Here is a 54,076-nt window from a genome sequence, read left to right as displayed (position 1 = left end):
GGTGCGCACCCGGGTGCGCACCCCGCCCCGACGGCCCCTCCGACCCGGGGGCGGGCCGGGAGGGCGCCGACCTCAGGAGGTCAGCGAGGTCTTGCGGGTGGAGATGATCTGGTCGATCAGGCCGTACTCGGCGGCCTCCTCGGCGGTCAGGATCTTGTCGCGCTCGATGTCGTCGCGCACCTGCTCCGCCGTCCGGTTGGAGTGCTTGGAGAGCATCTCCTCCAGCTGCTCGCGCATCCGGAAGATCTCCTTGGCCTGGATCTCCAGGTCGGACACCTGGCCGCGGCCGGTCTCGGTGTACGGCTGGTGGATCAGGATGCGGGCGTTCGGCAGCGCCATCCGCTTGCCGGGGGTGCCGGCGGCGAGCAGCACGGCCGCGGCGGAGGCCGCCTGGCCCATGCAGACCGTGGTGATGTCCGGCTTCACGTACTGCATGGTGTCGTAGATGGCCGTCAGGGCCGTGAACGAGCCGCCGGGCGAGTTGATGTACATCTGGATCTCGCGGTCCGGGTCCATCGACTCCAGGCACAGCAGCTGCGCCATGATGTCGTTCGCCGAGACGTCGTCGACCTGCGAGCCGAGGAAGATGATGCGCTCCTCGAACAGCTTGGCGTACGGGTCGTACTCGCGGATGCCCTGCGTGGTGCGCTCGACGAAGCGCGGGACGATGTAGCGGCCCTCGGCGCGCATGTCCTCGACGCGGGCCTTGGCGGCCGACAGGCTGGGGATGTTCATGGGGTCCTTGTCCTCCGGGGCGTTGGGGCTGTGGTCTCGCGGGCCGGGCCGAGGCTCAGGCAGCGCCCGTGCCGCCGCCGCCGGGGACGTCCGCGGCGCTGTGCATGATCGCGTCGATGAGGCCGTACTCCAGGGCCTCCTCCGGGGTGAACCAGCGGTCGCGGTCGGAGTCGGCGGTGATCTGCTCGAAGGACTGGCCGCTGTGGTGGGCGATCAGCTCGGACATCCGCTTCTTGGTGCGGAGCAGCTGCTCGGCCTGGATGCGGATGTCGGTGGCGGAACCGCCGAGGCCCGCGGAGGGCTGGTGCATCAGGATGGTCGAGTTCGGCAGCGAGAAGCGCTTGCCCGGGGCACCCGCGGTGAGCAGGAACTGGCCCATCGAGGCCGCCATGCCCATCGCGATGGTGACGACGTCGTTCTTGATGTACTGCATGGTGTCGTAGATCGCCATGCCGGCCGAGATCGAGCCGCCCGGGGAGTTGATGTAGAGGAAGATGTCCTTGTCCGGGTCCGCGGCCAGCAGCAGCAGCTGCGCGGTGATCTTGTTGGCGATGTCGTCGTCGACCGCCTGGCCGAGGAAGATGATCCGCTCGTTGAGCAGCCGGTTGTAGACCTGGTCGCCAAGGCCGCCGAGCACGTCACCAGCGGCGGCGTGCGGCGCCATCGGGCCAGGCATCTGCATCTGCGGGAACGTCACTTAGCCACCTGCTCAGTCGGTTTGGACGGTCGCTCCACGGCCGTCACGATGTCGCACAGCTTCCGGGTATCACGTCGTGATTGGTGCTGTCCAAGGACCCTAACGCGCAGGCCGGGCCGCAGAATCCCTCACGCAGAACTGTTCGCTGTGAGCGCAGGGTCGCGGTGGTCGCGGGCGGGGACGACAGCGGGCCCGGACACCGTACGGCGTCCGGGCCCGCTGCAGCCTGGAGGGGCTACCGGGGCGCTCAGGCCTCGGTCTTCTCCTCGGCGGAGGTCTCCTCGGCGGCGGCCTCGACGGTCTCGGCCGTCTCGTCCTCGTCGTCGAAGTTGATCTCGTTGCCCTCGGTGTCGACGACCTTGGCGGCCTCGACCACGGTGGCCAGCGCCTTGCCGCGGGCGACCTCGCCGACCAGCAGCGGAACCTGGCCGCCCTGGACGACCTGCTGGGCGAACTGGTCCGGGGTGAGGCCGGAGCCGGCGGCGCGGCGGATGAGGTGCTCGGTCAGCTCCTCCTGGTTAACACCCAGCTCCTCGTCGGCGACGATCTGGTCCAGGACGAACTGGGTCTTGATGCCCTTCTTCGCCTGCTCCTCGATCTCCGCGTCCCACTCCTCGGCGGTCTTGCCCTGGGTCTCCAGGTAGGCGTCGAGGGAGAGGCCCATCGGCTGGAGCTGGTGGTGCTCCACGTTGTGCTTGCGGGTCTCGACCTCGTCCTTGAGGAGCTTCTCGGGGTACTCGATCTCAACCAGGGCGAGCAGCGCGTCCAGGACCTTCTCCTGGGCCTGGGTGGCCTGGTCGTACTCCTTCATGCGCTCCAGGCGCTTGCGGGAGTCGGCGCGCAGGTCCTCCAGGGTGTCGAACTCGCTGGCCAGCTGGGCGAACTCGTCGTCCAGCTCGGGCAGCTCCTTCTCCTGGACGGCGGTGACGGTGACGGTGACCTCGGAGGTCTTGCCCGCCTGGGTGCCACCCTTGAGCTCGGTCTCGAAGGTCTTCTCCTCGCCGGCCGACAGGCCGACGACGGCCTCGTCGATGCCGTCGATGAGGCGGCCCGAGCCGATCTCGTAGCTGACGCCGTTGGCGGTGCCGTCGTCCGGCACCTCACCGTCGACCTTGGCGACCAGGTCCACGACCACGATGTCGCCCTCGGCGGCGGCGCGCTCGACGTCCTTGACCGAGGAGAAGCGCTCGCGCAGCTGCTCCAGCGACTTCTCGATGTCCTCGTCGGAGACGACGATCGGGTCGACGGTCACCTCGATGGAGGAGAACTCCGGCAGGGTGACCTCCGGACGGACGTCGACCTCGGCGGTGAACTTCAGGTCGCCGCCATCGGCGATCTTCTCGACACCCTCGATGTTGGTGATGTCGGGCTGTCCGAGGACCTCGATCTTGCCCTCGTCGACGGCCTGCGTGTAGAAGCGCGGCAGGGCGTCGTTGACGGCCTCTTCCAGCACGGCACCACGGCCGAAGCGCTGGTCGATGACCCGGTTCGGGATCTTGCCCTTGCGGAAGCCCGGGACCGAGACCTGCTGGTTGATCTTCTTGTACGCCGCGTCGAGGCTGGGCTTGAGCTCCTCGAAGGGCACCTCGACGGTGAGTCGAACCCGGGTCGGGTTCAGAGTCTCGACGGCGCTCTTCACGGTTAGGTCTCCTAGGGGCTTGCGGTCAGGTTGTCTCCGCCCGTCCCCATCGCCCGGCCGGAGCCGGAAGGGGGGTCGGACGAGACGGGCGATGGGCGGTTGGAGCTGCATCTCCCGTGGGGTGGACGGTGAGCTTGACTCCTCGCCCTCGTGCGGTTGACCTGGGTGGACGCCACAGGGACTACCGCCAGCGCCCCATCCTACCGGTACCACGAAAGGCGGACGCCAGGCGCCACCGTACCGCCGCCGGGGAGCTCCCACACAGAACAGGGCCCCGCCCCCGTCGGGCGAGACCCTGCCGCACTGTCGGGGTGACCGGATTCGAACCGACGGCCTTCCGCTCCCAAAGCGGACGCGCTACCAAACTGCGCCACACCCCGTGGTGCCGAGAGGAAGCGTACACGCCGGGCCTGCACGGCTCGCCGAGTTGTTCCGCGCGGGCGCGACCGCGACATATACCGCGCGGGCGCGAGGGGGTGCACGCAGGGCGCTGGGCGAGGGGGCGTGCGCTCGGGCGGCCGGACCAGGTACGCTGTCCCCCGGACTTCCGGCCGGTGACGGCTGGGAGCGTCGTGCGGGCGTAGCTCAATGGTAGAGCCCTAGTCTTCCAAACTAGTCACGCGAGTTCGATTCTCGTCGCCCGCTCTCCGATCCGGCCCCGGTGTGCCCAGCGCACCGGGGCCGTCGGCGTTCCCCGGGCCGCCGCGGCCCCTTCCGCCTCAGAGTCCGAGCCGTGCGGCCCGGGCGGCGGCCCGGTCCAGCAGCTGGTGGACGTCGCCCTCCCGGGTGGTCGGACGGTCGTTGTACTCGTCCGGGGAGCGCGCCGGGCGGCCGGTGGCGTGCAGCACCTCCATCAGCTGGACCCGGGCGGTGCGCACGGTGTCCGGGGTGCCGTAGCCGTGTGCCAGGACGGCGGCCTGCGCGCCGAGCAGGCAGACCCGGCCGGCCGCGTCCCACATCGCGCCCTGGAGCCAGCCGTGCGCCCCGATGTAGCGGGAGGCGAGCCGGAGGTGGTCGGCCGCGCCGACCGGCACGGGCCGCGCGGGCCGGCCCAGCGCCCGGTCGAGCAGGGTGGCCCGGGGCTCGGGGTGGCCGGCCTGCCAGGGCCGCAGGACGCTGCCGTGGGGGCAGACGTACGGCACCGGGGTGCGCGCGGGGGCGGGCAGCGAGGCGAGGTAGGCCTCGATCTCGGCGACCAGCCCGGGGCCGGCCGGGCCGAACGGCGGCGGCCCGGGGGCGAGGAGGACGGGCGGGGGCGGGGCGGTGGTGCGGGGCATGCGGGTCCTCCGGGCGGACGGCCTTCAGGTTCCGCTGCCCAAAGTGGGGCATCCAGGACAATTCCGCGACCGGAGGACCGCGGGGTCCGCATGGTTTCCCGGCGGGCTGTCGGGCCGATAGCCTCGGCGGCGTTCGAGCGCAGTTCGAGCGCGAGCTCAGCCGCCGCGCTCCCGAGGTGGAGGAGTCCCGGTGCATCCGCAGGAGCGACTGGCCGTCATTCAGCGCTGTGTGGTCCGGGAGATGGCGCGACTGGGCCAGGTGTTCCGCCCGGACGGCGAGGTGGTCCGCGGCCCCGGCACCACCGCGGTGGCGGTGCGCGAGCACCCCGGGGACGACGGCGCCGGGCACGTGGACCTCGGCTTCGTGCTCCACCTGGGCCGGGCGGACGCCCCGGTGGTGTGGGACTGCGCGGCAGGCCTCGGCAAGACCGAGGAGGAGAAGCTCGCCAACGCGGTGAAGATGTGGGCGACCACCACCGCCCCGGTGCTGGTCGAGGTCGCGGGGGGCCGCGGGATCCGCGCCGACCGCCCGGCCCTGCCCGGACTCCCGGGCTGGCACGCGGTGCAGGGGCCGGCCGCGGTGTTCGGCTTCGGCAACGAGCACCTGGCGGGCTGGCTCGCCGAGCACCGGGTGCTGCCGGCGCTGGCGCCCGCGCTGCGCGCCGGGTTGACCGGGCCCGGGCCGGTGGGCGTCAAGCTCTTCCTGGGCGGGAAGGCGGGGGACGACGTCGCCGAGGTCCGGGTGGGCGGCGAGGTGTCGGAGGCGGCGTCGGCGGCGCTGCGCGCACTGGACTGGCCGCGGGGCGAACGGCTGTGCTGGGCACGGCTGTTCGTGCTGCTGACGGCCGAACCGACGGCATCGGGGCAGCACACGCCGGCGGGTGCGGTGGCACCCGCGCCGATGCGTGCCCCGGCCCCGGCGGCGGCGCGCCCCCGGGGACTGTTCGCTCGCTGGCGGGAGGCCAGACGGGCCGACCGGTGACCCCTGGGCGAGGGTGCGGACGGCCCGGCCGGGTCAGCCGCCGGTGATGCCGGAGATGCTGTGCGCGAGGTTGGCCAGCAGGGAGTTGATGGAACCGGCGACCGTGGTCTCGTGGAGCATGAAGCCGAACAGGGCGGCGACGATCGCGTGCGGGATCTTCATCTGCTTGTTGCGGATGAAGATGATGCACAGGATCGCGAACAGGACCAGTGCGGAGACGGAGAGTGCCACCCGGACTCACTTCCTCGTTTTCATAGCGGGGTGCCGCCGCCCGGCGGCACCTGCGAAAGCCGGACCCCGGCCTGTCCGACGGTCCCGAGGCGGAATCGCGGACCGTCCGGCGCAGCGCCGGCGAGGGAGCCCGCAGTCGACCGCTGTCTGTCGTGCCGCACGTGACGCCCCCAATCCCCCGAATCCTGAACAGTCCCGCCCGGACTCAGTGTGGTCGACCGTGCCGATTGCGTAAAGGTCTGAAAGTCAGCCCAACGCCGATATCCTGCGATGCGAGACGAGTTTCCGCCGACCGGGACGATAGCGGAGCCGTCCTGACGAATCGTCGGCGGGGCCGTGCTGAGCGGCCGGAAAACGGCCGGGGGCGGGGAACGGAAGCCGCTGGTCCGCTCCGTCGACGGGGCCTGCGAATTGGCCGAAGATCAGCTGCCGGGCTTGACAGCGGCGGCTGCCCTTGGCATGTGCCCCGACGGCGCCGTCAGTCGCGCCAGAGCAGCAGCACGGCGCGGTCGTCGTTGATGTCCCGGGCGACCGTCTCGATCAGCGCCGCCGCGGTGCCCGTGCCCGTCCCGGGTCCGCCGCCGGGCACCAGCCGGTCCGCCTCCCCCATCAGCCGGTCCATGCCCTCCCCGAGGTCCCGGCCCGGGGCCTCGACCATGCCGTCGGTGCACAGCATCAGCACGTCGCCCCGGTTCAGCCGGCCGCGCACGCCCTCGAACTTGGCGCCGTCGTAGATCCCGAGCAGCGGGCCCTCGGCCTGCTTGACCTCCCAGCGCCCCTCCCCGGCCAGCCGCTGCATGCCCGGCAGGTGCCCGGCCGAGAGCAGCTCGTACTCCCCGGTGTCCAGGTCCAGCACCAGGTGGACGGCGGTGGCGAAGCCCTCCTCCCAGGACTGGCGCAGCAGGTAGCCGTTGGCGGCGGGCAGGAAGTCGTGCGCGGGCAGCGAGCCGACCAGGCCGCCGAAGGCGCCGGAGAGCAGCAGCGCGCGGGAGCCGGCGTCCATGCCCTTGCCGGAGACGTCCGCGAGGACCACCTCCAGCAGCCGCTGGCCGGGGCCGGTGCGGGCGGCGACCACGAAGTCCCCGGAGAAGGACTGGCCGCCGGCCGGGCGCAGCGCCATGTCCGCGTGCCAGCCCTCCGGCAGCTCGGGCACCCGGCTCTGCACCCGCAGCCGCTCGCGCAGGTCGAACAGCATGGTGGAACCGCCCCACCAGGGCACGCCGACCCGGGCCCGGAACTGGGCGAGCAGCAGGCCGCCCACCCCGGCGGCGCCGACCACCAGGGCCGCGCCCGGGGTCACGCCGTAGATGTACGCCTCGGGGTTGTCGCTGGCGACCCGCTGGCCGGTGTGGATCACGGACTCGGAGGAGAGGCCGAGCGCGGCCAGCGCGTAGAGCACCACCAGACTGCCGGGGCGCAGCAGCAGGGCGCCGGCCAGGATCGGCAGGACCAGGGAGGTGGGCGGGGCCCAGTCGGGCATCCAGATGTTGAGCAGGATCAGCAGCGGTACGAGCAGGGCGAGCGCGCAGAGCACCGGCCAGTCGGCGGCGCCGCCGCGGAAGTAGTCCACACCGGCTGTGCGCAGCCTTCGGCGGACCCGGCGGACCCTCTTGCGCAACCGGGCCGTCACGGACTCGGACGCCGTGGCGGCGCCGGGCCTCGTCGCAGTCGTCTGGGGCGGTGTGCCCGGCGCTCTGCCAGCCATGGGGTCCGACCCTATCCACGGGCACGGCCCGGCGTCGACGGGCCGGGGGCGGGCGCGGGCGCCGGAGCGCGGGGCGCCCGGCGGGTTTCGGCCGATCGGCGGGGTTGCGGGCGTGCCGTCAGGAGGCGTACGCCGGTTGGGCGTACGGAACCGTGCGGGCGGCGTGCGCGCCCCGCGTACGGGGGTGTCCGAGCGCCGGGGCCTGTGGCCGATCCCACAGGCGGAGCGGGCCGCCGCGGGCCCGTCGGGCGAGGTCCGGGGCCGTCCCGGGGCGTCCGGGGGCGTCCGGACACGGCGACGGCCGGTCGCACGGGAGCGTGCGGCCGGCCGTCGGGGAGGGTGGGTGGCGGGATCAGCCCTGCGGGTGGTGGGCCGGGATCGGCGGGAGCTCGCCGGTGGTCTCGTACTCGCTCAGCATCTCGATCCGGCGGGTGTGCCGGGGCTCGCCGCTGTACGGGGTCTTGAGGAAGACCTCGACGAACTCGGTGGCCTCCTCCTGGGTGTGCATGCGGCCGCCGATGGAGATCACGTTGGCGTTGTTGTGCTGACGGCCGAGCTCGGCGGTCTGCACGCTCCAGGCCAGCGCGGCCCGGACGCCCTTGACCTTGTTGGCGGCGATCGCCTCGCCGTTGCCCGAGCCGCCGATCACGATGCCCAGGGCGTCCTCGTCGGCGGCGGTGCGCTCGGCGGCACGCAGGCAGAACGGCGGGTAGTCGTCCTCGGCGTCGTAGATGTGCGGCCCGCAGTCGACCGGCTCGTGGCCGGCCCCCTTGAGCCACTCCACGAGGTGGTTCTTCAGTTCGTATCCGGCATGGTCTGAGCCCAGGTACACGCGCATGCCATGAGTGTGGCATGCGCGTGCGCCCGGGCCCGACAACGGGGGCGCCGACCGGGTGGGGCGGCGGGGTGGGACGGCGGCGCGGGGCGGCCGGGCGACGCGGGCCGCCGGGCGGATCAGCGCCGGCCGAGCAGCTTCCAGGCCAGCGGCAGGGCGCCGGCGGCGAAGGCGGCCTTGACGGCGTCGCCGACCAGGTACGGGTAGAGGCCGAGCTCGGCGGCGCGGGCGAGCGGCACGTGCAGCGACAGGGCGAGGTACGGGACGCCGACCGCGTAGATGGCGAGGCTGCCGAGGACCATGGTGACGGCGGTGTTGACCGGGGTGCGGTCGGCGCCGCGGCGGGCCAGCGCGCCGGTCACGGCGGCGGCGAGGACGAAGCCGATCACGTAGCCGAAGGAGGCCGTCGCCCAGCCCGAGGTGCCCTCGGCGAACCAGGGCAGGCCCGCCATGCCGGCCAGCAGGTAGAGCACCATCGAGGCGACGCCGCGGCGGGCGCCGAGCGCGGTGCCGACCAGCAGGGCGGCGAAGGTCTGGCCGGTGACGGGCACCGGCGAGCCGGGGACGTTCACCGACAGCTGGGCGGCCAGGCCGGTCAGCGCGGCGCCGCCGGCCACCAGGGCCAGGTCGCGGGCCTGGGCGCCGAGGCGGGTGGAGGCGGCGGGCAGCAGGTCGGCGAGGACGGTGCGGCGCGGTATCGGGGTGGTGGCAGTGGCCATCGGGGCTCCTCCGTGAGAGTCCAGGTGAGTGAACACCTGTGAACCTACGCGGTGATCCACTGGGCGAACGGCACGGTTTCGGACAAACCCCCGCCCTCGGGCATTGTCGGAACCGGACCGGAACAACTCCTGGTCACAGCATGATCACAGTAGGTTTCGGCAGGGTCCGCATGGTGGGCCCGAATCGAACATTCTTGGCATGGACAGGGGTGCCGCCGGATATTGGACAGCTCATGTCGCATACCGCACAGTCTGGAACCACCCCTATGGCCCCCACTTCCGCCCCGACGGCGACCGGGACCCCCACCGGCACCCAGCCGGCCGCAGGCCCGGCGTCGGGTGGTCAGCAGCTCTCGCACGGCCTGAAGCAGCGCCACCTGTCCATGATCGCCCTCGGCGGCGTGATCGGCGCCGGCCTCTTCGTCGGCTCCGGCGCCGGCATCGCGGCCGCCGGCCCGGCGATCATCCTGGCGTTCGTGCTCTCCGGCCTCCTGGTCATGCTGATCATGAGAATGCTCGGCGAGATGTCCGCCGCCCGCCCCGCCTCCGGCTCGTTCTCGGTGCACGCCGAGAAGGAGATCGGCCCCTGGGCCGGGATCACGGCCGGCTGGATGTACTGGGTGATGCTCTGCTGCGGCGTCGCCGCCGAGGCCACCGCCGCCGGGAAGATCGTCAACGGCTGGATCCCCGGCGTCTCCGCCTGGGTCTGGGTCGGCCTGTTCATGGCCTTCTTCTGCGCCAGCAACCTCACCGCGGTGAAGAACTTCGGCGAGTTCGAGTTCTGGTTCGCCGCGATCAAGGTCGCCGCGATCATCGCCTTCCTGGTCCTCGGCGGGCTCGGCATCGCCGGGGTGATCGGCCCCGGCGCCCCCGGCACGGCGAACCTCACCGGCCAGGGCGGCTTCCTGCCCAACGGCGTCGACGGACTGATCATCGGCCTGCTCGCCTCGGTCTTCGCGTACGGCGGCCTGGAGACCGTCACCATCGCCGCCGCCGAGTCCGACGACCCCAAGAAGAACGTCGCCAACGCCGTGCGCACCGCGGTGTGGCGGATCGCGATCTTCTACATCGGCTCGATGGCCCTGGTGGTCACCCTGGTCTCCTGGAAGGACCCGAAGGTCGTCGCCGACGGCCCGTACGTCACCGTGCTGAGCCACCTCGGGGTGCCCGCCGCCGGAACGATCATGCAGGTGGTGGTGCTGGTCGCGCTGCTGTCCGCGATGAACGCCAACATCTACGGCGCCTCCCGGATGGCGTACTCGCTGGTCGGCCGCGGCCAGGGCCCCAAGTCGCTGGCCAAGGTCAGCGGCGGGGTGCCGCGCAGAGCCGTGCTGATCTCCTGCCTGTTCGGCTTCGGCGCCGTGCTGGCGGCCAAGTTCTGGCCGGACACCGTGTTCACCTGGCTGATGAACACCACCGGCGTGGCGATCCTGGTGGTCTGGCTGTTCATCTGCGTCGTCCAGCTGCGGATGCGCCGCCGGCTGGAGCGCGAGGCGCCCGAGCTGCTCACCGTGAAGATGTGGGGCTACCCGTACCTCACCTGGGTCGCGATGGCCGCCGTGGCCGCCATCCTCGCCCTGATGACCACCACCGAGGGCAACCGCGACCAGCTGTACGCGGCCGGCGTGCTGGTCGCGCTGCTCACCGTCGCCGGGCTGCTCAAGCAGCGCCGGGACGCCGCCGCCCTGCGCTGACCTTCCCGTCCCCATGCATGGCGAGGGCGTGTCCTGTGGATTTCGCCGCGCACCCGGCAAGGATCGGCAGGACACGCCCCAGGGCCCGGTACCGATCGGTACCGGGCCCTGCCGCGTTTCCGGGGAACTACGTACGGCTCACTCGAAGGACGGGCCGGCCGTGCGGGTGCGCTTGATCTCGTAGAAGCCCGGGGTGGAGGCCACCAGCAGGGTGCCGTCCCACAGCCGGGCCGCGGCCTCGCCCTTCGGGGCGGGGGTGACCACCGGGCCGAAGAAGGCCACCCGCTCGCCGTCCGCGCCCTCGACCGCGATCACCGGGGTGCCGACGTCCTCGCCGACCAGGGTGATGCCCTCCTTGTGCGAGGCGCGCAGGGCGTCGTCGTAGGCGTCCGTGCCGCCCGCGTCGGCCAGCTCCGCCGGCAGGCCCGCGGCCACCAGGGCGGCCTCGATGGTCTCCCGGTTCTGCGGCAGGCCCTGGTTGTGGAAGCGCACGCCCAGCTCGGTGTAGAGCCGGCCGAGCACCTGCGGCCCGTGCCGCTCCGCGGCGGCGATGCAGACCCGCACCGCGCTCCAGGCGTTGTCCAGCAGCTCCCGGTAGCTCTCCGGGAGGTCCCGGTGCTCGTTGAGCACCGACAGGCTCATCACGTGCCAGCGCACGTCGACCGGACGCAGCTGCTCGACCTCGACCATCCAGCGGGAGGTCATCCACGCCCACGGGCAGGCCGGGTCGAACCAGAAGTCGGCGGTCTTGCGCTCAGTGGCAGTCGTCACTGGTGGTGTCCTTCGTGAGGCGATCCTGGGCAGGGAGGAGTTCCACCCCCGGAACGCCAACACCCGCCCGGGGCCGCTGATTCCGGCGCGAACGCGGCGGCCTGTGCAATGGTACTGACGGCGAGCGGCGTGAAAGGATGACCCCGCGCGCGCGGCACACCCCGCGCGAGACCGCACCACCCACAGGCGCACCACCGTGCGAGCCGGACAAAGGAGTACCGCCGTGCCGGGCAAGAACCTCAGCCGCGACGAGGCGCAGCAGCGGGCCAGCATCCTGACCGTGGACGGCTACCGGGTCCGGCTGGACGTGACCTCGGCCCCTGACCGGGCGGCCGGCACCTTCCGCTCCACCACCACCGTCACCTTCCGCTGCTCCCAGCCCGGTGCCGGCACCTTCCTCGACCTGCTCGCCCCCGCCGTCCGCTCGGTCACCCTGAACGGCCGAGCCCTCGACCCGGCCACCGCCTACGACGGCGCCCGGGTGCACGTCGACGGCCTGGCCGCCGAGAACGTGCTGACCGTCGAGGCGGACTGCGCCTACAGCCGCACCGGCGAGGGCCTGCACCGCTTCGTCGACCCGGTGGACGGCGAGACCTACCTCTACACCCACTACGAGCCGGCCGACGCCCGCCGGGTGTTCGCGAACTTCGAGCAGCCCGACCTGAAGGCCCCGTTCACCTTCACCGTGACCGCCCCGGCCGCCTGGAACGTGTGGTCCAACGCCCCGCACGAGAAGGTCACCGAGCAGGACGGCACCGGGCAGGACGCCGCCGCGCAGGACGGCGGCCGCACCTGGGAGTTCGCGCCGACCAAGCCGATCTCCACCTACCTCACCGCCGTCGTCGCCGGCCCGTACCACGTCGCCCGCGACCACTACCGCCGCGAGCTGGCCGACGGCACCGCGCTGGAGATCCCGCTCTCCGCGATGTGCCGCCAGTCGCTGGCCCCGTACTTCGACGCGGACGAGATCCTCGGCGTCACCAAGCTCGGACTCGACTTCTTCCACGAGGAGTTCGACTACCCGTACCCGTTCGGCAAGTACGACCAGGCCTTCGTTCCCGAGTACAACATCGGCGCGATGGAGAACCCCGGCTGCGTCACCTTCCGCGAGGAGTTCGTCTTCCGCTCGAAGGTCACCGACGCCGCGTACGAGGGCCGGGCCAACGTCATCCTGCACGAGATGGCGCACATGTGGTTCGGCGACCTGGTCACCATGCGCTGGTGGGACGACCTGTGGCTGAAGGAGTCCTTCGCCGACTTCATGGGCTCCTACGGCCTGATCGGCGCCCGCACCCGCTACTCCTCCGCCTGGGTCACCTTCGCCAACCAGCGCAAGGCCTGGGCCTACCGGCAGGACCAGTTCCCCACCACCCACCCGATCACCGCGGACATCCGGGACCTGGAGGACGCCAAGCTCAACTTCGACGGCATCACCTACGCCAAGGGCGCCTCCGTCCTCAAGCAGCTGGTGGCGTACGTCGGGTCCGAGGCCTTCTTCGAGGGCGCCCGCCGCTACTTCAAGCGCCACGCCTTCGGCAACACCGAGCTGGGCGACCTGCTGGAGGTGCTGGAGGAGACCAGCGGCCGCGACCTCAAGGCCTGGGCCGCCGCCTGGCTCCAGACCTCCGGGGTCGACTCGCTCACCCCGCAGGTCACCACCGACGCCGAGGGCCGGATCACCGAGCTGGCGGTGCTCCAGGACGGCGAGGTGCTGCGCCCCCACCGGATCGCGGTCGGCCTGTACGACCGGGACGCCGACGGCGCCCTGGTCCGCACCGGGCGGATCGAACTGGACGTCACCGGCGCCCGGACCGTCGTCGCCGAGGCCGCCGGCCTGCCCCGCCCGGCGCTGGTGCTGCTCAACGACGACGACCTGACCTACTGCAAGATCCGCTTCGACGAGGAGTCGCTGGAGAACCTGCGCGCCGGCCTCGGCGACATCCGCGACGAGCTGGCCCGGGCGCTGACCTGGTCCGCGGTCTGGAACCTCACCCGGGACGGCCTGATGCCGGCCCGCGACTACGTCGCCCTGGTGCTGCGCTTCGCCGGCCAGGAGGGCAACATCGGCGTGCTCCAGTCGCTGCACGCCCAGGCCAAGACCGCCGTCGACCTGTACGCGGACCCGGCCTGGCGCGGCGAGGGCGGCCGGCTGCTCGCCGACGGCGCCCTGCGCGAGCTGCGCGAAGCCGTCCCCGGCAGCGACCACCAGCTGGCCTGGGCCCGCTTCCTCGCCCAGACCGCCGGCGGCGCCGAGCACCTCGGCCTGGTCCGCGGCCTGCTGTCCGGCAGCGCCCGGATCGACGGACTGGAGGTCGACCAGGACCTGCGCTGGTCGCTGTGGCTGGCGCTGGCCGCGTCCGGCCAGGCCTCCGACGAGGAGCTGGCCGCCGAACTGGCCGCCGACAACACCGCGAGCGGCAAGCGGCACCACACCCAGTGCCTGGCCGCCCGGCCCACCGCGGAGGCCAAGGCCGCCGCCTGGTCGGCGGTGATCGACTCGGACGAGCTGCCGAGCGCCCTGGTCGAGGCCAACACCGCGGGCTTCTCGATCCCCTCCCAGCGCGACCTGAGCGCCCTCTACGCGGCGCCGTACTTCAAGCTGCTGGAGCGGATCTGGGCCGACCGGACCATCGAGATCGCGATGCGGATCGTCGGCGGCTTCTTCCCGATCGCCCAGACCGACGAGCAGACCCTGGCCGAGGCCGACGCCTGGCTGGCCGGGCACCCGCAGGCCGCGCCCGCGCTGCGCCGTCTGGTGCTGGAGCGCCGGGACGACCTGGCCCGCGCGCTGCGGGCGCAGGCCTGCGACCGGGCCTGACGGGCCGCCCCCGGGCCCGACCGGCCGTACGCCACAACGGCCGTACGCCACAAGGGCCTTCGCCGCAACGGCCGTGGGCCCCGACCGCTCCTGGATTCCAGGCAGCGGCCGGGGCCCACGGCCGTTCGCGGTACCGGGGGCGCGCTCGGACGGCGCAGCCGACGGCGTGGCGGGGCCCGCCGCGGGTGCGTCCGCGGCGGGCCCCGGATGCGGGGCGGTCAGTCGCGGCGAAGACCGCGGTCCAGCGCGGCGATCGCGCTGCCCTGGGCGTCGTCGCCGTCCAGCGACCAGACCATCACCCCGGCCAGGTCGTTCCAGCGCGTGTACCGCGCCTTCTGGGTGAGCACCTCGGCGGTGTCGTAGCTGTAGAAGGTGGTGCCGTCGTACTTCCAGGACGCGCCGTGGTCACGGTCCAGGTAGACCTTGCCCGGCAGCGCGTTGATCTCCTGGTACGAGTGGTCGGGCGCGGCCGCGGTGGCGCTCTGGAAGAGGCCGCCGCGCTTGCCGGGGGCGACGCCGGTCCAGCCGTGGCCGTACAGCGGGGAGCCGAGGACGAGCTGCTCGGAGGGCATCCCGCGCTCCTGGTAGTGCGTCACGGCGGTGTCGGCGCTGCGCCGGCGCGGGTCCGGGTCGGTCGGGTCGGAGTACAGGTTGGCCTGGTGGTTGGCCGGGCCCTTGCCCTCCCACGGACCGTGCAGGTCGTAGGTCATCACGTTCAGCCAGTCCATCGACTCGCTGAGCAGGGGCAGTTCGAGCCGGTCGGCGACGGTCTCGTTGGCGGCCACGGCGGCGGTCAGCAGGTAGTGCTTGCCCTTCCTGCCGCTCAGGGCGTCCAGCTGGTCGCGGAACTCCTGCATCAGCAGGGTGAAGTTGCGGCCGTCCTCGGGCCGGACCACGTTGCCCGCGTCCCCGCCGCCGCCCGGGTACTCCCAGTCGACGTCGATGCCGTCGAAGACGCCCGCGGCCGCGCCCTTGCCGCCCTCCGGGGAGCCGGCCAGGACCGGCACGTCGCCCTTGAGGTAGAGGTCGATGCAGGAGGAGACGAACTTCTTGCGGGCCTCGGGGGTGGCGGCCGCGTCGGAGAAGTACTTGGACCAGCTCCAGCCGCCCAGTGAGATCACCGTGCGCAGCTGGGGGTTCTTCGCCTTGAGCTTGCGCAGCTGGTTGAAGTGGCCCTTCAGCTTCTGGCCCGGGGCGTCGGCCACGCCGTCCACCGACTCGGCCGCGGAGAAGGAGCGCTGGTAGTCGTTGTGGGCGTCACCCTGGCCGGCCTCGTTGCTCTCGAAGCAGGTGCCCTCGGCGGAGACGTTGCCGAAGGCGTAGTTGATGACGGTGAGCCTGGCCGCCTGGCCGGACTCCTGGACCCGCTTGGCGGAGCTGTCGGCGCCCCACTGGGTGAAGTAGCCGACCCGCTGGCCCTTCAGCTTCGGGCCGTGCCGTCCGTCGGCGGCGTTGGCGGTGGCGGGGGCGGCGAGCAGCGCGGCGACGGTGGCGGCGGCGAGCAGGGCTGAGGCGCGAGTGGGCATACCGGACCTGTTCTCTGAAGCGACGTCAAATGGTCTGGACCAGATGAGAGAGAGGTTTAGTCCATCTGCCGTTCACCGCACAAGGGGGCGGGCCCGGTCGGTGCAGCATGCAAAAGAGGGGCCGGACCGCGATGTGCGGTCCGGCCCCTCCTCGGGCCCGTGCGGGACTCGGCCGCCGTGCCCGGTCAGCCCATGAGCCCGATCAGCCGATGAGCGAGCGCAGCACGTACTGCAGGATGCCGCCGTTGCGGTAGTAGTCCGCCTCACCGGGGGTGTCGATGCGCACGACCGCGTCGAACTCGACGTCGCCGGCCTTGACCTTGACGGTCTTCGGGGTGCGGCCCTCGTTGAGCTCGGTCACGCCGGTGAAGGAGAAGGTCTCCTCGCCGGTCAGGCCGAGGGACTCGGCGTTCTCGCCCTCCGGGAACTGCAGCGGCAGGACGCCCATGCCGATCAGGTTCGAGCGGTGGATGCGCTCGTACGACTCGGCGATGACGGCCTTGACGCCCAGCAGCGCGGTGCCCTTGGCGGCCCAGTCGCGGGACGAGCCGGAGCCGTACTCCTTGCCGGCCAGGACGACCAGCGGGGTGCCGGCGGCCTGGTAGTTCTGCGAGGCGTCGTAGATGAACGACACCGGCGCGTCGGCCTGGGTGAAGTCGCGGGTGTAGCCGCCCTCGGTGCCCGGCGCGATCTGGTTGCGCAGGCGGATGTTGGCGAAGGTGCCGCGGATCATCACCTCGTGGTTGCCACGACGGGAACCGTAGGAGTTGAAGTCGCGCTTCTCGACACCGTTGGCGGTCAGGTACTGCGCCGCCGGGGTGCCCGGCTTGATGTTGCCGGCCGGGGAGATGTGGTCGGTGGTGACCGAGTCGCCCAGCTTGGCCAGGACGCGGGCGCCGGCGATGTCGGTCACCGGGCTCGGGGTCTTGGCCATGCCCTCGAAGTACGGGGGCTTGCGGACGTAGGTGGACTCGGCGTCCCACTCGAAGGTGTTGCCGGTCGGGACCGGGAGCGACTGCCAGCGGTGGTCACCGGCGAAGACGTCCTGGTAGCCCTTGTCGAACATGGCCTCGTCGATGGAGCCGGCGACGGTGTCGGCGACCTCCTGCTCGGACGGCCAGATGTCGGCGAGGAACACGTCGTTGCCCTCGGCGTCCTGACCCAGGGCGTCCTTGGTGATGTCGATGTTCATGTTGCCGGCGAGGGCGTAGGCGACCACCAGCGGCGGGGAGGCCAGGTAGTTCATCTTGACGTCCGGGTTGATCCGGCCCTCGAAGTTGCGGTTGCCGGAGAGCACCGAGACGACCGCGAGGTCGGCCTCGTTGACGGCGGCCGAGACCTCCTCGGGCAGCGGGCCCGAGTTGCCGATGCAGGTGACGCAGCCGTAGCCGACCAGGTTGAAGCCCAGCTTCTCCATGTACGGGAGCAGGCCGGCCTTCTCGTAGTAGTCCATGACGACCTTGGAGCCGGGCGCCAGGGTGGTCTTGACCCAGGGCTTGACGTGCAGGCCCTTCTCCACGGCCTTCTTCGCCAGCAGGGCGGCGCCCAGCATGACGGAGGGGTTGGAGGTGTTGGTGCAGGAGGTGATCGAGGCGATCACGACCGCGCCGTTGTCGATCTCGTAGGACGAGCCGTCGGGGGCGGTGACGGCGGTCGGCTTCGAGGCCTCGGCGGAGTAGGTCGGCAGCGCCTCGGCGAACCGCTCGGCGGCCTCGGCCAGGATCACGCGGTCCTGCGGGCGCTTCGGGCCGGAGATCGACGGGACGACGGTGGAGACGTCCAGCTCCAGGTACTCGGAGTAGACCGGCTCGTGCGACGGGTTGTGCCAGAGACCCTGCTCCTTGGCGTACGCCTCGACCAGGGCGAGCTGCTGCTCGTCGCGGCCGGTGAGCTTCAGGTAGTTGATGGTCTCGGCGTCGATCGGGAAGATCGCGCAGGTCGAACCGAACTCCGGCGACATGTTGCCGATGGTGGCGCGGTTGGCCAGCGGGATGGAGCCGATGCCGTCGCCGTAGAACTCGACGAACTTGCCGACCACACCGTGCTTGCGCAGCATCTCGGTGATGGTGAGCACCAGGTCGGTGGCGGTGGTGCCGGCCGGCAGCTCGCCGGTCAGCTTGAAGCCGACGACGCGCGGGATCAGCATGGAGACCGGCTGGCCGAGCATGGCGGCCTCGGCCTCGATGCCGCCGACGCCCCAGCCCAGCACGCCCAGGCCGTTGACCATGGTGGTGTGCGAGTCGGTGCCGACGCAGGTGTCCGGGTAGGCCTGGCCGCCGCGGACCATGACGGTGCGGGCCAGGTGCTCGATGTTCACCTGGTGGACGATGCCGGTGCCCGGCGGGACGACCTTGAACTCGTCGAAGGCGGTCTGGCCCCAGCGCAGGAACTGGTAGCGCTCCTTGTTGCGGCCGTACTCGATCTCGACGTTCTGGGTGAACGCGTCCTTGGTGCCGAACTTGTCGGCGATGACCGAGTGGTCGATGACCAGCTCGGCCGGGGCCAGCGGGTTGATCTTGGCCGGGTCGCCGCCCAGCTCCTTGACGGCCTCACGCATGGTGGCGAGGTCGACCACGCACGGCACGCCGGTGAAGTCCTGCATGATCACGCGGGCCGGCGTGAACTGGATCTCCTGGCTCGGCTGGGCGTTCTCGTCCCAGGCGCCGAGGGCGCGGATGTGGTCGGCGGTGATGTTCGCGCCGTCCTCCGTGCGGAGCAGGTTCTCCAGCAGCACCTTGAGGCTGTACGGCAGCCGCTCGGAACCCTCGACGGCGGAGAGCTTGAAGATCTCGTACGACTCGTCGCCCACCTGCAGCGAGCTGCGGGCGTCGAAGCTGTTCGCGGACACGACTGACTCCTTCTGGGTGCTTCGTGCGATATCCGGCCGTCACGCGGTGGTAAGGTCACCCTTACTTAGGCTGACCTTGCCCGCATCGCCGGCGAGCGCCTCTCGGCAAGTATCTTGATGTCGAGATATATCGTAAAGGGCAGTTATCTCGATGTCGAGATAAACCATAGTGCATGCCGTGGCTCACCGGTCGTCCGGGCCGCGCCGCTTGCGCTCCAGCCTGATCAGCCACACCGCACCCGCCACGACAGCCGCCGCCACCAGCAGCACCACCACAAGCTCACCACCGGAACCGCCGGTCGGCGAGGGGGCGATGTCGGCCAGCCGGATCGTCGTCACTCTTCCTCCTCCGTTCGCGCCCGGTTCACTCCCGGGCCCAGAACCAGCATCAGCAGCACCGGGAACTCCAGATAGGCGTGGTAACTCGCCAACGCGGCGTACACCGACCGGCCCCGGGTGTAATCCACGGCGAACAACAGGGCCAGCAGCAGCCCCAGGACCGCGCCCAGCCCCCAGGCCCGCACCCCGCGCAGCCCCGGCACCCGGGCGTCGAAGCGCTCCGCCGCCTCCGGCGCGTACCGCGGCAGGAACCACACCCAGACCACGTAGTGCATCGACTGGAGGAAGGCGAACACCGCCAGGAAGCGCAGCCCCGCCTGCGGCGTCAGCAGGGCCGGCGGGGTGTACGCCGCCGCCAGCCGGTCCGTCCAGCCACCGGGGCGCTGGGACAGCAGCCCGTCCAGCAGACCGCTCAACAACAGGGCCGGCACCAGCAGCACCCAGGCCGACTGCAACGCCAGGAACGCCGCACGGCCCCGCGCCAGCCGGCGCGACCACTCGGCCAGGAACAGCAGCGGCACCACGTTGTGCAGATGGGCCAGCACCACGAAGTGGTACGCGGGAAACGCCAGCGAGGCCGCGCCGGCCACCCCCAGCAGCACCACGCCCGCGAGCAGCAGCCGGGGACGGCCGCGCAGCCCGTACCGGCAGGCCGCCGCCAGCAGGCCGTACGCGAGCAGGATCTCCGCCGACTGGGCGGCCCGCGAAGGCGGCAGCAGGCGGCACAGCACGATGCCGGTCACCAGCGCCAGCAGCAGCCGCAGCAGCGGGCCGGTCAGCACGGCGGCGAAGCGGCCGGCCACGTAGCGCAGCTCCAGCACGTTGTGCAGCAGGCCGAAGACGGCCAGGCCCAGCACCGCCAGGCCGGTCGGCGCCCGCAGCGCCAGCGCCAGGGCGAGGACGGCCGACAGGGCGAAGCCCGCGAAGGGCGCGACGCCGGGCCGGGCGGCCGGGCCGGGCGCGGGCCAGGCGGCTCCCCCGGTTCCTGCGGTGCCTGCGGTTCCGGGGACGCCGGGGACGCCGGTGGTCGCGCCCGCGCTCGTGGTCGCCATGCTCCCCCTCTCCGTGGCACGATCCCCGCCGTGCGCTACCCGGTGGCCCTCGCCCTCACCCTGCTGACCGAGACGCCCGTCTACACGGCCGCCCTCGTCCGCGTCGGGCGGGTCCGACCCGGGCGGGCGGCCGCGGCCGCCGTCCTGGTCAACCTGGTGACGCACCCGCTGCTCTGGTGGACCCTCCGGCACTGGACCGACGGGCCGGCGGCAGCGTACTGGACGGGCTTCACGCTCGGCGAGGCCGCGGTCTGCGCCGTCGAGGCGCTGCTGCTGCGCCCGCTCGTTGGGCTCCGCCCGCGCGACCCGCTGCCCTGGCTCGCCGCCGGCACCGCCAACGCCGCCTCGCTGCTGGCCGGACTGCTGATCCTGTCCTGACCGCCGCCCCGTCCCCGCCCCGCCCCCGCCCGTGAGGCGGCTTCCGGGCCCCGGCATCCGGCCGGGCGGGGCAGGCACGGCGCCCACCTCGTCACGGGGCGCGAGGGGACGACAGGGATCCGCGGGACGCGCCCGCGGGCCGCCCCGGTACCGTGGCCGGTGACTCGACGTGCGGAAACGGGCAGGGGCCGACAGATGATCGTGGTGGACGCATCCGCGCTGGTACTGGCGCTCGCCGACCAGGGCCCGCGCGGGATCCGGGCCCGCGCGGAACTCGCCTCCGGCGGCGAATGGGTGGCGCCCGAGCACATCGTCATCGAGGTGATGCAGTCGCTGCGCGGGCTCTACCTGGCCAAGGAACTGACCGCCGAACGGGTCGCCGAACTCACCGGGGAACTCGCGGCGGTGACGATCCGCAAGGTCGAGGTGGCGCCGCTGCTCGGCCGGATCTGGGAGCTCAAGGACAACCTCACCCCGGACGACGCCGCGTACGTCGCGGTCGCCGAGCGGTACGGGGTGCCGCTGGTCACCGCCGACCTGCGGCTGATGCGGGCCAGCGGGCCGCGCTGCGAGATCCGGGGGATCCGGCGCGACTGAGCCGCCACGGGCCGGGTGTCCTCGGAGCCCCGGCCGCGTTAGCAGGGCGACCCCCGCCCCGCCCGTGGAAGGCCCCGTCCCGATGACCGCTCCGCTCGCCGCCGCCCTGCTGCCACTGGCCCTGCTCGTCCCCGCCACCTCGCCGGTCTCCGTCGTCGACGCCGACTTCGACCCGGCCACCGCCTTCGTCCCGCCGACCGCCATCAGCTACGCCAGCGACCTGGTGCCGTACGGCTCGCACGTTCGGATCGTCACCGACCGCTCGCTGCCCGGGCGGACGGTGCTCACCCTGACGGCCTCCGGGCTCGCCCCCGGCCACGAGTTCCCGGTGCACCTGCACACCGGCGGCTGCGGGGCCGACCCGGCCTCCTCCGGGCCGCACTACCAGGACGAGGTCGACCCGGTGCAGCCGTCCAGCGACCCGGTGTACGCCAACGAGCGCAACGAGCTGCGGCTGGTGCTGCGCACCGACGGGCGGGGCGCGGGCAGTGCCAGCACCGCGGTGGCCTGGCAGCCGCGGCCGGGCGAGGCCCGCTCGCTGGTGCTGCACGCGGGCACCCCGGCCGGCCCGCACGCGGCGGGCGACCGGGTGGCCTGCGTCAAGCTGGACGGCTGAGGCCGGGCGCCGAGCCGAGCCGGCCCCGGCCCGGCGGCCTCCGCGACCTCCGCGGCCTCCGGGCCGGGTCGGGTCGGGGCCAGTCAGGGCCGGTCAGGAGCCGAGGGTGGCGACCAGCACCGCCTTGATGGTGTGCAGCCGGTTCTCGGCCTGGTCGAACACGATGGAGTGCGCCGACTCGAACAGCTCGTCGGTGCACTCCAGCTCGGTCATGCCGGTCGCCTCGTGCATCTGCCGCCCGACCACCGTGCCGAGGTCGTGGAAGGCGGGCAGGCAGTGCAGGAACTTCACGTCCGGGTTGCCGGTGGCCCGGACGGTGCCCATGGAGACCTGGTACGGCTTGAGCAGCTCGATCCGCTCGGTCCAGACCTCCTTGGGCTCGCCCATCGAGACCCAGACGTCGGTGTAGAGGAAGTCGGCACCGGCCACGCCCTCGGCCACGTCCTCGGTCAGGGTGATCCGGGCGCCGGTCGTCCCGGCCAGGGCCTGCGCCGACTTCTGCACCTCCTCGGTGGGCCAGAGCGCGCGCGGGGCGACGATCCGGATGTCCATGCCGAGCAGGGCGCCGGTGACCAGCAGCGAGTTGCCCATGTTGGAGCGGGCGTCGCCGAGGTAGGCGAGGGCGACCTCGGACAGCGGCTTGGCGGTGTGCTCGGTGACGGTGAGCACGTCGGCCAGCATCTGGGTGGGGTGCCACTCGTCGGTCAGGCCGTTCCAGACCGGGACGCCGGCGTACTCGGCCAGCTCCTCGACGACCTCCTGGCCGTGGCCGCGGTACTCGATGCCGTCGAACATCCGGCCGAGCACCCGCGCGGTGTCCTTGATGGACTCCTTGTGGCCGATCTGCGAGCCCGCGGGGTCCAGGTAGGTGGTGGTGGCGCCCTGGTCGTGGGCGGCGACCTCGAAGGCGCAGCGGGTGCGGGTGGAGGTCTTCTCGAAGATCAGCGCGATGTTCTTGCCGCGCAGCCGGGGCTGCTCGGTGCCCGCGTACTTCGCCGCCTTGAGCGTGGCGGCGAGGTCCACCAGGAAGCGGAACTCCTGGGGCGTGAAGTCGAGCTCCTTGAGGAAGTGCCTGTTCCGGAGGTTGAAGGCCATGCCGGGCTCCTGGGGTGACGGGACTACGGGAAAGCGGCAAGTCTATACGATGCTCGGAATTTCTATACAGAGGCGGGCCGGAGAAGGGGAGCCCACGGGGAGCTCCCCTCCTCCGGCACCGCCCTCACAGCCGCGGGTCGACCGGCTCCGACTCCAGCGCGAGCACCGCGAAGACCGGCTCGTGCACCCGCCACAGCGGCTCCCCCGCCGCCAGCCGGTCCAGCGCCTCCAGGCCCAGCGCGTACTCGCGCAGCGCCAGCGAGCGCTTGTGGCCCAGCGCGCGCAGGCGCAGCCGGTCGAGGTGCTCGGTGTAGTCCGGACCGTAGATGATCCGCAGGTACTCCCGGCCGCGCACCTTCACGCCGGGCTGCACCAGGCCGCCCGGCCGGCCCTCGCCGCGCGCGGTGCGCACCAGCGAGGCCAGCGGCTTGACCACCATGCCCTCACCGCCCGCCGCGGTCAGCTCCTCCCACCAGGCGGTGGCCGCGGCCGTCGAGGCCTCGTCCTCGGTGTCCACCAGGATCCGGCGGGTGCGGTGCAGCACCGGCTCCCTCCGGGGCTCCGGGCGCTCCTGGTGCTCCGTGCCGTCGGCGGAGCCGGGCGCGCCAGGCCCGTCGGACGCGCCAGGCCCATCGGGCGCGTCGGCGGCCACCAGGCGGTCGATCCAGGCCAGGTGCTCGTCGTGCGGGCGCACCGCGAGGTTCGCCCCCTCGGCCGCGAGCAGCTGGAACGGCGCGAGCCGGATGCCCGACAGGCCCTCGGTCGGCCAGCAGTAGCGCCGGTACGCCTCGGTGAACGCCCGCGCGTCGGCCGCGCGCTGCCGCTGGCGGGCGGTCGGACCGGCCAGGTCCAGGCCCCGCCCGGCCGCCCGCTCCAGCGCGGACAGCACCTCCGGCAGGGCGGCGCCCGCCGCCGCGCCGACCGCCGCGTACTGGCGGCGCAGCAGCTCCACCGCCTTCAGCGACCAGGGCATCAGCTCGGCGTCCAGCAGCAGCCAGTCGGTGCCCAGCTCCTCGAACAGCCCGGACCGCTCGGCGGCCGCCCGGACCCGGTCGAGCACGGCGCCGGTCAACTCCTCGTCGGCGAGGAAGGCACGGCCGGTCCGGGTCCAGATCGCGCCGGGGCCGGCCACGCCGAAGCGGCGCTCCAGCGCGGCCCCGTCCCGGGCGACCAGCAGCACCGCGCGCGAGCCCATGTGCTTCTCCTCGCAGACCAGGTGCCGCACGCCGTCCGCCCGGTAGCCGAGGAAGGCCTCCTCCGGGTGCTCCAGGTAGCCCTCCCGGCGGGAGGTGGCGCTCGGCGCCATCGTCGGCGGCAGGTAGGCGAGCAGCCGCGGGTCCAGCGCGAAGCGGCTCATCACCTCCAGCGCGGCGGCCGCGTTCTCCTCCCGCACGGCCACCCGCCCGTGCAGCCCGGTCTCGACGGTCCGGCGCCCGGCCACATCGGCGAGGTCCAGCGGACGGCCCTCGCGGGCGCCCGGCGCGTCGGTGATCAGCGGGCGGACCGGGGCGTACCACTCGCGCTCGGCCTCGACGCTCACCAGCTCGCGTTCCGGGTAGCGCAGCGCGGTCAGACTGCCGCCGAAGACGCAGCCGGTGTCCAGGCAGACGGTGTTGTTGACGAAGCTCGCCGACGGCACCGGGGTGTGGCCGTAGACCACCAGCGCCCGGCCCCGGTACTCCTCCGCCCACGGGTAGCGCACCGGCAGGCCGTACTCGTCGGTCTCGCCGGTGGTCTCCCCGTACAGCGCGTGCGAGCGGACCCGGCCGGAGTTGCGGCCGTGGTACCTCTCCGGCAGGCCGGCGTGGCAGACCACCAGGGCGCCGCCGTCCAGCAGGTAGTGGCTGACCAGGCCGCGCATGAACGCGCGGGCCTCGGCCCGGAACTCCTCGCTCTCCCCGGCCAGCTGGTCCAGCGACTCCTGGAGGCCGTAGGCGACGTTGACCTTCTTGCCGTCCAGCGCCCGGCCGAGCTTGTTCTCGTGGTTGCCCGGCACGCAGAGCGCGTGGCCGGCCGCCACCATGCCCATCACCAGGCGCAGCACGCCCGGGGTGTCCGGGCCGCGGTCGACCAGGTCGCCGACGAAGACGGCGGTGCGGCCCGCGGGGTGCGCCGCGTCCACCGGGCGGCCCCCGGCGTCCCGGGTGAGGGTGTAGCCGAGCCTGGTCAGCAGGGTCTCCAGCTCGGAGCGGCAGCCGTGGATGTCGCCGACGATGTCGAACGGGCCGGTGAGGTGGCGCAGGTCGTTGTAGCGCTTCTCCAGCTCGACCCCGGCCGCCGCCACCTCGGCCTCGCCGCGCAGGACGTGCACCTTTCGGAAGCCCTCTCGCTCCAGACCCCGGAGGGAACGGCGCAGCTCGCGGTGCTGGCGGGGGATCACGTGGGCCGGCAGCCGACGGTCCGGGCGGGAGCGGTTGCGCTCGGCGCACACCCCCGGCGGGACGTCCAGGACGATCGCGATCGGCAGCACGTCGTGCTCGCGGGCGATCGCGACCAGCTGACGGCGGGCCTCGGGCTGGACGTTGGTGGCGTCCACGACGGTCAGCCGGCCGGCCGCCAGGCGCTTGCCGACGATGTAGTGCAGGACGTCGAAGGCCTCGGCGGAGGCGGACTGGTCGTTCTCGTCGTCGGCGACCAGGCCCCGGCAGAAGTCGGAGGAGATCACCTGGGTGGGCAGGAAGTGGCGACGGGCGAAGGTGGACTTGCCCGCGCCGCTGGTGCCGATCAGGACGACGAGGGAGACGTCGGTGACGGGGAGGCGGCGGGGGGTGGTGCTCTCCGCGTGGTCCTGGCCCTGGTCGTCGCCAGGGGTGTCGGTCGTGTCATCGGTCATCGGGGCTCGCCTCCTTCGGGCGTCGTGGTCGCGGTGAACAGGGCCAGCTGGGTCGGGGCGCCGACCTCCTCGTCCTCCGGGCCGACCGGGCGCAGCTCCACGGTGTAGCCGTACGCGGCGGCGACCTTCCCGGCCCAGGCGCGGAACTCGGCCCGGGACCACTCGAAGCGGTGGTCGGCGTGCCGGACGGCGCCCGCCGGCAGGCTCTCCCAGCGGACGTTGTACTCGGCGTTCGGCGTGGTGACCACGACCGTCCTCGGCCGGGCGGCGCCGAACACCGCGTACTCCAGCGCGGGCAGCCGCGGCAGGTCCAGGTGCTCGATCACCTCGCACAGCACCGCCGCGTCGAAGCCCTTGAGCCGTGCGTCGGTGTAGGTGAGCGCTCCCTGTACCAGCGCCACCCGGGCCGCCTGACGCTCCGGCAACCGCTCCAGGCCCAGCTTACGACTCGCCGCCCGCAGCGCCCGGACGGAGACGTCCACGCCGAGGATCCCGGTGAACCGGGGGTCCTTGAGCAGCTCGCCGATCAACTCGCCCTGGCCGCAACCGAGATCGGCGACACGGGCGGCACCGCTCTCACGCAGCGCGGTGAGGATCGCGGCGCGGCGCCGCTCGGCGAGGGAGGGCTGCCGGGGCTCCGACTGCTCCCCGACCTCCTCCTCGGCCCGGACCTCCGCCCCGGGCCCGACCTCCTCCTCGGGCCGGTCGTCGACCGCGTTGTCGATCTCCTCGACCTCGCGGTCGTCGGCCTCCGCCAGCCGGGCCAGCTCCAGGCGCTCCATCGCGGCCCGGGCCAGCGACCAGCGCCGGGCCAGGTAGCGGCGGGTGATCAGGGCGCGCTCCGGGTGCGCCGCCAGCCAGCCCTGGCCGGCGGCGAGCAGCTTGTCCACCTCGTCCGGGGCGACCCAGTAGTGCTTGGCACCGTCCAGCACCGGCAGCAGCACGTACAGCTGCTGGAGCGCGTCGGCGAGCCGTACCGTTCCGGAGGAGAGCGCGATCCGCACGTAGCGGGACTCGCCCCACTCGGGGAACGACTCGTCCAGCGGGATCGCCGTCGCCTCGACCTGCCAGCCCAGCGGTTCGAACAGCCGGACCACCAGGGCCGGGCCGCCGCCGTCACCCGCGCCGTTGGCGGGCACGGCGGGCAGGTCGATGCGCAGCGGACGGGCCCGCCCGGGCAGTTCGGGCCGGGCCGGGCAGGCGCCCTTCATCGCGGACCGGAACACCGTCCGCAGCGCCACCGCGAGCAGCGAGGACGCCGCGTACGGGCGGTCGTTGACGTACTGGGAGAGCGCGAAGTCGGGCGAGCCGCCGCGCCCCCTGCCGTCGCCCCGGCCCTTGCGGACCAGTGCGATCGGGTCGATGTCCAGCAGCAGCACCGCGGTGCAGACCTCGTCCCCCGCCTCGGGGTAGAAGACGTGCGCCTCGCCGTGCGACGTGGTGAACCGCTGGACCTTGTCGGGGTGCTTGTGCAGCAGGAACCCGAGGTCCGCGGCCGGGTCCTCGGCGCTGCCGGTGGTGGAGATCGACATGAACACCCGCTGAAGTATTGCCCAGCGCCGGGGCGGCGAGCACCGGGTTTTCCCGCCCCGCGGACCGCCGACCAGCAGGTCCGACGGGTGTGTCCGCCCGGCGGGCGTGTTCGGCACCGGGGCCCCGCATTGGTTAACGTGCACGGTGTGACTGCTGAATCCACCTCGCTCGAATCCACCTCCCCGGCGAACGGCGCCGTGGCCGCCGGTCTGGCCACCATCGCCGCCGACGGCACCGTCCTCGACACCTGGTTCCCCGCCCCCGTGCTGGCCGCCGAGCCCGGCCCGGCCGGCACCGTCCGCCTGACCGCCGAGCAGGCCGAGGCCGAGCTCGGCGCCGGCGCGGCCGAGGCGCTGCGCGCCGACGCGCGCCGTGGCGTCGAGGTGGTCGCCGTGCGCACCACCATCGCCTCGCTGGACGAGAAGCCGCTCGACACCCACGACGTGTACCTGCGGCTGCACCTGCTCAGCCACCGTCTGGTCAAGCCGCACGGCCAGAACCTGGACGGCGTCTTCGGCCTGCTGGCCAACGTCGCGTGGACCAGCATCGGCCCCGTCCCGGTGGACAAGGTCGAGCAGGCCCGCCTGGCCGTGCGCGCCCAGGGCGGCCAGCTGGCCGTGTACGGGATCGACAAGTTCCCGCGGATGACCGACTACGTCGCCCCGACCGGTGTGCGCATCGCCCACGCCGACCGCGTCCGGCTCGGCGCGCACCTGGCCGTCGGCACCACCGTGATGCACGAGGGCTTCGTCAACTTCAACGCCGGCACCCTGGGCACCTCCATGGTCGAGGGCCGGATCAGCGCGGGCGTCGTCGTCGGCGACCACAGCGACATCGGCGGCGGCGCCTCGATCATGGGCACCCTGTCCGGCGGCGGCAAGCAGGTCGTCTCGGTCGGCGAGCGCTGCCTGCTCGGCGCCAACGCGGGCATCGGCATCTCGCTCGGCAGCGACTGCGTGGTCGAGGCCGGCCTGTACGTGACCGCCGGCACCCGGGTCACCACCCCGGACGGCACGGTGGCCAAGGCCGTCGAGCTGTCCGGCCAGGACAACCTGCTGTTCCGCCGCAACTCGCAGAGCGGCGCGGTCGAGGTCATCGCCCGCTCCGGCTCCTGGGGCGGCCTGAACGCCGACCTGCACGCCCACAACTGACCTGCGGGCAGCGACTGTCGGGGTCCGGCGCCGGGCGGCGCCGGGCCCCGCTCGTGTCCCGGGGCCGCTCGCGCCTCGGGGTCCGCTCCCGTCCCGGCGTCCGTTCCCGTCCCCGGCGTCCGTTCCGTCTCCGGCGTCCGGCCGCGGGTGGGATCCGGCCGCGGGTGGAGCGGCCCACCCGTGCGGACCTCAGGGCTTGCGGTGGCGCCCCGGTGCCTTCCTCGGCCGCCGCACCGAGCGCCCGGGCCGCGGTGCGCCGCCGCCCTCGATGCCGTGGAGGATCCGCTGAGCGGCGGCGTAGTCCTCGGCCACCGTCTCCGGCAGCCACTGGTAGCCGTCCCAGCGCACGATCAGCCTCGGTTCGCCCGGCGCCACATGGGCGCCCCGCTGCCGCCCGTCCATCAGCCGTACGGCCCGCAACTGCCCGACCGGCCACAGCCGTTGCTCCCGCCTGGCCGCCCACGACGCCAGCGGTTCCTCCTCGTCCATCGCCCCAGTCCGGCCTCCCTCAGCCGTCGCCCGACACTCGCGTCACCCGACCGGGCGATGTGCGTTTCGGCCCCTCCGCTCCCTCCTTCCGCAACCCGCTCCCTTCGCCGCCGCCGGCTCACGAACTCCTGAGGACCACCAGCCGCTGGGTGGCCCTGGTCATCGCGACATAGCGGTCGACCGCGCCCTCGACCCCACCGCCGAACGCCTCCGGATCCACCAGGACGACCAGGTCGAACTCGAGTCCCTTGGACAGCTCCGGGGTCAGCGACCGGACCCGCGGCCGCGCCTCGAACCCGGGGGCGCCGATCACACAGGCGATCCCCTCGGCGTGGTCGGCGAGCCAGCCGTCCAGGACGGCGTCCAGCTCCGCCACCGACCCGTGCACGACGGGGATGCCGCTGCTGCGGACGGAGGTCGGCACGTTGGCGTCCGGCAGCGCGGCCCGGATCGCGGGCTCGGCCTCGGCCATGACCTCCTCCGGTGTCCGGTAGTTGATGCTCAGCGAGGCCACCGTGGTCCGGTCGAGCCCGATCCGCTCCAACCGCTCCTGCCAGGACTCCGTGAAGCCGTGCCTGGCCTGCGCCCGGTCCCCGACGATGGTGAAGCTCCGGGACGGGCAGCGCAGCAGCAGCATCTGCCACTCGGCGTCGGTCAGCTCCTGGGCCTCGTCCACCACGATGTGCGCGAACGGCCCGGCGAGCGGTTCCGGGTCGGCGACGGGCAGGGCCGTCTCGTCGACCAGGGTGTCCTGGAGGTCGCGGCCGCGCAGCATCGTCACCGCGCCCTCGCCGTCGTCGTCGGCCTGCAGCAGGTCGCCGATGACGTCGGCCATCCGCGCGCGCTCGGCGGCGGCCGCGGCCTCCCGCCGACGCCGGCGCCGGTCCGCCTCCGGATCGCCCAGCCGCTGCCGGGCCGCGTCCAGGAGCGGCAGGTCGGACACCGTCCAGGCCTGGGGCGCGTCCTTGCGCTGGAGCCTGCGGACGTCCTCGGCTGCGAGCCAGGGCGCGCACATCCGCAGGTAGGCGGGCACCGACCAAAGGTCGCCGACCAGCTCGGCCGCGTCGAGCAGCGGCCAGGCCCGGTTGAGCGTCTCGACCAGCTCCCGGTCCTGCCGCAGCGACCGGCGGAACAGCTCGGGCGAGACCCCCTCGTCCTCGTCCAGCTTGTGCATCAGGATCGTGGCCAGCTCCTCCCAGATCTGCTCGCGGGCCTCGTTGTGCGGGGTGCCCGGGTCCGGCGCGTCGAACGCGTCGGACCAGTCCTCGGCGCTCAGCCAGAGGTCGGCCCAGTGGGTGGTGACCTCCAGCCCCTCGGTGGGCGGCTCCTCGTAGAACCGGACGGCCTTCTCGATCGCCCTCACCATGTCGGCCGAGGACTTCAGCCGGGCCGCCTCCGGGTCGGCCTCGGCCCCGGCCTTCGCCCCTTCGGCGACGAGGTCCCGCACGGTGCAGGTGCGCACCCCCTCCTCGCCGAGGCTCGGCAGGACGTCGGCGACGTAGGCCAGGTAGGGCTGGTGCGGGCCGACGAACAGCACCCCGCCCCGCCGGTGGCCGAGCCGGGGGTCGGAGTAGAGCAGGTACGCGGAGCGGTGCAGGGCGACGACCGTCTTGCCGGTGCCCGGGCCGCCGTCCACCACCAGGGCGCCCCGGGAGCCGGCCCGGATGATGGCGTCCTGGTCGGCCTGGATGGTGGCCAGCACGTCCCGCATCCGGGCCGACCGGCCGCCGCCCAGGCCGGCGATGAACGCGGACTGGTCGTCCAGCGCGGCGCGCCCCTCCAGGGCCTCGGCGGTGAACACCTCGTCCCAGTAGTCGGCGATCCGGCCACCGGTCCAGCGGTACCGGCGCCGGCTCACCAGGCCCATCGGATCGGCGTGGGTGGCCCCGAAGAACGGCTCGGCCGCGGGCGAGCGCCAGTCGACCAGCAGCCGTCGCCCCGCGCTGTCGGTGAGGCCGAGCCGCCCGATGTACACCGGCTCCGGGTCGTCGGCGAGGACGACCCGGCCGAGGCACAGGTCCAGGCCGAAGCGGCGCAGGGCGCGCAGCCGACCGGTCAGCCTGTGCACCTCGATGTCCCGGTCCATCGCCTCCCGGCCGAGGCCGCCCGGCGCGCGGCGCAGCGCGTCGAGGCGGCCGGACAGGCCAGTGATCGCCTCTTCCAGGCTCTCCGCGACGGCCGCGAAGTGCCGCTCGTCCTCGCCGATCAGTGCCGGGTCGGCCTTGGCGGCGAGGCGGGCGGGAAGGTCGAACGCACTGGTGGTCCGGCTGTTCATGGCATCAGCTCCGATCTGAGGCCTGCGATTGTGCGCCAGCACGGGGGCCTTGCCGCAAGACCCCCCGTGCGCTATACGTTGAGAGTGGCAAGGGGTGGGTTCTCCCCCTGGTCGTCCCGGTTCATCCCCGGCTCCTGTCCGGGCATGTCGACCACGCCGCGCTCCGCATCATCGGTCGCATCCCCGCTCCGCGACGCCCGGGGCCCGCTCCGCAACGCGCCCGGGGCCGTTCCGCGCCTAGCCGAGGCGGCACCGCGACGGCAACCCCGGCTCACCCGGGAGGCTTACCCCGCAGCGGAGTTGGACCGCATCGGGTGGTGTCCGGGTGACGGCGTCCGGAGCGGTTCGTTGGGTGCTACGGCGGGGGTGGGTGCCCCGGTGGCGGGCGACTGCCGCCTCCCGCCGTGCGGTCCGAGCCACCGTCGGCCGCTCCACACCGCACCACCGATGCGAAGAGGTCCCGTCATGTCCGAACCATCTGCCACGCCGCAGTTCCCGAGCAGCCCGACGGGCTCGGCCGACGGCACCTCGGCCGGACCCGCCAGCCCCAAGAGCCTGCTGGAGCAGATGCAGGAACTGCTCGCCTCCGTCTCCGCGGACCTCGCCGAACTCCAGGGCTCCGTCCCCGGGAGCGCCGACTCCACCGCCTACCCGACCGGCACGGACACCTCCGAGACCTCGGACACGCAGGGCACCCGGTAGCCCTCCACCGGTTCCTCCTCGGCCGGCCCGCCCTCACCGGGCGGGCCGCCGCCGGAGGGCGAGCCGCCGCGGCTCCCGGCACCGCCGCCGCTACCGCCCGACGGAGCGGTGTCGCCCGGCGGGCCGAGCCGGACCACCAGTAACGGCGCCCCGCCGCCGACCTGCTCCCGCTCCCGCTCGGCCCCACCGAGCGCCGCGGGCTGCGCCTCCCCGGCCCGGACCGCCGCCTCACGCAGCCGTACGGTGAGGTCCTTGCACTCCGACACCGCGTCCACACCGTCGATGCACGTCCAGTAGAGGCTCTCGGTGTCCGCCCCGCAGGCGAGCACCACCAGCGTCTCGCCGACGTCCCGGAGCAATCCGTCCAGCGCCCCCAGGGCCGGCGCCAAGTCCCCCAGGTCGGTGAGCCGCGCGGCCCGGCCCCCGCTCACCAGGGCGGCCCGGACCACGGAGCGGTCCAGGCAGACCGCCGCGTGCGCCCCGGCCTCGGACAGCTGCTGCCCCAGCCCGGTCAGCTCCTCGTCCTCCGACTCCGCCAGCCTGGCGCCCACCGCCTCGGTGAGCAGCGCGGCCTGCCGCGCCTCGGCCAGCACGTCCGGTACGTGCCTGGCCTCGGCCAGGGCGTGCCGGGCCGTCTTGATCAGTCGCAGCGCCTCCATGGCCACCGCTCCCCTCGCTCGCTGTCGCCGTCGACCCGGGCCGCCGGGAGGGGCGGTCCGAGGGGTGACGGCTGGTCACGGCGAAAGCGTGCGAGGAAGAGCGCGGACGCGCATCCACGGTGTCAGAAGCTGTGGAAAAGTCGGGGGCTGTGGATGAATTCCTTCCCTCACAAGGGTTGGTCGTCCACGTCCGAGTTGACGCCGAGCACATTTTCATCGGCGCCGACCGCGTGTTCACCGGCGCCGACCGCGTTTTCCCCGCCGGCGACCGCGTGCTCACCGCTGTCGACCGCGCCCTCCGGCGCCGGGAAGCGGAGTTCGTTCCGCTCGATCTTGGCCGCCAGGGCCTCCAGCGGATCCACCCCGACCGCGGTGCAGAACTGCAGCAGGTACGCCAGCACGTCCGCGACCTCGTCGTGCACCCGGTGCGCGCGGTCCGGGTCGGACATCACCGCGCCGGCCTGCTCGGGCGTCAGCCACTGGAAGATCTCCAGCAGCTCCCCCGCTTCCACGCTCAACGCCGCCGCCAGGTTCTTCGGGGTGTGGAAGGGCTCCCACCGCCGGGCCGCCGCGAAGTCCACCAGCCGCTGCCGCAAGGCCTCAACGGTGGGCTCCGCCGGCCCCGTCACTCGTTCGCTCACCCCTCCAGGTCTACCGCATCAAGACCCGCCGCCCCACCGTCCACCGGAAACGCCCCGCTGCCGGCCGGAGCTCCCGCGAGCCCGGCCGGCCCCTCCGACGCCCCCGCCGGCCCCTCCGTCAACCCCGCCGCCGACCGGCCCGCGCCCGCCGCGGCCCCGTCGTCGGCGTCCCCGGCCTCCCCCGCCGCCTCCCCGCGCCCGCCCTGGACCGGCACCCGCGCCGTCTCCGTCCGCAGCACCGTGAACCCCGAGTCGGGATCCCGCCGGCACTCCACCAGCACCATCCCGCCCCCGGGCGTGCCGCCCAGGACCTCCCGCGCCGCCGCCGGCTCCTGCAGGGCCGCGACCACCCGCAGCTGGCGGCGCTCCGCCATGTCCCGGGCCAGCCGCAGCAGTGTGGCGGCCTGCTCCGCGGAGAGCCCCGCGCCCAGGTCCTCGGCCAGCACCGTGAGCTGCCGGTGCGCCCAGGGCACCTCGGCGGCCACGTCGAGGTCGAGCACCCCGGCCCCGGTCAGCAGCACCGCGGCGAAGGCGAGGTGGCGCAGCATGCCGTCGGAGGCCTGGTCGGCCCCGGTGCGTCCGAGGACGCCCTCGTCGAAGACGGCGAGGACCTTCCGCACGCCCGCGCTCTCCCGCTCGGCCAGGGTGAGCCCGAGCAGCGGGTGCGGCGCGGCGGACTGCACCGCGCGCAGCAGCTGCCCGTACCGGCGCGGGCACTCGTTGCTCAGCCGGGCGACGACGGCGGAGATGTTGGCGGCGTTGCCGCGCAGCCGGGCCTGCGGGTCGGCGCGGGCCCAGCCGCGCATCAGTGCGGGGACGGGGTGCAGCGGGAAGACCTCGCGCAGCGCCGTGAGCAGGTCCTCGGTGGCGGCGAGGACGAGGCACTCGCCGGCCGACGAGCCCGCGACCCGCAGCGGCAGCTGCGCGGTGATCATCGTGCCGCTGGGGAACGGCGCCCGGATGTCGCCCTGGCGGGTGTCGTTGTGCCAGCAGACGTTGACCCGCCGGTTGCGGACGTCCTGCTCCCCGGTGTCCATCAGGGTCCGGCCGTCGAGGGTGAGCGACTCCCGGGCGATCCGGACCGGGCCGTCGGTGCGGATCACCACGTCGAGCCGGATCAGGCCGTGCGGCGAGCGGACGGTGCAGCCGAGGATGATCGCGTCCCGCCCGTGCGGCACGCACCCGTCCAGGCCTCCGCGGACGGCCTCGGCGAGCGGACCGGTGCGGTCGGGCAGCCCGTCCAGCGAGTCGGCGATCTCCTCGCCGAGGGCGAGCCGGGAGAGCACGGCCAGCGCGTCGAGGGCGTTGGACTTGCCGACCCCGGCGGGCCCGTGCAGCACGGTGAGGGGCGCGAGCGGCAGCACGGCGCGCCGGTAGGACTTGAACGAGGTGAGCCGGAGCTCCTCGACGGTGGGGCGCGGCACGGGCGGCCGGTCGGGCCGTGGGGCGCCCGTTCGGAGGTGGGACGGCCCTGCGGGCCTGGTGGCGTCGCGGTTCACCTGTCGGACGTTAGCCGCAGGCCGACCGGAAGAAACGTGCCTGCGCGGCAGATTCATCCCAACGTGGCGCTCAGCGCCGGTACGCGGCCACCGTCACCGAGGCCGTCACCTCGACCGGCTCCGGCAGTTCCGCGAGCGCGGCACCGAGCCGCTCCGGATCGGTGTGCCAGGCGCTCGGCCCCATGCCGACGACGGTGCGCACGTCCTGCGGGCCGAGCCGCAGGGTGAACTCGACCTCCCGCCGCCCGGCGGGCTCCAGGTACGGTCCGAGCTTCTCGTCGATCCGCCGCTGCTTCTCCTCGTCCACCGACAACAGGCCTAGTGCGTCGACGAGTTCGCGCAGGTGGCGGGCGGTCGGCGAGACCAGCAACAGGGTGCCGCCGGGGCGCAGCACCCGGCGGATCTCGGGCCCGTTGCGCGGGGCGAACACGTTGAGCATCAGCTCGGCCGAGGCGTCCCGCAGCGGCAGCGGGCGCCAGGCGTCGCACACCACGGCGCCGATCCGGGGGTGCGCCTTGACGGCGCGGCGCAGCGCGAACTTGGAGATGTCCAGGGCCGCGCCGACCGTGCCGGGCAGGGCGTCCAGGACGTGCGCCAGGTAGTGGCCGGTGCCGGCGCCGAGGTCGGCGACCAGCCCACCGGGCTCACCGGCGACGACGGCGGAGGCCGCCCGCGCCAGCGCCTCGGCGATCGGCCGGTAGTGCCCGGCGGCGAGGAAGTCCGCGCGGGCCGCGACCATCTCGGCGGTGTCCCCGGTGCCGGTGTGGGCGTCGCCGGCGAGGAGGCTGACGTAGCCCTGCTTGGCGAGGTCGAAGCTGTGCCCGGCCGGGCAGCGCAGGCTGCGGTCGTGCCGGGTGAGGGCCTGCGCGCAGTGCGGGCAGGCCAGGTAGCGCTCGATGTCCTGGAGCAAGGTTCCGTCTTCTCTCGCCGTACGCCCCGGCCGGTCGGGGCGCCAGCCAGCCTAACGACCCCGACGGACCCGCGCCCCGGGCCGCCACCCCGGCCCGGCACCGACGGGCCCACGCCCCCGGCCACGTCTGCCGGCCCTACCCCACGCCCCTCCCGAGTCCTGCGAGCGCCCGCCCCGCGGGGCCCCGCCGCGCGCGGTCCTGCCCCGCGAGCACCGGCCCCCGCTGCGCCCCGACCCGCAGCGCCAGCGCCACCAGCGCCTCCGGCGCGCCGGGGCGGCCGCGCACTCCGGGAAAGGCGTTGACGTCCACGATGACCGGCTCGGCGGGCCCGTCGAGCAGGTCGACCCCGTACACGTCGAGCCCGAACACCTCGCCGACGCGCAGCGCGAGCGCGGCCCGCGCGGCGGACGGCTGCCAGTCCTCCGCCCGCCCCGACTTCCCCGTGCCGGTGGCGAGCTCGGACTGCCGCCGGGCCGCGAACACCTGTCCGTCGACCACCCACAGCTTCTGGTCCCAGCCCGTCCCCGGGACGAACGGCTGCGTGACGACCGGCTCCTCGGGCCAGCGCTCGGCGAGTTCGCGCAACCGGGCCGGGCCGTCCACCCGGGCGACCAGGTCGTGCCGCCTGCTGTGCCGGCTCTTGACCACGAACGGGTAGGCCGGATCGGCGAGTTCGCCCAAGCATCCGGCCGCGTCCGTGGCCGCGAAGGGCAGCCCGGCGGCGCGGGCGAGGTCGGCCATCCGCACCCGGTCCTGGCACAGCCCGGTGGCCGCCGCCGAGTTGACCACCGGCACGCCCCGCCGCTCCAGCTCCGCGGCCAGCGCCAGCGCCTGAGGCGTGCGGGCCTTGAGCAGGCAGACGTCGGCGAGCCCGGTCACGGGCCCGGCGGGCGGGACGACCGCCACCTCGTGCCCCCGGCGCACCAGCAGTTCGGCCGCCGAGGCCAGCACCGGATGCCCCGGGTCGCCGGTGATCAGTCCGACCTTCACAGCAACTCCCCCTCGCCGAAGCCGAGTTGACCGTAGGCGTCGCCGCCCGCGGGCACCAGCTCGACCGGCCCCCCGGGCACCAGTTCGGCGGGCCCGCCGGGCACCGACACGGCCGTCCCGCTGCGCGCGAGCCGCAGCACCGCCCGGGAGACCCGGGCCACCGCGTCCGGCACCTGCCGGAAACTCGGGAAGTCGTTGACGTCCACCACCACCGGCCCGTCCGGCCCCAGCAGCACGTCGACCCCGTACAGGTCCAGCCCGAACACCTCGCCGACCTGCGCCACGATCCGCGCGACGCTCCCCGGCAGCGGCACCTGCCGTTCGCGCACGCCCTGCCCCGGGTGCAGCGGGGAGGAACGTTCCGTCGCGAAGAGCTCGCCGTCGACGCAGTACACCTTGAGGTCGGTCCCGGAGTTGGGCACGTACGGCTGGGCGATCAGCAGCCCCTCCCCCGCCAGCTCAGGCCCGACCTCCAGCAGCTGGTCGGGGCTGCGCACCAGCCGGACGGCGCGCCCGGAGCTGCCGTCGGCGGGCTTGACCACGAGCGGGTACTCGGCGGCCGGGATCTCCGCCAGCCGTTCCCAGCGCGCGGCCGCGTACGTCACCGGTACGGGCAGCCCCCGGGTGCGGCCGATGACCGCGGCGAGCGCCTTGTCCCGGACCCCGCGGATCGAGCGCACGTCGTTCACCGTGGTGAGGCCGACGGCGGCGGCCGACTCCAGCAGGGTCAGCCCGGGCCCGCCGGACACGGTCTTGAGCACCCAGGCGTCGTGACTGCCGGCCCGGACCTCCTCGGAGATCGCCAGCAGCGAGTCCCCGGGGCGCAGCACGTCCACCCGGTGTCCCCACGCCGTGAGTTGGCGTGCCACGTCGAGCGGCATGCCGTCGTGCCGGTAGTGTTCCTCCACCAGAAAGCAGAGCCTCATGGGCCTGTCTTCCCCCTTGCCTCGCCTAGTGCAGACGTCCGCCGTCCCCCTCGGCAGAGCTGTAAAGCCTTCAGCATGCACGCTGTGTTCGCACAAGATCGCTGCGAGCGGGTAAGCGTTCGGCAACAATCGGCCCCCGGGGAGACGTCGAGGGGCACCGGGAGGGCGGCGAGGGCCCTGGGACGTGCCCCGGAAATCCGGTGGCACCGCGTCACAGCCCCTGCTTGGATGCACGCCGTGACCCCTGTTGATCATGTTCCCGACCGCCCCCTGCTCGACGAGATCGAGCGCTACTACGACGCCGTGCCGCGCAGCGCCGCCCGCACGGAGGACTTCGGACCGCTGACCCTGTTCGTCCGCGACGGGGGCGGCTGGCCGTACTACGCCCGCCCGGCCCTCGGCCACGGCGGCCCGGCCGCCACCGCCGAGGACGTCCGCCGGGTGCTGGAGCGGCAGCGGGAGCTGGGCGTCCCGGAGGCCTTCGAGTGGGTGGCCGAGCAGACCCCGGAGCTGCGCGCGGCGGTCGAAGCGGCGGGCCTGACGGTGCACGAGCACCCGCTGCTGGTGCTGGGCCCGCAGGACGAAGCGGCCCCGGCGCCCGAGCTGCCGGAGCCGGTGGAGGTCCGGGTGCTGGCGCCGGACGCGCCGGAACTGGCGGCCGCGCTCGCCGTCCCGCACCTGGCCTTCGGCGATCCGGGCACGGCCGTCGGCCCGACCGGTGCGGCCGAGCTCGCCACGGCCGCGGCGCGGCTGACGGCCGACGGCACGGCGGAGCAGGTCGCCCGGCGGATCGCCGCCGGCACCACCGTGCTGGCCGCGGCCCTGGAGGACGGCACGGCCCTGTGCGCCGGCCAGCACAACCCGGTGGGCCCGGTCACCGAGGTGGCCGGGGTGGGCACGCTCCCGTCCGCGCGCCGCCGCGGGCTGGGCCTGGCGGTCACCGCGGCGCTGGTCGCGCACGCCCGGGCGAACGGGGTTCGGACGGTGTTCCTGTCCGCCGCCGACGAGGACGTCGCCCGGATCTACCGCCGGGCCGGCTTCCGCACCTTCGCGACGGCCCTGATCGCGGAACCCGCCGCCCAGTAGGAGCCCGCCCAGTAGGAGCCCGCCGCCCAGTAGGAGCCCGCCCAGTAGGAGCCCGCCGCCCAGTAGCGGCCCGCCCCTCAGCGGCCCCGCCGCCCGGCGCCCCGGGGGCCCGGCCGAGGACGGCGCCGATCAGTCGTCGTCCTCGTCCTCCTCGTCCGCCCCGGTGACCTCCTCCCCTTCCGCCTCGTCCACCATCCAGGCCGCCAGCCGCTCGGCGACGCCCGACACCCCGAGCCGCCCCTCGCGGATGGCCCGGGAGAGGCTGCGCACCTCGCGGGCGGTGGTGGCAATGGTGCAGCCGCTGGCGACCAGGTAGGCGTAGGCGACGGCGGTCGCGAAGAGTTCGTTGGTCTTCTCCAGGGCGGGCACCCGGATCAGCTGGTGCATCAGCGCGGCGGCGCGGTCCTGTGGTTCGGGGTAGACCGCGATGTCGAATATCTCGGCCTGGTGGCGGGTGACGGCCGCGAGCAGCGAGCCGTAGTCGGTGACCTGCGGGTCACCGGGGGTGTACTGCTCGGCGGTCATGAGCAGCCACGAGAGGTCGACCTCCAGCTTCAACGGCGCACGTCCTGGAGGTCGCCGGGCTCCCCGAACTCGGCGAGGAAGGCCGACTCGTACTCCTTCATGAACTGCGCGGCCGCGTCCACGAAGGCCCGCCCGGACTCGCCCATGTCCTGTTGGACCAGGCGCTCGATGTACTGGTTCATGGAGATCCCCTGCTGCTCCGCCCGTTCCCGGGCCATCTCGGCGGTCGTGGCGTCGACCCGCACGTTCAGCTGCTTCTTACCCATGCCGTTCAAGCTAGCGCTCAAGTGCTAGCACAACAAGGGCGCGTGCACACCGCCCGCACACCTGCCGCACGCCCCCGCGCAACCTCGCCGTCACCGGGACGCCGAACGGCCGGGCCCGCGGCGGCTGCCACGGACCCGGCCCGCGCCGGAAGGGAGGCGGATCAGAACTGGGTGCTGACGGTCACCCCGCTGAAGTCGGTGTTCGCGTAGAGGCTCACGTAGCGGTAGCCCGCCGTCGGGTTGGTCACCGTGATGCTCTGGGTGGTGCCCGGGTTGGTGGACGAGGCGGTGTACGCGCTCGGCGAGGCCCAGGTGCTCTCGTTGTAGTACAGGGAGGCGGTGCCGGTGCCCCCGGAGGTGGTGATCCTCAAGGTGCTGGTGCCGGCCGGCAGGTAGACGTACAGGTAGTCCAGGTTGCCGGCGGTCGCCGCCAGATCGGCCCGCGAGCAGTTCTTGCCGAGCGCGTCGGTGCGCGGGTCGGTGCAGGCCGGCGGGGTGGTGGGACCGCCGCCTCCGCCGGTGGTCACGGTGACGGAGGTCGGGGTGCTGGCGGTCCTGCCGGTGTCGTCGGTGACGGTCAGCGCGACGGTGTAGGTGCCGGCGGCCGCGTAGGTGTGGCTCGGGTTCTGCTGGTCGGACGAGCCGCCGTCGCCGAAGGTCCAGTGCCAGGCGGTGATCCGGCCGGGGCCGGTCTGGACCGACTTGTCGGTCAGGGTGACGGTCGGGCCGTTCACGGTCTGGCCGAACAGCGCGGTCGGGCCGGCCGCGTAGCAGGCGCCGCCGGCGCAGGCGTCGAGCCAGGCGTCGAAGTCGGCGTCGTAGCCGGTGCCGATGCCGTTGTAGACCGCGTAGCCGCCCTGGTAGTCGCCGGTGCGGAAGTGCGCGAGCACGGAGTCGATGTCGGCCGGGTGCTTCTCGAACATGTACCGGACCGCCAGGTAGCCCCACGGGTAGGTGCGCACGGTGTCCGAATTGCCGTACGTGTTCTGGAAGATCGTGCTCAGCTTGTACGTGTGCCTGGCGGCCTCGGCCATCGCCTGGGTGTCGGTGGTGCCGCGGTAGGCGTAGGACTCGTACTCGGCGACGCCCTCGATCCACCAGATGTCCGGGACGGAGATCTCGGTGGAGAAGTTGCCCTTGAGGTCGTAGATGTTGTCCAGGTAGTGGGTGTACTCGTGGTTGAGGTTCCACACGTTGGCGGTGAAGCCGTCGTTCCAGGACTTCTGGTACATCACGCACACGGCCCGGTTGTTCGGGTCGGTCGGGTCCATGACGGTCTGTCCGCCGTTGTCGGTGGAGTTGTTGAAGATCGCCCAGGAGTAGGTCAGGTAGTCGGCCTGGTTGGCGAAGACCGCGAGGGTCAGCTCCTTGTCGTACTGGCCGGGGATCGGACCGTTGTCCTTCACCAGCTTGTGGAAGAAGGTGTCCTCGCCGCGCAGGCTGGCGCAGACCGCGGACAGGTCGGCGGGCGGGAGCGCCTCGGTCAGGATGGTGCGGTTGTCGCAGACCAGCTGGTTCGGCAGCACCGCGGCGGTCAGCTTGGCCGGCAGGTCGCAGGTGCCGTAGTACGAGCACTGGCCGGGGTCGAAGCTGTTGGCCTGGTACGCGGTGTGGACGTACAGCGGGCCGGTGGCGCCGGTGATCCGGGCGCCGTCGAGGACGGCCTTGACCTTGCCCTTGACCGCGGCCTCGACCGCCGGGCCGTCGCCGGCCATCCGGCCGAGGTCGTTGCCCGCGTTGACGTCCAGGTAGGCGTTGGCGGTGCCGAGCAGGTCCTTGTGGTTCAGGGCGAAGTCGCCCAGGGTGGCGCCGATGCTCGGGTCCGCGGCGACCGCGCTGACGAAGTCGGGGTTCCAGTTGCCCCGCCACAGCGGAGCGGAGAGCACCGCGTTGACCGCCTTGAGCATCTTCGGGAAGGCGTTGTACGAGTTGTCGTACGACGTCAGCACCTGCTTGTAGACGCCCAGGTAGCTGCCCTGGAGGTTGGCGCTGTCGGTGAGCACCAGGACCTCGTTGAGCACGGTGCCGTTGCCGTCGCTCACGTCGGTGCGGTGCGGCGCGGCGAAGAACGCGTCCAGGGCGGCCTTGGAGGCGCCGGTCAGGGCCGCGTCGTACGGGCCGACCGCCCCCGCGTTGTTCGACTGCACGTACCAGCCGGCCCGCTGGAAGAGCACGAGTTGCAGGATGCCGGTCGAGTTGTCGCCGGTGTAGCCGCCCGCCGCGTTCTGGAAGGCGTTGGCGACGGTGAGCATCTTCGCTTCCTTGAAGACGGCGCCCGCGTCCGTGCCGGTGACGTTGAACAGCGTGTTGACGCAGTCCGGGGTCGAGGCCTCCAGGAAGGAGACCAGGTCGGCCCCGCTGCGGCTGCCGAAGTCGGCCGGGGTGCAGCTCTGCGCGGTGGCGGCCGCGGCGGCGGCACCGCGGGCGGCGAGGGGCTGCTTGACCGGGGACGTCTTCGGCCCGGCCGGGCGCTGCGCGGTCTGCACGGCGGTGCCGGCCGGCTGGCCCATCACGAGCTGCCCGAGCAGCGCCGGGGGCAGCGGCTTGGCGACGGGGGCGGGTTCCTCGGCCGCACGGGACTGCTCGGCCGGGTCGACCGTGAGGAAGGCGCCGAGCGGCTTCGGCAGGGCGGAGCCCGGGTCGGCCGCCGGGGCGCCGGCCGCGGGCCGGGCGCTCGACCCGGAGGCGGCCGGGCCGGAGGCGGCGGAAGCGGCCGGGGCGGCGAAGGCGGCCGTGGCGGGCAGCAGCGTGGCGGCGGCGCAGCAGCCGGCGACGAGGCCGGCCAGCAGGGTGGGGAGTGGTATCCGTGGGCGCACTGGTGGGTCCTTCTCCTGTGGGGGGAGGCGCTGGGAGGACTGCCGAGGCGTTGGGGGAACGCGTCATGATCCTGCCAGCGGCGGAGGGTCAGAACAATGTCACAGGTCATATGACATAGCCCTGCCCGGCCATAACACCGCCCGCCGCGGCCGCCAAGGGCGCTAAGGCCGGTACGTCCGTGCGGCCCACGCCTGGAAGCCCGGCGCCGCCGCGATCAGGTCCCGGTACGCCGCGGCGGCCGCCCCGAGCAGCGTCTCCACCACCTCACCGCCCACCCCGGCCGGCCGCCAGACCAGCAGTTGCCGGACCCAGATCGGCGTCCCCGCGAGCGGCTTGACCACCACCTCGGCGAGCGGCCGGGTGGTGGCCTGGACGACGGAGATGCCGAGCCCGGCGGCGATCATCTCCTGGAGCTCCAGCCGGCCGCCGAGGAACTCGTGGACGGTCGCCGGGGCGAACCCCGCCGCGGCGCAGGCCCCGTGGAACACGCCGTGCCAGCCGGCCCCGTCGTCGGGGGTCAGGAACCACTCCTCCTCCGCGAGGTCCGCCAGCGCCACCTCGGTGCGGTGCCGCAGCCGGTGGCCGGCCGGCAGCGCGACGAAGACGGGCTCGGTGACGATGCCGCGGTGCGCGACGGACGGCGCGTGGCGCAGTTCCCGGCCCGGGTAGTCCACGGCCACCGCGGCGTCGGCCTCGTCCCGCTCCAGCAGCTCGACGATGTCGGAGGAGCGGTGGACCGACGTCAGGGTGAAGCGCTGCCCGGGCCGTTGGTGCCGCGCCCTGGTGACCAGTCCCGGCAGCAGCGGCGAGTTGGTCGCCGCCAGCCGCAGCTCGCGCGGGACGGGCCCGGCCGGGGCCTCCGGGCGGCGGCCCAGGCCGTCGGCGCGGGTGAGCAGCTCCCGGGCCGCGGCCACCACCTCCGCCCCGAAGCCGGTCGGCGCGACGCCGACGGTGGTGCGTTCGAACAGCGGGGCGCCCAGGTGGCGCTCGATCCGGCGCAGCTGGGTGCTGGTCGCCGGCTGCGAGGCGCCGAGCAGGACGGCGGCCCGGCCGACGCTCCCGGTGTCGGCGATCGCGCACAGCACGCGAAGGTGCCGCAGCTCCAGCTCCATGACGCTCCCCCTCCCGCACCCGGCCGGCCCCGGCCGACGGCGTGGGGCGGCTGCCGTCACGGGCGGTGCGACGGCGCACCGGCGCAACGGCACACCGGTACAACGGCACACATCACATGTCAGCGGCTCACCTTCGCCCCGGGGAATGACCTCGTCAAGCCCTCTCCCGGGGCCCGACGGCCTTGCGCGCACCATCTTTTACCAGCGCATTGCCGGCACCTGACCTTCCGCCCGGTCCGGGCCGCCCGCGCCCGCTCCGCCCCGCCCCGCCGGGAGGGGCGGGACTTGAAGACCGACCCGCCGTCCGGGAGGCTGAAGACCCCCCTGCGTTCCCCCGAGCGGGCGCCGACCGGTGCGGAGGCCTACCGATGACAGCCATGTTCGACCAGGAGCTGCGCGAGCAGCTCGCCCAGGCCCGCCGGGACCTCGCGGCGGCCCGGGCCGAGGAGGACGCCGACGGCGTCCAGGCGTACGAGGGCCGGGTCGCCGCGCTCCTGCGGCTCGCCGCCCAGCACGGCATCGACCTGCCGCACAGCGTCGACGAGGAGGAGCACAACGGGTAGCCGGCCCCGGACGCGGCAGGAGGCGGCCACCCCGAACGGGTGACCGCCTCCTGCCGTGACTCCCGACGCCCGGGGCCAGCCCGGGATCAGCCGGGCTCAGCCCGGAATCACTGCCCGACCGGCTCCAGGATCGCCACGCACTCGAAGTGGTGGGTCATCGGGAACAGGTCGAAGGCCCGCAGCGACACCGGCCGGTAGCCGCCCTCGCGGAAGAACTTCAGGTCCCGCGCGAGCGCCGCCGGGTCGCAGGCCACGTACGCGATCCGGCGCGCCTCCAGGCCGACCAGGTGGGCGACGGTCTCGCGGCCGGCGCCCGAGCGCGGCGGGTCCAGCACGACCAGGTCGGTGGCGGTGATGCCGGTGCGCGGCAGCAGCGTCTCGACCCGGTCGCACTCGATCTGCACGTTGTCCAGCGCGGCCAGGTTGTGCCGGGCGTCGACCACGGCCTGCTTGGCGGACTCGATGCCGAGCACCGCACCGTCCTCGCCGACCCGGTCGGCCAGCGCGCCCGCGAACAGGCCGACGCCGCAGTACAGGTCGAGCGCGTTCTCGCCCCACTGCGGGTCCAGCCCGTCCAGCACGGCGTCGACCAGGGTGTCCGGCGCCTCCGGGTGGATCTGCCAGAAGCCGCCGTTGCTGATCCGCCAGGTCCGCCCGGCGGCCCGCTCGCGCACGAAGCCGCGCCCGTGCACCTTGTGCACGTCGCCCTGCTCGTCCACCCGGGCGATCGACACCGGCTTGTCCAGCTCGACCAGCGGCAGCTGGGCGCCCGGCCGCGGGGTGAGCACCACCTGGCGGTCCGAGGAGCCGGTCGCGGCGATCACCTCGACGCTCGCCACCCCCGGCCAGTCGCGGGCCTCGATGCCCAGCTCGGTGACGCCCTCGGCGGCGATCAGGCAGCGGTCCACCGGCTGCACGTCGTGCGAGCGGTGCTTGCGCAGGCCGACCTTCCCGGTCCCGGCGTCGACCGCGTACTGCACCCGGGTGCGCCAGGCCGGCACCTGCCCGGCCGGAAGCTTGCCGCCGACCGGCTCGACGCTGCCGTCCCAGCCCGCCTCGGCCGGGGTGAGCCCGGCGAGCTTGGCCAGCTGCTCGGTCAGCACCGCCGCCTTGAGCTTGCGCTGCCCGCCCGGGGTGACGTGCTGCCAGTCGCAGCCGCCGCACTTGCCCGGACCGGCGAACGGGCAGGGCGCCTCGATCCGGTCCTTGGACGGCTCCAGCACCTCCACCGCGTCGGCCCGCAGGAACCGCGAGGTGGTGGTCCCGTCGGTCACCAGTGCGACGACCTTCTCACCGGGCAGCGCGTGCCGCACGAACAGCACCCGGCCCTCGTGCCGGGCCACGCAGTGCCCGCCGCCGTGCGCGACCGGGCCGACCTCGACCTCGTAGCGCTGCCCGACCAGCGGCTCCCCGGACGGCGTCTCGGGCCGCGACGGCCGCGCGGCACCGGCGCGCAGCGCCTTGGGCGGCCGCACCGCCTGCTTGCGCGGCGCCTTCCGGCCGGCCCCGGCAGCGCCCTTCGGCGCGTCCTGGGCGGCACCCTTGCCGGCGCCCTTCGGCGCGCCCTTGCCGGAGGCCTTGCCCGCGGACGTCTTGCCGGCGGACGTCTTGCCCGCGGCGCCCTTGCCGGCGGCCGGCCCGGCGGGCTCCCGGTCCTCCCGCTCGCCCGGGACGATCGGCGCGGTGCGCGCGGTGAGGCCGTCGCGGTCGGTGGCCTCCGGACGGGCCGGCCGGCCCCAGCGCGGCCGGGAGACCTGCCCGGGCTGGGAGCCGCCCCGGCGGGCGCCCTTGCCGGAGGAGCCCGAGGAACGGGGCGGAGTGTTGCGGGTCACTGGGAGGAGTCCTTGCTGCGGTCGGAGGTGTCCCCGGCGTTCGAACCGGTGGAGACGGAATCCTTCGACTTTACGGCCTTCGGCGCGCGTGGCTCGCCACGCCGGACGGCACCCGGCGCCGACCAGGCCTTCTGCGACTTGCGCCGCTCCGAGGACTCCAGCTGCCACGGTACCGAAGTGACCATCACACCGGGCTTGAACAGCAGCCGCCCCTTGAGGCGCAGCGCGCTCTGGTTGTGCAGCAGGTGCTCGTACCAGTGGCCGACCACGTACTCCGGGATGTAGACCGAGACCACGTCCCGCGGGCTGCTGCGCCGCAGGTTCTTCACGTAGTCCAGCACCGGCCCGGTGATCTCGCGGTACGGCGAGTCCAGCACCTTGAGCGGCACCTCGATGCCGCGCTCGTCCCACTCCCGCCGCAGCGCCGCGGTGTCCGCCGGGTCGACGTTGACCGTGACGGCCTCCAGCGTGTGGGCCCGGGCCAGCCTGGCGTACGCCAGGGCGCGCAGCGCCGGCTTGTGCAGCTTGGAGACCAGCACGATGGCGTGCACCCGGGTGGGCAGCACCACGTCGTCCGGCTCCTCGGCGGCGATGAGCTCGTCGGAGACCCGGTCGTAGTGCCGCCGGATGCCCTTCATCATCACGAACAGCACGGCCATCGCGGCGATCGCGATCCAGGCGTGGCTGATCTTGGTGACCAGGACGACGATCAGCACGGCCATGGTCATCACCAGGCCGAAGGCGTTGATCGCCCGGCTGCGCTGCATGTGGCGGCGCTTGGCCGGGTCGGTCTCGGTGCGCAGCAGCCGGGTCCAGTGCCGGATCATGCCGGACTGGCTCATGTTGAAGGCGACGAAGACGCCGACGATGTAGAGCTGGATCAGCCGGGTCGGGTCGGCGTCGAAGGCGAGGATCAGCAGGATCGCGGCGATCGCCAGCAGGATGATGCCGTTGGAGAAGGCCAGCCGGTCACCGCGGGTGTGCAGCTGGCGCGGCAGGTAGCGGTCCTGGGCGAGGATCGAGCCGAGCACCGGGAAGCCGTTGAAGGCGGTGTTGGCGGCGAGCACCAGGATCAGCCCGGTGACGGCCGCGACGAAGTAGAAGCCGGGCGTGAAGTTGTTGAACACGGCCTCGCTGATCTGCGCCAGCGCGGTCTTCTGGTGGTAGTCCGGCGAGGTGCCGACGAGCTGTTCGGCCGGGTTCTCGGCCATCTGGACACCGGTCAGCCGGGCCAGCCAGATGATGCCCATGAACATCACGACGGCGATGCTCGCCATCATCAGCAGCGTGGTGGCCGCGTTCTTGCTCTTGGGCTTGCGGAAGGCCGGCACGCCGTTGGAGATCGCCTCGACACCGGTGAGCGCGGCACAGCCCGAGGAGAACGCCTTCAGCAGCAGGAACACCATCGCGAAGCCGGCCAGCGAGTCGTTGCCGGGAGTGGCGGCGAGGTGGAACCCGGCGCTCTCGGCGGGCATGTCCTGGCCGAGCACGAAGTGCCGGAACACCCCGTAGCCGACCATCCCGATCACGCCGACCATGAAGGCGTAGGTGGGAACGGCGAAGGCGCTCCCGGACTCGCGCACGCCTCGCAGGTTCATGCCCATCAGCAGCACGACCACGATCACCGACAGGACCGGTTCGTGGCCGCGCAGCGCGGGCACCGCGGAGACGACGTTGGCGACGCCCGAGGTGGTCGACACGGCCACGGTGAGCACGTAGTCGACCATCAGGGCGCTGGCGACCACCAGACCGGCGGCCGGACCGTGGTTGACGGTCGCGACCTCGTAGTCACCGCCACCACTGGGGTAGGCGTGCACGTTCTGCCGGTACGAGGCGACCACGGCGAGCATCACGATCGCCACGACGACGCCGATCTGCCAGGAGAAATGGATCGCCGAGGCGCCCGCGATGGAGAGGGTGAGCAGGATCTCCTCGGGGGCGTACGCGACCGAGGAGAGCGCGTCCGAGGCGAACACGGGCAGCGCGAGCCGCTTGGGCAGAAGCGTCTCGCCCAGCTTGTCGCTGCGTAGGGCGCGCCCGATCAGGATGCGTTTCGGAAGGTCAGTCGGCATAGGCACGTTAAGGAATCGTAGGGGCTCCCCGGTCAAGGCTCCGCCGTTTGTCCCCCCCTTCGTCGCGACTGCGTTCGGTGGACCGGCTAGCGTGTCGGATACGAGTCGGCGGGCAACACTCTGGTTGTCGAGCGTTGCCGGGTCGGCGCCCCCACGAGGAACCTCGTCCCGGACGACCGGGCGGGAAACGGAGCTGAACGGTGTTTGCGCAGGTCAAGGCCCCTTCGGGACGGGTGAGGTAAGCGCCGGTGCACATCGTGATCATGGGCTGCGGCCGCGTGGGCTCCGCCCTCGCCAGAGCCCTGGAGAAACAGGGCCACTCGGTGGCCGTGGTCGACCAGGACCCGACCGCGTTCCGCCGGCTGGGCGCCGGGTTCAACGGCCGCCGGGTCACCGGCGTCGGCTTCGACCAGGACACCCTGCGCGAGGCGGGCATCGAGGAGGCCGGCGCCTTCGCCGCGGTCTCCAGCGGCGACAACTCCAACATCATCGCCGCGCGGGTGGCCCGGGAGAACTTCGGCGTCGAGAACGTCGCCGCCCGGATCTACGACCCCCGCCGCGCAGAGGTGTACCAGCGCCTGGGCATCCCCACCGTCGCGACGGTCCGCTGGACCGCCGACCAGATGCTGCGCCGACTGCTGCCGAGCGGCGCCGAGCCGCTGTGGCAGGACCCGAGCGGTGGCGTGCAGCTCGCCGAGGTCGCGTACGACCCGCGCTGGATCGGCCACCGGATCAGCAGGCTGGAGGAGGCCTCCGGCACCCGGGTGGCGTTCGTCACCCGGCTCGGCGAGGGAATGCTCCCCTCGCCGCAGATGGTGGTGCAGGAGGGCGACCTGGTGCACGTGATGCTGCGCCGGGCCGACCTGACGGCCGTCGAGGCCGCGTTCGCGCAGGGACCGAAGGAGGAGGGTCACTGATGCGGGTCGCCATTGCCGGTGCCGGTGCCGTGGGCCGCTCGATCGCGGGCGAGCTGCTGGAGAACGGCCACGAGGTCCTGCTGATAGACAAGAACCCCAACTCCATCTCGGTGGAGCGGGTTCCGATGGCGGAGTGGCTGCTGGCCGACGCCTGCGAGATCACCTCGCTGGACGAGGCCGCGCTCCAGCGCTGCCACGTGGTGATCGCCGCGACCGGTGACGACAAGGTCAACCTGGTCGTGTCGCTGCTCGCCAAGACCGAGTACGCGGTGCCGCGGGTGGTCGCCCGCGTGAACAACCCCAAGAACGAGTGGCTCTTCAACGAGTCCTGGGGCGTGGACGTCGCCGTCTCCACCCCGCGGCTGATGTCCGCGCTGGTCGAGGAGGCGGTCAGCGTCGGCGACCTGGTCCGCCTGATGCGCTTCAGCCAGGGCAACGCCAACCTGGTCGAACTGACCCTGGCCTCCGACACCGAGCTCGTCGGCATCCGGGTCGGCGACGTGGCCTGGCCGCAGGACACCGCGCTGGTGACCATCATCCGCGAGGGCCGGGTGCTGGTGCCGGGCAAGGACGACACCCTGGAGGGCGGCGACGAGCTGCTCTTCGTCGCCGCGCAGGAGCGCGAGGAGGAGCTGGAGCAGCTCCTCTCGGCGACCTCGGGCGCCCAGTAGCCCCGCGGGCACAGCGGAAGGGCCCGCACCCCTCGTCGGGGTGCGGGCCCTTCGCCGTGTTTCGCACCGGCCTCCCGGCCGGCCGGAGGCGGCTACTTCGCCGGCTCCTCCTCGTCCAGCTGCGCCTTGATCGGCGGCGGCGCCTTCAGCAGGATCTGCCAGGTCACGTACATCGCCAGCAGCATCGGCGGGATGCCGAGGGCGACCTTCAGCCAGCCCAGCAGGTTGACGTTGTGGGTGAAGTACAGCGGGAAGAGGATCACCGGCTTCAGGCCCATGATCAGCACCCAGGCCCAGGTCGCCTTGGTGTAGGCGGCCAGGCGGCCCGGGTTCTCCTTGCGCCAGGTGAACATCTCGCCGGTGATCGGGCCGAGCATCACCCCGATCATCGGCCAGCGCGCCAGCGCGGAGGCCGCCAGCGCGATGCAGTAGCCGACGTTCCAGAGCAGGCCGGGCAGGTAGAAGTCCTCGGCCTTGCCGCTCTTCATCGAGATCCAGGCGCCGAGGGCGACACCGAACACCCCGCTGAAGGCGTGCTGGATGGTCTGCCGCTTCGCCAGCCGGGCCACCACGAACAGGGCGCTCAGGCCCAGCGCGGCCCAGGCCGAGGTGCTGACCTGGTGGGTCAGGTTGTAGGTGACGATGAAGACCAGGCCTGGCAGCGTCATGTCGATCATGCCGCGCACGCCGCCGAAGGCCTGGAGCACGGTGTCGGCGGCCTCCTTGGAGGCGGCCCTGCGGGCGGCCTCCGCGTCCGCGGGGTCGACGGCCAGGTCGAGCTGGGCGGCGGCCTCGCCGCCGGGCTGGTTGCTCACGCTCATTCGCTCCCGTGTCCGACCGGACGCAGCTCATAGCGGGGGTTGAACAGCACGCGGCGCCCGCGTGCGTGACCGATGCGGCCGCTGGCGACCAGCCGGCGGCCGGGCTCTATCCCGGCGATCGAACGGCGGCCGAGCCAGACCACGTCCAGCGCCTCGGTACCGTCGAAGAGTTCGGCCTCCAGGGCGGGCACACCCGCCCGGGGGCGCAGCGTCACCGTGCGCAGCGTTCCCGCGACGGTGACCAGATCGCGGTCCCCGCAGCCGGCGATCGGCGTGCAGCCGGACTCCGCGGCGATCTCCTGACGCAGCTCCTCGGCGTCCAGCTCCTCGGCCGAGGAGGTCAGCCGGCTGAGCATGCGGCGGAACCGCCCCTGCGGCTGGCCGCTGCTGTTGTCACCACTCATGTCGGAAGGGTACCGGGTTCCGGCCCCCCGGCGGCAGGTCGCTCGACCGCCGGGGGCGGCCGCGGTCAGCTCTCGAACCGGTATCCCATGCCCGGCTCGGTGATGAAGTGGCGCGGGTGCGAGGGGTCGCGCTCCAGCTTGCGGCGCAGCTGGGCGAGGTAGACCCGCAGGTAGTTGGTCTCGGTGCGGTACGCCGGGCCCCACACCTCCTGCAGCAACTGGGTCTGGCTGACCAGCCGCCCGGCGTTGCGGACCAGTACCTCCAGCAGGTGCCACTCGGTCGGGGTGAGGCGGACGTCGGCACCGTCCCGGTTGACCTTCTTGGCCGCGAGGTCGACGGTGAAGGACTCGGTGACGACCAGCGAGTCGGCCTCCCCGGCCACCGGCTCGGCCCGCCGCACGGCGGCCCGCATCCGGGCGAGCAGCTCGTCCATGCCGAACGGCTTGGTGACGTAGTCGTCGGCGCCGGCGTCCAGGGCCTCGACCTTCTCGTCCGAGGCGTGCCGGGCCGACAGCACGATGATCGGCACCCGGGTCCAGCCGCGCAGGCCGCGGATCACCTCGACCCCGTCCATGTCGGGCAGGCCCAGGTCGAGGACGACCACGTCCGGATGGCGGGCCGCGGCCAGCTCCAGGGCGCTCGCGCCGTCATGGGCCGCGTCCACCTCGTACTTGCGGGCCTTGAGGTTGATCACCAGCGCGCGGACGATCTGCGGTTCGTCGTCCACGACGAGGACCCGGGTCATGTGCGGGCTCCGCCTTTCGGGGCTGTCTGACTTACGGACTGGGGACTGGCTCTACGACTTTCGCTGCGACGCGCGGCCCCGGGGAGGGGCGCCCGGCCCGGCCGGTGCGCCGCCGGTTCTCAGGTGATCAGCTCCGGGAGCGGACCGCCACCCTCGCCGCCCGGCTCCCCCGTTTCGGGCGGCCGGTCGACCACGGGCAGGCTGACGACCATGGTGAGGCCGCCGCCCGGGGTGTCCTCGGCGGTGACGGTACCGTCCATCGCCTCGACGAAACCGCGCGCCACCGCGAGTCCGAGGCCCACCCCGGCACCGCGCGGCGCGTCCCCGTACCGCTGGAACGGCGCGAAGATCTTCTCCTTCGCCTCTTCCGGCACCCCCGGGCCGCGGTCCACGATCCGCAGCTCGACCCGGGCCGGCCGCCCCGGCTGCCGCAGCTCGTCCGCCTTGACCAGCACCTTGACGCCGTCCGGGCTGTACTTGACGGCGTTCTCCACCAGGTTGGCCAGCGAGCGCTCCAGCAACCCGCCGTCGGCCCGGACCATCGGCAGCGTCTCCGGCACCTCCAGCCGGACGGACTCCAGCGGCACCCCGCCGAGCGCGAACGGCACCACCTCGTCCAGGTCGGTCTCCTGGATCAGCGGGGTGACGGTACCGGTCTGCAGGCGGCTCATGTCGAGCAGGTTGTTGATCAGGTGGTCCAGCCGGTCCGCCCCGGCCTCGATGCCGGCCAGCAGCTCGGCCTCGTCCTCCGGGTCCCAGTCGACGTCGGCCGAACGCAGCGAGCTCACCGAGGCCTTGATGCCCGCCAGCGGGGTGCGCAGGTCGTGCGAGACCGCCGCCAGCAGAGCCGTCCGGATCCGGTTGCCCTCGGCCTCCCGGCGGGCCTCGGCGGCCTCCCGGGCCAGCCGGCGGCGCTCCAGCACCACGGCGGCCTGCGCGGCGAACGCCCCGAGCAGGCGCCGGTCCGCCCCGGGCAGCACCCGGCCGCGCAGCACCAGCGCCAGGCTGTCGCCGACCGGGACGTCCACGTCGGCCTCCTCCGGCCGCTCCGGCGGCCGCGGGCCGGCGGTGGCCACCGGCACCCAAGGCGCGAGCGGATCGGGCCGCTCCAGCAGCGCGGCGCTCTCCTGCCCGAAGGTCTCCCGCACCTGTTCCATCAGCGCGGTGAGCACCCCGTCGCCGTTGGGCGCGCCGCGCAGCACCGTGCCGGCCAGCGCGCTGAGCGTCTGCGCCTCGGTCTGGCTGCGGGCCGCCTGCTGGGTGCGCCGGGCCGCGAGGTCCACCACCGACGCCACCGAGATGCCGACGATGGTGAATATCGCCACCGCCATGATGTTCTGCGGCTCGTTGATGGTGAAGGTGTGCAGCGGCGGGGTGAAGTAGTAGTTCAGCACCGAGGAGGCGACCAGCGCCGAGCCGATGGCCGGCAGCAGCCCGCCGACCAGCGCCGCGCACACCGTCAGCGACAGGAACAGCAGCATGTCGGTGGAGAGCCCCAGCCCGCCGATCGCGGTCAGCACGATCGCCAGCACCGGGGGGCCGACCAGCCCGATCAGCCAGCCGGCGACCGTCCGGGTACGGCCCAGGTCGGTGATCCGGCGGACCGGTATCTTGCCGCGCCGCCCGTGCCCGGCGTGCTCGTGGGTGACCATGTGGACGTCGATGTCCCCGGCCTCCCGGGTCACCGTGGTGCCGACGCCCGGCCCGTACAGGTACTGCCAGGCGGGCCGCCGGCTGGTGCCCAGCACGATCTGGGTGGCGTTCACGCCCCGCGCGAAGTCCAGCAGCCCGCCGGCCGGGTCGTCGCCGAGGACCGCGTGGAAGGAACCGCCGAGGCTCTCCACCAGCACGCGCTGCTCGATCAGCGTCTGCGGCGAGCCGGAGCCCACCAGCCCGTCCGAGCGGGAGATGTGCACGGCCAGCAGCTCACCGCCGGAGACCCGGGCGGCGATCCGGGCCGCCCGGCGGATCAGAGTCGCCCCCTCGGGCCCGCCGGTCAGGCCCACCACGATCCGCTCCCGGGCCTGCCAGGTGCCCTCGATGCCCTGCTCGGCCCGGTACTTCTGGAGGTACTCGTCCACCCGGTCCGCGGTCCACAGCAGCGCCAGCTCGCGCAGCGCGGTCAGGTTGCCCGGACGGAAGTAGTTCGCGAGCGCGGCGTCGATCTTCTCCGGCGCGTACACGTTGCCGTGCGCCAGCCGCCGCCGCAGCGCCTGCGGGGACATGTCCACCAGCTCGATCTGATCCGCCCGCCGGACCACCTCGTCCGGCACGGCCTCGCGCTGGCGCACCCCGGTGATGCCCTCGACCGCGTCGCCGAGCGACTCCAGGTGCTGGACGTTGACGGTGGAGATCACGTCGATCCCGGCCGCCAGCAGCTCCTCGACGTCCTGCCAGCGCTTCTCGTTGCGGCAGCCGGGGACGTTGGTGTGGGCCAGCTCGTCCACCAGGGCCACCTGCGGGCGGCGGGCGAGGACGGCGTCCAGGTCCATCTCGGAGAAACGGGCGCCGCGGTGCACCACCTGCTGGCGCAGCACCACTTCCAGCCCGGCGACCATGTCCGCGGTCCGCCGGCGGCCGTGGTCCTCCACGAACGCGACCACGACGTCCGTGCCACGCTCCTGGCGCCGGTGCGCCTCGGCGAGCATGGCGTACGTCTTGCCGACCCCGGGGGCTGCCCCGAGGTAGATGCGCAGCCTGCCTCGTCCCATGAGCACCATTCTTGATCCGACCGGCCCGGAGGACACCCCCGGACACCTGTTCCCCTTGCCTTCGAGACTACGGTGTGCGACGCGATTTTCCGCTGATCAGTGCGCTGATCAGGCGGTTTTAGCGGCATATTGACGGTGGACCAGCCACTCGGCGGGGGTCGCCCGGGAGGGTTCGGAGGCACCGGAGCCGGCCTGTCGGGCCCGTCCGGACCGTCCGGACCGTCCGGACCGGAAATGCGAAAAGCCCCTGATCCGAGTGGATCAGGGGCTTTTCTGAATAATTGTTCGGCGGCGTCCTACTCTCCCACAGGGTCCCCCCTGCAGTACCATCGGCGCTGTAAGGCTTAGCTTCCGGGTTCGGAATGTAACC

45 protein-coding genes, 2 tRNA genes, 1 rRNA gene and 1 pseudogene are annotated in these 54,076 nt (G+C 73.3%); 13 read left to right on the top strand and 36 right to left on the bottom strand.

Features of this window, described 5'->3' with window-relative positions:
• Positions 1-72 precede the first annotated feature (72 nt).
• The 4 genes from ACFVHV_RS25005 to ACFVHV_RS24990 form a co-directional block, all read right to left on the bottom strand.
• Complete coding sequence (locus ACFVHV_RS25005) at positions 73-735, bottom strand: ATP-dependent Clp protease proteolytic subunit (RefSeq protein WP_359914840.1); 663 nt, start codon at positions 733-735, stop codon at positions 73-75.
• Positions 736-790: 55 nt separating this feature from the next.
• Positions 791-1,411: an ATP-dependent Clp protease proteolytic subunit gene (locus tag ACFVHV_RS25000; RefSeq protein ID WP_380353544.1), complete on the bottom strand. Its 621-nt coding sequence runs from the start codon at positions 1,409-1,411 to the stop codon at positions 791-793.
• Positions 1,412-1,679: 268 nt separating this feature from the next.
• The gene (gene tig, locus ACFVHV_RS24995) at positions 1,680-3,071 is read right to left on the bottom strand and encodes a trigger factor (RefSeq protein ID WP_359914834.1); all 1,392 of its coding nucleotides are present in this window, start codon (positions 3,069-3,071) and stop codon (positions 1,680-1,682) included.
• A 306-nt stretch (positions 3,072-3,377) separates the two neighbouring features.
• A tRNA-Pro gene (locus ACFVHV_RS24990) sits at positions 3,378-3,451 on the bottom strand.
• A 194-nt stretch (positions 3,452-3,645) separates the two neighbouring features.
• On the opposite strand from ACFVHV_RS24990, the gene ACFVHV_RS24985 reads away from it, so the two are divergent.
• Positions 3,646-3,716: transfer RNA gene (locus ACFVHV_RS24985), tRNA-Gly, on the top strand.
• A gap of 74 nt (positions 3,717-3,790) precedes the next feature.
• Here ACFVHV_RS24985 and ACFVHV_RS24980 read toward each other — a convergent pair.
• On the bottom strand, positions 3,791-4,348 hold the full coding sequence (locus tag ACFVHV_RS24980) for a hypothetical protein (RefSeq protein ID WP_359914831.1): 558 nt from the start codon (positions 4,346-4,348) through the stop codon (positions 3,791-3,793).
• 190 nt (positions 4,349-4,538) lie between these two features.
• Here ACFVHV_RS24980 and ACFVHV_RS24975 point away from each other — a divergent pair, with 190 nt between their 5' ends.
• A complete protein-coding gene (locus tag ACFVHV_RS24975) occupies positions 4,539-5,330 on the top strand; it encodes a DUF6348 family protein (protein WP_380353536.1) in 792 nt (263 codons plus the stop codon).
• A 33-nt stretch (positions 5,331-5,363) separates the two neighbouring features.
• Here the strand turns inward: ACFVHV_RS24975 and ACFVHV_RS24970 are convergent, their stop codons facing one another.
• The 4 genes from ACFVHV_RS24970 to ACFVHV_RS24955 form a co-directional block, all read right to left on the bottom strand.
• Positions 5,364-5,561, bottom strand: a complete 198-nt coding sequence (locus tag ACFVHV_RS24970) for a hypothetical protein (RefSeq protein WP_359914825.1) — start codon at positions 5,559-5,561, stop codon at positions 5,364-5,366.
• Positions 5,562-6,039: 478 nt separating this feature from the next.
• A complete protein-coding gene (locus ACFVHV_RS24965) occupies positions 6,040-7,266 on the bottom strand; it encodes a PP2C family protein-serine/threonine phosphatase (protein ID WP_359914822.1) in 1,227 nt (408 codons plus the stop codon).
• 352 nt (positions 7,267-7,618) lie between these two features.
• Positions 7,619-8,104: a ribose-5-phosphate isomerase gene (locus ACFVHV_RS24960; protein ID WP_359914820.1), complete on the bottom strand. Its 486-nt coding sequence runs from the start codon at positions 8,102-8,104 to the stop codon at positions 7,619-7,621.
• Positions 8,105-8,220: 116 nt separating this feature from the next.
• A complete protein-coding gene (locus ACFVHV_RS24955; RefSeq protein ID WP_380353532.1) occupies positions 8,221-8,820 on the bottom strand; it encodes a biotin transporter BioY in 600 nt (199 codons plus the stop codon).
• Positions 8,821-9,086: 266 nt separating this feature from the next.
• On the opposite strand from ACFVHV_RS24955, the gene ACFVHV_RS24950 reads away from it, so the two are divergent.
• Complete coding sequence (locus tag ACFVHV_RS24950; protein WP_359914816.1) at positions 9,087-10,514, top strand: amino acid permease; 1,428 nt, start codon at positions 9,087-9,089, stop codon at positions 10,512-10,514.
• Positions 10,515-10,652: 138 nt separating this feature from the next.
• Here ACFVHV_RS24950 and ACFVHV_RS24945 read toward each other — a convergent pair whose 3' ends face one another.
• The gene (locus ACFVHV_RS24945; protein WP_359914814.1) at positions 10,653-11,285 is read right to left on the bottom strand and encodes a DsbA family protein; all 633 of its coding nucleotides are present in this window, start codon (positions 11,283-11,285) and stop codon (positions 10,653-10,655) included.
• A gap of 223 nt (positions 11,286-11,508) precedes the next feature.
• Between ACFVHV_RS24945 and pepN the strand changes: the two genes are divergently transcribed.
• Complete coding sequence (gene pepN, locus ACFVHV_RS24940) at positions 11,509-14,103, top strand: aminopeptidase N (protein WP_359914811.1); 2,595 nt, start codon at positions 11,509-11,511, stop codon at positions 14,101-14,103.
• A gap of 218 nt (positions 14,104-14,321) precedes the next feature.
• On the opposite strand, the gene ACFVHV_RS24935 is transcribed toward pepN, so the two are convergent.
• From ACFVHV_RS24935 to ACFVHV_RS24920, 4 genes are all read right to left on the bottom strand, one after another.
• The gene (locus ACFVHV_RS24935) at positions 14,322-15,629 is read right to left on the bottom strand and encodes a glycoside hydrolase family 18 protein (protein WP_380353529.1); all 1,308 of its coding nucleotides are present in this window, start codon (positions 15,627-15,629) and stop codon (positions 14,322-14,324) included.
• Between the two features lie 202 nt (positions 15,630-15,831).
• Positions 15,832-18,477 carry an aconitate hydratase AcnA gene (gene acnA, locus ACFVHV_RS24930; RefSeq protein ID WP_380353526.1) on the bottom strand — a complete coding sequence of 882 codons (2,646 nt, stop codon included), beginning with the start codon at positions 18,475-18,477 and terminating at the stop codon, positions 15,832-15,834.
• Positions 18,478-18,660: 183 nt separating this feature from the next.
• Positions 18,661-18,816, bottom strand: a complete 156-nt coding sequence (locus tag ACFVHV_RS24925; protein ID WP_359909976.1) for a hypothetical protein — start codon at positions 18,814-18,816, stop codon at positions 18,661-18,663.
• Complete coding sequence (locus ACFVHV_RS24920; RefSeq protein WP_380353523.1) at positions 18,813-19,868, bottom strand: hypothetical protein; 1,056 nt, start codon at positions 19,866-19,868, stop codon at positions 18,813-18,815. The genes ACFVHV_RS24925 and ACFVHV_RS24920 overlap by 4 nt, the downstream gene beginning before the upstream one ends.
• A 30-nt stretch (positions 19,869-19,898) precedes the next feature.
• On the opposite strand from ACFVHV_RS24920, the gene ACFVHV_RS24915 reads away from it, so the two are divergent.
• The 3 genes from ACFVHV_RS24915 to ACFVHV_RS24905 all read left to right on the top strand — a co-directional run bounded on the left by ACFVHV_RS24915 (position 19,899) and on the right by ACFVHV_RS24905 (position 21,459).
• Positions 19,899-20,246, top strand: coding sequence for a hypothetical protein (locus ACFVHV_RS24915; RefSeq protein WP_380353521.1), 348 nt, complete (start codon positions 19,899-19,901; stop codon positions 20,244-20,246).
• A gap of 195 nt (positions 20,247-20,441) precedes the next feature.
• Positions 20,442-20,843 (top strand): type II toxin-antitoxin system VapC family toxin, encoded by a 402-nt coding sequence (locus ACFVHV_RS24910; protein WP_380353518.1) that lies wholly within the window; start codon positions 20,442-20,444, stop codon positions 20,841-20,843.
• Between the two features lie 82 nt (positions 20,844-20,925).
• A complete protein-coding gene (locus tag ACFVHV_RS24905) occupies positions 20,926-21,459 on the top strand; it encodes a superoxide dismutase family protein (protein WP_380353516.1) in 534 nt (177 codons plus the stop codon).
• Between the two features lie 93 nt (positions 21,460-21,552).
• Here ACFVHV_RS24905 and argF read toward each other — a convergent pair whose 3' ends face one another.
• The 3 genes from argF to ACFVHV_RS24890 form a co-directional block, all read right to left on the bottom strand.
• Positions 21,553-22,554, bottom strand: a complete 1,002-nt coding sequence (gene argF / locus ACFVHV_RS24900) for an ornithine carbamoyltransferase (RefSeq protein WP_380353513.1) — start codon at positions 22,552-22,554, stop codon at positions 21,553-21,555.
• A 124-nt stretch (positions 22,555-22,678) separates the two neighbouring features.
• Entirely contained in the window at positions 22,679-25,387 is a 2,709-nt protein-coding gene (locus tag ACFVHV_RS24895) for a polynucleotide kinase-phosphatase (RefSeq protein WP_380353510.1), read from the bottom strand.
• The gene (locus ACFVHV_RS24890) at positions 25,384-26,925 is read right to left on the bottom strand and encodes a 3' terminal RNA ribose 2'-O-methyltransferase Hen1 (protein WP_380353507.1); all 1,542 of its coding nucleotides are present in this window, start codon (positions 26,923-26,925) and stop codon (positions 25,384-25,386) included. Before ACFVHV_RS24890 ends, ACFVHV_RS24895 begins: the two co-directional genes overlap by 4 nt.
• A 141-nt stretch (positions 26,926-27,066) precedes the next feature.
• Here ACFVHV_RS24890 and dapD point away from each other — a divergent pair, with 141 nt between their 5' ends.
• On the top strand, positions 27,067-28,071 hold the full coding sequence (gene dapD / locus ACFVHV_RS24885; protein ID WP_359909952.1) for a 2,3,4,5-tetrahydropyridine-2,6-dicarboxylate N-succinyltransferase: 1,005 nt from the start codon (positions 27,067-27,069) through the stop codon (positions 28,069-28,071).
• A gap of 189 nt (positions 28,072-28,260) precedes the next feature.
• Here the strand turns inward: dapD and ACFVHV_RS24880 are convergent, their stop codons facing one another.
• A complete protein-coding gene (locus ACFVHV_RS24880; protein ID WP_359909949.1) occupies positions 28,261-28,560 on the bottom strand; it encodes a DUF6087 family protein in 300 nt (99 codons plus the stop codon).
• 118 nt (positions 28,561-28,678) lie between these two features.
• A complete protein-coding gene (helR, locus tag ACFVHV_RS24875) occupies positions 28,679-30,835 on the bottom strand; it encodes an RNA polymerase recycling motor ATPase HelR (protein ID WP_380353503.1) in 2,157 nt (718 codons plus the stop codon).
• Positions 30,836-31,300: 465 nt separating this feature from the next.
• Here helR and ACFVHV_RS24870 point away from each other — a divergent pair, with 465 nt between their 5' ends.
• Entirely contained in the window at positions 31,301-31,537 is a 237-nt protein-coding gene (locus tag ACFVHV_RS24870; protein ID WP_359909944.1) for a hypothetical protein, read from the top strand.
• On the opposite strand, the gene ACFVHV_RS24865 is transcribed toward ACFVHV_RS24870, so the two are convergent.
• The 6 genes and pseudogenes from ACFVHV_RS24865 to ACFVHV_RS24840 form a co-directional block, all read right to left on the bottom strand.
• A complete protein-coding gene (locus ACFVHV_RS24865; RefSeq protein ID WP_380353501.1) occupies positions 31,483-32,196 on the bottom strand; it encodes a DUF6099 family protein in 714 nt (237 codons plus the stop codon). The two genes, ACFVHV_RS24870 and ACFVHV_RS24865, sit on opposite strands and share 55 nt — an antisense overlap.
• 293 nt (positions 32,197-32,489) lie before the next feature.
• A pseudogene (locus tag ACFVHV_RS24860) lies at positions 32,490-32,825 on the bottom strand (nucleotide pyrophosphohydrolase); the annotation flags it as partial.
• An 8-nt stretch (positions 32,826-32,833) separates the two neighbouring features.
• Positions 32,834-34,261 (bottom strand): AAA family ATPase, encoded by a 1,428-nt coding sequence (locus ACFVHV_RS24855; protein WP_380353499.1) that lies wholly within the window; start codon positions 34,259-34,261, stop codon positions 32,834-32,836.
• Between the two features lie 145 nt (positions 34,262-34,406).
• Positions 34,407-35,246 carry a putative RNA methyltransferase gene (locus ACFVHV_RS24850; protein ID WP_380353497.1) on the bottom strand — a complete coding sequence of 280 codons (840 nt, stop codon included), beginning with the start codon at positions 35,244-35,246 and terminating at the stop codon, positions 34,407-34,409.
• Between the two features lie 136 nt (positions 35,247-35,382).
• The gene (locus tag ACFVHV_RS24845) at positions 35,383-36,237 is read right to left on the bottom strand and encodes a RimK family alpha-L-glutamate ligase (RefSeq protein ID WP_380353494.1); all 855 of its coding nucleotides are present in this window, start codon (positions 36,235-36,237) and stop codon (positions 35,383-35,385) included.
• Entirely contained in the window at positions 36,234-37,163 is a 930-nt protein-coding gene (locus tag ACFVHV_RS24840) for an ATP-grasp domain-containing protein (RefSeq protein WP_359909928.1), read from the bottom strand. Before ACFVHV_RS24840 ends, ACFVHV_RS24845 begins: the two co-directional genes overlap by 4 nt.
• A 237-nt stretch (positions 37,164-37,400) precedes the next feature.
• Here ACFVHV_RS24840 and ACFVHV_RS24835 point away from each other — a divergent pair, with 237 nt between their 5' ends.
• Entirely contained in the window at positions 37,401-38,249 is an 849-nt protein-coding gene (locus ACFVHV_RS24835; RefSeq protein ID WP_359909925.1) for a GNAT family N-acetyltransferase, read from the top strand.
• Positions 38,250-38,378: 129 nt separating this feature from the next.
• Here ACFVHV_RS24835 and ACFVHV_RS24830 read toward each other — a convergent pair whose 3' ends face one another.
• The 4 genes from ACFVHV_RS24830 to ACFVHV_RS24815 form a co-directional block, all read right to left on the bottom strand.
• Complete coding sequence (locus tag ACFVHV_RS24830; RefSeq protein ID WP_359909922.1) at positions 38,379-38,807, bottom strand: fic family toxin-antitoxin system, toxin component; 429 nt, start codon at positions 38,805-38,807, stop codon at positions 38,379-38,381.
• On the bottom strand, positions 38,804-39,040 hold the full coding sequence (locus ACFVHV_RS24825) for a toxin-antitoxin system HicB family antitoxin (protein WP_049659744.1): 237 nt from the start codon (positions 39,038-39,040) through the stop codon (positions 38,804-38,806). Before ACFVHV_RS24825 ends, ACFVHV_RS24830 begins: the two co-directional genes overlap by 4 nt.
• Positions 39,041-39,201: 161 nt before the next feature.
• Positions 39,202-41,856: a collagenase gene (locus tag ACFVHV_RS24820; protein WP_380353489.1), complete on the bottom strand. Its 2,655-nt coding sequence runs from the start codon at positions 41,854-41,856 to the stop codon at positions 39,202-39,204.
• Between the two features lie 162 nt (positions 41,857-42,018).
• Positions 42,019-42,969, bottom strand: a complete 951-nt coding sequence (locus tag ACFVHV_RS24815; RefSeq protein WP_359909916.1) for a LysR family transcriptional regulator — start codon at positions 42,967-42,969, stop codon at positions 42,019-42,021.
• A gap of 368 nt (positions 42,970-43,337) precedes the next feature.
• Here ACFVHV_RS24815 and ACFVHV_RS24810 point away from each other — a divergent pair, with 368 nt between their 5' ends.
• On the top strand, positions 43,338-43,532 hold the full coding sequence (locus tag ACFVHV_RS24810) for a hypothetical protein (RefSeq protein ID WP_359909913.1): 195 nt from the start codon (positions 43,338-43,340) through the stop codon (positions 43,530-43,532).
• A 107-nt stretch (positions 43,533-43,639) separates the two neighbouring features.
• Here ACFVHV_RS24810 and ACFVHV_RS24805 read toward each other — a convergent pair whose 3' ends face one another.
• Together ACFVHV_RS24805 and ACFVHV_RS24800 are read right to left on the bottom strand one after the other, a co-directional pair.
• Positions 43,640-44,989 carry a class I SAM-dependent RNA methyltransferase gene (locus ACFVHV_RS24805; protein WP_380353542.1) on the bottom strand — a complete coding sequence of 450 codons (1,350 nt, stop codon included), beginning with the start codon at positions 44,987-44,989 and terminating at the stop codon, positions 43,640-43,642.
• Between the two features lie 371 nt (positions 44,990-45,360).
• Positions 45,361-47,436: an APC family permease gene (locus ACFVHV_RS24800; RefSeq protein WP_380353540.1), complete on the bottom strand. Its 2,076-nt coding sequence runs from the start codon at positions 47,434-47,436 to the stop codon at positions 45,361-45,363.
• A 248-nt stretch (positions 47,437-47,684) separates the two neighbouring features.
• On the opposite strand from ACFVHV_RS24800, the gene ACFVHV_RS24795 reads away from it, so the two are divergent.
• Together ACFVHV_RS24795 and ACFVHV_RS24790 are read left to right on the top strand one after the other, a co-directional pair.
• A complete protein-coding gene (locus ACFVHV_RS24795) occupies positions 47,685-48,353 on the top strand; it encodes a TrkA family potassium uptake protein (RefSeq protein ID WP_359909907.1) in 669 nt (222 codons plus the stop codon).
• Positions 48,353-49,024, top strand: coding sequence for a TrkA family potassium uptake protein (locus tag ACFVHV_RS24790; protein ID WP_359909904.1), 672 nt, complete (start codon positions 48,353-48,355; stop codon positions 49,022-49,024). Before ACFVHV_RS24795 ends, ACFVHV_RS24790 begins: the two co-directional genes overlap by 1 nt.
• A gap of 92 nt (positions 49,025-49,116) precedes the next feature.
• Here ACFVHV_RS24790 and ACFVHV_RS24785 read toward each other — a convergent pair whose 3' ends face one another.
• The 5 genes from ACFVHV_RS24785 to rrf form a co-directional block, all read right to left on the bottom strand.
• Positions 49,117-49,839: a DUF3159 domain-containing protein gene (locus tag ACFVHV_RS24785; RefSeq protein ID WP_359909901.1), complete on the bottom strand. Its 723-nt coding sequence runs from the start codon at positions 49,837-49,839 to the stop codon at positions 49,117-49,119.
• 2 nt (positions 49,840-49,841) lie between these two features.
• The gene (locus ACFVHV_RS24780) at positions 49,842-50,249 is read right to left on the bottom strand and encodes an OB-fold nucleic acid binding domain-containing protein (RefSeq protein ID WP_359909898.1); all 408 of its coding nucleotides are present in this window, start codon (positions 50,247-50,249) and stop codon (positions 49,842-49,844) included.
• A 65-nt stretch (positions 50,250-50,314) separates the two neighbouring features.
• A complete protein-coding gene (locus ACFVHV_RS24775; RefSeq protein ID WP_049657530.1) occupies positions 50,315-50,995 on the bottom strand; it encodes a response regulator in 681 nt (226 codons plus the stop codon).
• A 119-nt stretch (positions 50,996-51,114) separates the two neighbouring features.
• A complete protein-coding gene (locus ACFVHV_RS24770; protein ID WP_380353483.1) occupies positions 51,115-53,706 on the bottom strand; it encodes an ATP-binding protein in 2,592 nt (863 codons plus the stop codon).
• A 283-nt stretch (positions 53,707-53,989) separates the two neighbouring features.
• A 5S ribosomal RNA gene (rrf, locus tag ACFVHV_RS24765) occupies positions 53,990-54,076 on the bottom strand; the annotation flags it as partial.

Source organism: Kitasatospora sp. NPDC127116, assembly GCF_042677365.1.
GTDB classification, from domain to species: Bacteria; Actinomycetota; Actinomycetes; order Streptomycetales; family Streptomycetaceae; genus Kitasatospora; species Kitasatospora lactacystinica.
This window is presented reverse-complemented; position numbering and strand designations above follow the sequence as displayed.

Bases quoted from the DNA above. Each gene is read 5' to 3' on its own strand.
- ACFVHV_RS25005 (WP_359914840.1), bottom strand. From the start codon at position 735: ATGAACATCCCCAGCCTGTCGGCCGCCAAGGCCCGCGTCGAGGACATG.
- ACFVHV_RS25000 (WP_380353544.1), bottom strand. From the start codon at position 1,411: ATGCCTGGCCCGATGGCGCCGCACGCCGCCGCTGGTGACGTGCTCGGC.
- ACFVHV_RS24980 (WP_359914831.1), bottom strand. From the start codon at position 4,348: ATGCCCCGCACCACCGCCCCGCCCCCGCCCGTCCTCCTCGCCCCCGGG.
- ACFVHV_RS24965 (WP_359914822.1), bottom strand. From the start codon at position 7,266: ATGGCTGGCAGAGCGCCGGGCACACCGCCCCAGACGACTGCGACGAGG.
- ACFVHV_RS24960 (WP_359914820.1), bottom strand. From the start codon at position 8,104: ATGCGCGTGTACCTGGGCTCAGACCATGCCGGATACGAACTGAAGAAC.
- ACFVHV_RS24955 (WP_380353532.1), bottom strand. From the start codon at position 8,820: ATGGCCACTGCCACCACCCCGATACCGCGCCGCACCGTCCTCGCCGAC.
- ACFVHV_RS24950 (WP_359914816.1), top strand. From the start codon at position 9,087: ATGGCCCCCACTTCCGCCCCGACGGCGACCGGGACCCCCACCGGCACC.
- ACFVHV_RS24935 (WP_380353529.1), bottom strand. From the start codon at position 15,629: ATGCCCACTCGCGCCTCAGCCCTGCTCGCCGCCGCCACCGTCGCCGCG.
- ACFVHV_RS24920 (WP_380353523.1), bottom strand. From the start codon at position 19,868: ATGGCGACCACGAGCGCGGGCGCGACCACCGGCGTCCCCGGCGTCCCC.
- ACFVHV_RS24910 (WP_380353518.1), top strand. From the start codon at position 20,442: ATGATCGTGGTGGACGCATCCGCGCTGGTACTGGCGCTCGCCGACCAG.
- ACFVHV_RS24905 (WP_380353516.1), top strand. From the start codon at position 20,926: ATGACCGCTCCGCTCGCCGCCGCCCTGCTGCCACTGGCCCTGCTCGTC.
- argF (WP_380353513.1), bottom strand. From the start codon at position 22,554: ATGGCCTTCAACCTCCGGAACAGGCACTTCCTCAAGGAGCTCGACTTC.
- ACFVHV_RS24895 (WP_380353510.1), bottom strand. From the start codon at position 25,387: ATGACCGATGACACGACCGACACCCCTGGCGACGACCAGGGCCAGGAC.
- ACFVHV_RS24880 (WP_359909949.1), bottom strand. From the start codon at position 28,560: ATGGACGAGGAGGAACCGCTGGCGTCGTGGGCGGCCAGGCGGGAGCAA.
- helR (WP_380353503.1), bottom strand. From the start codon at position 30,835: ATGAACAGCCGGACCACCAGTGCGTTCGACCTTCCCGCCCGCCTCGCC.
- ACFVHV_RS24870 (WP_359909944.1), top strand. From the start codon at position 31,301: ATGTCCGAACCATCTGCCACGCCGCAGTTCCCGAGCAGCCCGACGGGC.
- ACFVHV_RS24865 (WP_380353501.1), bottom strand. From the start codon at position 32,196: ATGGAGGCGCTGCGACTGATCAAGACGGCCCGGCACGCCCTGGCCGAG.
- ACFVHV_RS24840 (WP_359909928.1), bottom strand. From the start codon at position 37,163: ATGAGGCTCTGCTTTCTGGTGGAGGAACACTACCGGCACGACGGCATG.
- ACFVHV_RS24825 (WP_049659744.1), bottom strand. From the start codon at position 39,040: ATGGGTAAGAAGCAGCTGAACGTGCGGGTCGACGCCACGACCGCCGAG.
- ACFVHV_RS24815 (WP_359909916.1), bottom strand. From the start codon at position 42,969: ATGGAGCTGGAGCTGCGGCACCTTCGCGTGCTGTGCGCGATCGCCGAC.
- ACFVHV_RS24810 (WP_359909913.1), top strand. From the start codon at position 43,338: ATGACAGCCATGTTCGACCAGGAGCTGCGCGAGCAGCTCGCCCAGGCC.
- ACFVHV_RS24800 (WP_380353540.1), bottom strand. From the start codon at position 47,436: ATGCCGACTGACCTTCCGAAACGCATCCTGATCGGGCGCGCCCTACGC.
- ACFVHV_RS24790 (WP_359909904.1), top strand. From the start codon at position 48,353: ATGCGGGTCGCCATTGCCGGTGCCGGTGCCGTGGGCCGCTCGATCGCG.
- ACFVHV_RS24780 (WP_359909898.1), bottom strand. From the start codon at position 50,249: ATGAGTGGTGACAACAGCAGCGGCCAGCCGCAGGGGCGGTTCCGCCGC.
- ACFVHV_RS24775 (WP_049657530.1), bottom strand. From the start codon at position 50,995: ATGACCCGGGTCCTCGTCGTGGACGACGAACCGCAGATCGTCCGCGCG.
- ACFVHV_RS24770 (WP_380353483.1), bottom strand. From the start codon at position 53,706: ATGGGACGAGGCAGGCTGCGCATCTACCTCGGGGCAGCCCCCGGGGTC.